Below are 53890 nucleotides of genomic sequence, written 5' to 3'. Positions count from 1 at the left end.
TTTCTTTTCTTCGGGCACCACCGGGAAGAGGGCCACCGCCGGGATCCCCAAGTTGGCCGCCTCCTCCACCTCCTTGAGGAGCAGATCCAGGGTGTAGCGGTAGCAGCCGGGCATCGACTCCACCTCTTGCCGCTGGTTCTCCCCTTCCATGACAAACAGGGGGTAGATGAGATCCTGCACCCGCAGGTGGGTCTCCTGAACCAGCTGGCGAAGGGCCTCGGTGCGCCGCAGCCGGCGGGGACGGTAGATCAGGTCTTGGCTCATAGGAGCAGGAGAAAGAGGGCCTCTCTATTTTGCCATGAGGGCCCCAGGAGCTCAGTCAAAGCGGAGGGGGAAAATGCCGCTCCAACCAGCAGCCAATTGCTTGCTGAACAGCTGCAGCCTCGCAGTCGTGCAAAAGGTCGTGGCGCGACTGGGGAAAATCGTAGACTTCACCCTTGGGAAGCCGACAGGCAAACTCCACAGCGCCAGCAGGATTGACAACAATATCGGCAGAGGTGTAGAGCACCAAAACTGGCAGCTCCAGCCGGTGGGCTTGTTCAAGGCAGCGCCGGCCGCTGCGCACCAGCTCCGCCGTAAACCGGGCCCGGGTAACACCACACACGTAAGGATCTGCAGCCAAGGCTGCCTGCTGCTCCGCTAGGGAGGTCACCCGCCCGGGTTCGTAGAGGCCGGTCAGGGCCAACTGGGGCAAAACCTTGTCCAAGACCTGTAAAAGACCCCAGGTAAAGTGGTTGAAATAGTGGTCGATACGAAAGGCCGGGGAGATAAGGATCAAACCTTGCACCTGGTCGGGGTGAGCAAGCGCACATTCCGTAACCCAATTGGCCCCTGCACTGTACCCACACCAGATCTGCGGGAGCTCTCGCTGGGGCCAAACTTGCTTGACGATTGCCTCTAGATCCGCTTGGTACTGGCCGAAGCGGTCGATCCAGCAGCGAACCAAATCCCCGCATGTCGGGCGCCAAAGCTTCCCACCCCTGAGCCGCCAACTCCGCCGCCAAGGGGCCAAACCCGCCGCCGTGATCCCCTTTGCCGTGCAACAGCAACACCCGGCCCCGCGGGGATCCCTGTAGCCAGTGGCGCAGAAAAACCGCGGTGCCGTCTGAAAGCTGTAGTTCCCGGGAGCAATAGATCTCTTGAGACGACGGAGGTCTTGCCTGACTGGGCAACCGCTCCTCTGAAGCATCCCAGTGGTTTAACTGATGAACTGGATTACCGGACAAGTCAAAAGGCATAGATAGGTACCCAGCCAGCAAAGCCGCAGATCCCATCCTCCCATTCCCCAGCCTTCTCCAACACTGCTGCCGCTGAGCGAGCGCAATGTTGCTTTTCGCTTTAAAACATTTCTTAACAATTTTGCCCCTTGCCAGGGATCCCTATCTGGCCGAGCTTTGCGGCTCTTTTCCGGCAAGTGTCCGAGGCGTTTTGGGGACAAATTGGGGCCAACGGCGGGAATGAGGAGCTGTTGGGAGGTATGATCTTGTGAAGAACTTTTGCCGAGCCTCAGGTCTGACGGGATCCCGTCTCCGTGGCTCTCGGTCTTTGCTCTACCATTGCTTTGTTGCTTGTTCGCTTCATCCACTTGGAAACGGGTCGCTGAAACTATGCTGTTACTGAAAATCTCTGTTTACGCGGTGGTAATCTTTTTTGTGGGACTGTTTGTTTTTGGTTTCTTGAGCAATGACCCTGCCCGCAACCCCAACCGTCGGGACATGGAATGAGGGATCCCGCATTTGGGCGTTCCTGGTGAGAAGGGCTTACGCCTTAAGGGGGTGCTTGACGCATCCCCTGCTTTCGCTTAGCTCTCAATCCAAAGCAACGGCTCGGCTTGCCTACTGAAAGACTGTAATCAGAAGAGTCTGGGATCCAGAGCGGTTTTGCTGGTCAAAGGCAGTGATTCGAAACTGCCAAACGCCGGCAGGATCGCCAGGAGCAACCCGGAAGTCGGTGTTGAAGCTACAGAAAGTGGCACCTGGGCTGCAGCCAACCTGCTGGGGGCTAAAGACTTCCCTTTGCACGCGCGTGCCAAGCGGGTTGAAGGTTTCCAGTTCCACAAACTGGGTTGAGCGGGCGCCGCCCGGCACACTGACCTGCACCGTGAAAGCCGGTGTGGAGGTGCCTACGCGCCCAGAGGTAGGCGGATTGATAAAGGAAACGGTTGGGCTTTGGGGTGGAATGACAATCGATCCGCCAGAGTTGCCGCTGTTGCCGCAGGCGGTCAGAGTGGTGGCTAGAAAGCCCGTTGCCAAGAGAGTTAGCGCAGCGCGTCGCATTCTTGCCTTTTCTCACGAAACTTTGCAGAAACCTGGTGAAACCTTGGAAACCCCTTGTCCCTTCTCTGGGGCAAGTTTGCCTCTAGGCTAATCTTTGCTGCTCCAGCCCAAGAGCAAATGCGCAATCGCGCAAAGATAGAAGGTCTTTTGCGCTAAAGCAGCAGCAAGCGCCGCAGGATCAGGGCTAGGAGGGCAGCGAAGCTGACCACGATGAGCTGTCCTGGCAGGGTATAGCCAGAGTAGAGCCGAAGCAACTGCAGCAACTCTCCATTCCAGGGCTGAGTAGCTAAGAGATAGGTGATCCCGGTCAGGTGAACCAGGGTCAGGGCCACCAAACCGGCGGCGGCCAAGTCTTGCAGACGCACCGGCGCAGAGAGGCTGGGCTGCACGTAGGGGTTGCGGCGAGGGGGAAAGGAGGCGCGCGGTAAATGAGGATCCGTTTGTCGAAAGGCCATTGTCCCGCAGGCCCAGGCTGCAGGCAGAAACCCGAGCAAATAGCCGAAGGCGGGCTGGTACAGGTATTGCCATCCGCCTCCTTGGGCAAACACCTGCAGCCCCGCCAACCCCAATCCCAGATAGACGATCTGAGCGCACACTGCCGCCACCGGCCCCGCCAGACAGGCCGTCAGCAGCACGCCGCCGATTTGCAGGGAAAAGCTATATCCGCCCACCCCTGGCCACTGAGGCGGCAAGCTCACCTGGGTTAGGGTGCCCAAAATGGTCAAGATCACCCCAATCGCGATCCAGAGCCATTCCAGAGGGGTTAACAGTCGGCCAGAGCGCATAGCCGAGGGGAAGTCTTTTTCTATGCTAGAAGAGGACAAAGTACAGAGAGAGTAAGGTGGTCAAGCCAGAATGGATTGAATTGGCGCAGGCCCTGGCCGAGGCTGCCGGAGCGGTGATCCGACCTTTGTTTCGCGGGGAGCTGAAAGCCGAATACAAGGAGGCCCGCTCGCCAATTGTAACGATAGCCGACCGGGAGGCGGAACGGGCGATGCGGGCGCTGCTGGCCGCCCACGTGCCGGAGCACAACATCCTCGGCGAGGAGTTTGGCTTCCACCAGACCGGATCCCCCTACACCTGGGTTTTGGATCCCTTGGATGGCACCATCGCCTTTTCCACCGGCAAGCCCACCTTTGCCACTTTGATCGCCCTGTTGGCGGAGGATCGCCCCATCTTGGGCCTCATCGATCAGCCGGTGCTGCGCGAGCGCTGGCTGGGGGTGCAGGGACAACCAACCCGCTGGATAACCCCCTCCACCCAACAGCTCACGCGCACCAAAGCCACCACTGAACTCAGCCGCGCCTACCTAAGCTGCACCACCCCCGATTTGTTCGCCCAGCCTGACCAGCGGCAGCGCTTTCAGCAGCTCAGCCGCTCGGTTCACATCACCTCTTACGGCGGCGACGGCTACCAGTACGGCTTGTTGGCCAGCGGCTACATCGATCTGGTGATGGAGTGTGGGCTTGCCCTCTACGACTTTGCTGCTCTCGTGCCTGTTATCGAGGGATCCGGCGGCCTGATTACCGATTGGTCGGGGGATCCCTTGACCCGCACGTCTAGGGGGGAAGTGCTGGCGGCGGCCAACCCCGACTTGCATCGCCAGGCCTTGGCTGCAATAAGCTCCGAGAGGTAGTCCCTAGCCCGAAGGTAAGCGCTGGGGAGCGATTGTTAGAAATTGTTGCTGACAAGATAAGGCTCTAGCCAAGTTCTTCGTCCGGCGCCCCCGTCGACAACCGGTACCGCCACCCCCGGCAGTGCCAGTTCAGACCAAAAGCGTACCAAGCTTTCCCTTTTCTCCATAGCCGTTTCCTGACACTTTCTGACCCCAAACTCAACTGCAGTTTAAGGCTGGAAGTGCTTATCTGGAGCGGGTTTATGGCTTTGGGTGGCTGGAAGCGGGCGAACGGAATCGAACCGTCAACAGCAGTTTGGAAGACTGCGGTTTTACCATTAAACTACGCCCGCACAGGCATTTGCCTCTGCAGCTACCTATACTAGCATCTGCCGGCAGTCTCCTTCTAAGACCATCGCCGCTCAAAGCAGAGAGACGAGATGCTACTCATCGACGCTGAAGCTTCTTCTGGCGTTTCTTTTGCCACTGCTGAAACTCCTTTTCGTAGCGTTCACCCTCCGTTTGATAGGCGTTCCAGCCTTTGAGGGAAACTGTCAAGCCCCAGCCCATGAGTATAAACAGCGACCAGGATAGCCCTCCGCCGGAAAGCCAGTCCAAGCCCAGCAGAAAGCTGTTGACAATTGCATATCGCCCCAGCAACTGGTAAAACTGCCGGCGGCGGTAGCGCTGGAATTCGCGATGTTGGCTGTTCAGCTCTTGCCAAGCCTTCCATTCCTGTTCGGCCAGATCCAGCTGTTGGGGGGAGATCCCCAGTTCGGCGGCCATCTCCTGCAGTTGGGCGCGGGTAAACTCGCCCAGACGCGGCTGGCGGGCCATGGCCCGCTGGAGAATTTGTTGCACGTCCTCTTGGCTGTACCGGGATCCCGACATTGGGTCTACACACAACCTTACAATTCTTAGCCCAAGTTAGCCAGATCTTGCAGCTCGTTAAGTTCGCCTTGCTGCAGAACCCAACCGCTAGACTAAACCTAGGCCAGCCCGCCAGGCGCTTTCTCCACGGCTAAGTTACTCCTTGCCAACCGAACTTGCCAATAGGGCTATGACTTCTACCCGCCCTAGATCCCGCCAGAGCCGTCAGAGTCGGACTTCCCTATTGAGCGATCTGCTGGAGGCTTTGCCCCATCTGCGCCCGCAACTTTATTTCAAGTCTTCTCTGGTTGCCCTTAGCCACGCCATCGAGGATCAGGTGTTGCAAGGTCAGGGATCCCCGTGGGTGTTCGCCAATTTTCAAAAGGAGCGCTACTACCGCCAGGAGGCGCGGCGCTACCGTCGCATCGGCGCGGTTGCCCAAGATGTGTTTGTGTTGGCTGCTCCCGATGGGGCTCAGGCCGACCTGCCCCCTGACTTTATCCCCCTGGATCCGGAGGATCCGCTGGCGCAGGAGTGGCATTTGATCGTTATCGACGCCCACTATGCCACCTGCTTGGTGTGTCGGGAGCGGCCCTGGCAGGGCAGCGACATGGATGCGGCCCGCCAATTCGATGGCATCTGGTCATTTGATCGCTCCGTCACTGCCCAGGCGGCTTTGGCTCTGTTGCCGAAGATCCTTGGCTACCGTCCGGATCTGGCCCCTCGCCTGGAGCCGGTTCGCCAGTACCTCGAAGGAGCTCCCCAGGATGCTGACAGCCAACTGAACCCCGGCCCTTTTACGGAGCGGCTGATCACCTATCTCCAGGTAGGGCAATACAAGCTGCAGCGGGCCTATCGCACCATTCAAGCTCAAGAGCGCAAAGAACACTTGATCAACCGCATCAGCAGCGCCATTCGCCAGTCTTTGCATCCCGGCGATATCCTGACCATTGCCGTTCAGGAATTGGGTCAGGCAGCGAAGGTGGGGCGCTGTTTGATCTACCGCTACGACGGTCAGGTTCCTGCTGTCCAGATCGATCACGAGTATCACACCCTGACGATGGGCAGCCTCAAGGGATCCCTCTGGCCCGTGCCAAGCAACCCTTTTTTGCAGGAGGCGATGGCCTCGGCCCAACTGGTGTGTTGCGAGGACACCCAAAAGGATCCGCGCTTGCAGCAAGTGCCGGAGCTGTGGCAGGCGGCGCAAATTCGCGCTTGGGTGGCCATGCCGATTCTCTATCAGGGGCGGTTGCTGGGCCTATTGGAGCTGCACCACCAACACCCCCGCCGCTGGCAGCTGGCCACCCTGGAGCTGGCGGAAGCCATTGCCAACCAGGTAGGAGTAGCCCTCCTGCAGGCAGAAGCCTATCAGCACCTGGAAGAGCTGAATCGCCAGTTGCAGGCTCTGGATCGGGCCAAGTCGGAGCTGATTGCCGTGATCGGGCACGAGCTGCGCACTCCTTTGTCCACCATTCAAGTGTGTCTGGAGTCTTTGGCCGGCGACCCCGACATGCCCTTGGAGAGGCGCCAGGAGATGTTGAATGCGGCCCTGCAGGATGCCGGTCGGCTGCGGGAGCTGGTGCAGGATTTTCTCACCCTCTCCAAGCTGGAAAGTGGTCGCGTTCGCTGGCATATCGAGCCGTTGTCTGCTCAAGAATGTGTGGAGCTGGCCCTGAGCAATGTCAAAGCGCGACGGCGGCACGAAGACTTGCCCACCATCGAGCAGGTGCTGCCCAAACGGCTGCCGATGGTCAGGGCAGATGGCGAGTGGCTGGTGGAAGTGTTGCGCAAGCTGTTGGACAATGCCTGCAAGTTTACTCCTCCCAGCGGGCGGATCTGGATCCGGGCAGAGGTGGAGCCACCAGCCGGCGAACCTGGAGAAGCGATGGTGAGATTTACTGTGGCCGACAGCGGGCGAGGCATTGAGCCGGAGCGGTTGCAAGCCATCTTCGAGCGGTTTTACCAGGCAGAGGGATCCCTGCGCCGTTCCGTGGGCGGGACGGGTTTGGGGCTGGCCATCTGCCGGCTGATCGTTGAGGCGATGGGGGGGCGCATCTGGGCCGAATCGCCGGGGATCAACCAGGGCAGTGCCTTCCACTTCACCCTGCCGATAGCAAACCCACGAACCCAGACTCAGCCCTCGATGGCCGCCTGAAAAGTGGGGGGCTGCCAGGCTGCTGCGATGAGCTGGGATCCCAGCCGGCAAATGCAAACCGCGAATGTCCAACAAATCAGGTTGCCGCATAGCTCCCCTCTCCCAAAGGGAGAGGGGCTGGGGGTGAGGGACGTCCCTTTGGGAGAGGGGCTGGGGGTGAGGGATGGCACGCCCTATTGGGAGTATAAACTCAGGCAGCGCTCCCGAATGGCCTGGAGATTGAAGGCCAAGTCTCGGCAGATGCGCCGTTCCACCAGGCCGACCGGCATGCGGCGCGGCGGCTTCACCTGCAGGTGGTAGGTGAGCAAAGTTTGCTGGTTTAGCCACTCGGCCAGCTCCCAAAACCCCTCGAAAAGGAGAAAGTCCCCCTCTATTTCTTGGAAGCGAAGCTGGTGGGGAAAGATTTCCTCAATGGCCAGCACCACTGCCGCCGAAAAGCGGGCAAAGAGAACCTTTTGGGATCCCACCTGGCGTACCAGCTTGCGGCCGTTCTCGCTGCCGAGGAAGCGGCTTTCCACCAAGTTGGGCACAAACTCCGCCAGATGGTCGTAATCGGTTAAAACCTGCCAAACCCGCTGCCGCTCCACCGGGATCAAGACGCAACCTCGCACTTGGCGGCGGCGATCCCCCAAGTCCTCCACCTCCACTTGGATGTCTTCGGGAACTGGGATCCCGTCTTGCGGGGCAGGGTCTGGGAGGCTTTGGGGATCCTGTGCGGAGTCGGAAGGCATGGCCAGCAATCGAAGCGCGTCAGGGTTGCAGAACAAAGGGGAAGGGCCGGCAGCCCCAACCCAAGCCCAGTCCATTGTACGAGGAATTGTATAGGGGACAACGCGCTAGGGGAAAAAGGCCCGGAACCAGGCGACGATCACCTGCCACACCTGCTCCAAAAAGGCGAAGGGATCCCGCAGCTCCTGCAACACCTGCCGCGGGCCAATTCTAAAGACCACGTACAGCACGGCCAGGAGGACCACGATCCCCACCGCCGTCCAGATGGCCTCCCGAACCACCCGCACCCAGAAAACCAGCACAAAAATGGCGATGGCCACCGCGGCCACCAGCGGCAGGGTCTCCAGTACCATCGCGTCCTCCCTTTGGCTTGGGTTTTGGCCTCTGACCTTAATCTACCCAGTCGAGCCCTGTTGTAGATGCGCCGGGGATCCCATCCCGTAAAATGGGATCACCCCGATGAGCCTTCTTTGCTTGGCTAGACCTATGGACATCATCACCTTTGGCTGGGTTGCCGTTGCGGCTTTCTTCGCCCTTTCCATTGCCTTCGTGGTTTGGGGCCGTAACGGCATGTAGCCCCAAGCATCCCCCTTGTCCTTCGCTACCTCTGGCTCTATGGAAACCGACTTGCCCTGGGTGGCCCGCCTTGCGTATGGGAGCATCTTTTTGCTCTTGACGGCTGTAACGGTGGGCGTTGGCTACATCACCTTTATCGACTGGCGGGATCGGCGGCGGCGCAACGAGGCAGAACGGCAGGCTCGCCGCTCCAAGCGTCGCTAGCTCCTGGGGTTCTGGGAGAGGGGCCAAGAAGTTTCTCATCTCAATCGGGCTTACCGCCAACAACCCTCAGAGTAGGAGAGGCTACCGGGGGCAAGGGATCCTCAGGCTGGAGGCAAGAGAGCTCTTGCAGGAGGCTCTGGTTGGCTTCCCAGAGAGCTTGCAGGTTGTAGCCAGCGTAGGTGGGCAGAAAGTCCGCCAGCTTGCGGTTGGCCTCCCCCAACAGGATCATGCAGCCGCGGCGGTTGCCGTTTTGCAGGTGGTAGTAGGCCACGGCGGTTTGCAAAAGCCCCTGGTAGAAGCGCCGCTCTGGATCCACCGCTTCCATCCACAGGGCCTCCAGGGTGTCGTGGCAGGCGTAGAATTCCCCCCGGTTGAATTGCTCAACCGCCCGTTGCAGCGCTTCCAAATCGCAATCGCCCATCACGCGGTGCAAGAGGTCTGCCCAGGCAGGGATCCTTGCGGCAACACCAGGGTAAAGCACGTCTTGCCCTGGCCGCTTTCTATAGAGACGCAGCCCCCCAGCCGCTGCATCCACTGCTTAACCAAAGCCAGCCCCAGGCCGGTGCCGCCCCGCTTCCAGGGATCCCCGCTGGGGATGCGGTAGAACTTCTCGAAGATGCGCTCCCACTCGCTGCGGGGAATCTCCACCCCCTCGTTGACCACCCGAATTTGCACTTGTTCAGGGCTGAGGCGGCGCGCCGTCACCGTGATGCGGTGCTGAGGCGGGGTGTACTTGCAGGCGTTGTTGACCAGCTCCTGTACCACCCGCGTCAAGGCGGCCTGATCCGTCACCACCTTGCCCACCTTCGGGTCAATCTGCCACTGCAACTGTTGCTGATTGGCCTCGGCCCGCTGCACAAAGGGCTGCAGCACAGTGGGCAGCCAGGCGGCCAGGGACACTTCTTCAAGATGAAGGGGTTTGGATCCCTGCTCCAACCGCTGCAGATCCAGCAGATCGTTGATCAATTCCGCCTCGCGCTCGCACTCCTGCTCTAGGATTTGCAGATATTGCTCCCGTTTTTGGGGGGTGCGGGCCATTTTCAGCAGTTGGATGGCCATTTTCATGTTGGTGATGGGGGTGCGCAGCTCGTGGGAGACGGTGCTTAAAAAATCATCTTTGAGGCGGTTGAGGCGCTCCAGCTCACTGATTTGTTGCACCGAGGCCTGGTAGAGGCGAGCCTGGCGGATGGCGATGGCACAGTGATCCGCTACCTGCTGTACCACCTGCATCTCCAGGGTATCAAAGCACTCGGCTGCCGCCTTGGCCAACCACAGATCGCCCAACGCCCCCTGGTCATCCCGCAGCGGGCAAACCAAAAGCGTCAGCCCTTCCCGCCGTGGGATCCAGCTTTGCCCCGGCAGATGGCACAGTTGCGCCGCCTGCCCCCTTTGCAGTTGTCGGTAGAGATCTGGGTAGTCGGCCAGGGTTAGGGTGATCCCGCCGGCGGGCGGCAGGGCGGCGGTGTATTCATAGCGCACGGTGGCCTGGCCGGCTGCTCCCTCGTAGAGGCAGAGATCGCAGCCTTGGATGGGCAGCCCCAGCGCCAACTCCTGCACCACCGCCCGCAGGATCTGGGCTTCGTCTAGGCTGCTGCGCACCTGGTCGGTAACCCGCTGCAAGAGGGCATCCATGGCCAAAGAGCGCTGCAGGGCCGCCGTCCGCTCCTCTACCTCGTGCTCCAGACGGGCGTTGAGATCTTGCAACTGCCGGTAGAGCTGGTTTTGCGCAATCGACAGGGCCAGGTGCACCGCAGCGCGGCCGACCAGCTCCAGCTCCGCGGCCGACCAGGCCTTGGGCTCGTCAACTTTCAGCTCCCGCCAAGCGGCAAAGGAGATCAACGGCAGTTCTTGACGGGGATCCTCCCCACCTTCCCCTTGGGCGGGCCAGCGGTAGCCGGCCCAGTGGGTCTCTTGGCAGAGGGCGCCGCGAAAGACGCTCAGCCAGCCCACCAGCTGCTCGTTCCAAACCAGCGGCACCGCCAACAGCCCGCGAATGGGCGTCTGCTGCAGCTGGGCCTGCAGTTCTGGCCACTTCTCCAACTGGGAAAGCGACCACGTCTTCACCCCGTTTCCTGCTGTCTTGGGCCTTCCCACCTGCTCCTGCAGCCAGGCGTCGTAGCCTGCCGGCGGCTGGATCCCATGGTGGCAGAGGGTGTCCAGGCCCAGGAACCGGATGCGCAGCCGCGCCCCGATCCCTTGGAGGCCGGCGGTAAGCTGCTCCAGCACAGTGGTCAAGGTGGTCTCGGGGTGGAGCGGCGAGTACACCAGCGCCGCAATTTGGTTAATCAAACGTTCCTGCTGCGCCTTTTGCCGCGCCTGCTCCAGCAATTCCGCCTGGGCAATGGCAATCGACACCTGATCCGCCACCAACTGCACCACCTGCAGCTCTTCGGCAGAGTAGGAGCGGGGCTCGGCGTGGTGGGAGACCAAGAGCCCCCACAACTGCTGGTGATGCAGGAGGGGTACCACCAGGGAGGAGGCCACCCCCATGCACTTGAGGTAGTGGGCATGGCAGGGATCCACCAGCCGCTGCGGCACCTCGCCCAGGGGCAAAAGCCGGGCCTGGGCAAAGCGGCCCAGCGACTCCGGCTGGCTGAGGAAGCGGGTCTGGGCCTCCACATCCACGATCACCCGCACCTGGGCCAGGCGAAACAGCTGCCGCGCCTCTTCTGGGATATCCCCCGCCGGAAACGATAGGCCCAAGAGGGAGGGCAACCGCTCGGCTTGTCGGGCTTCCGCCACCACCGTCCCATGGCCTTCCGGGTCGAAGCGGTATACCTTGACCCGATCCGTGCCCAAAAAGGCGCGCACCTCCTCCACCGTTGCCCTCAGGATCTGATCCAGCTCCAGGGATTGCCGGATCTGGTGGGTAATGCGGTTGATGAGGACATCCCGGCTGGCGCAGGCTGCAGGGGCCAAGGTTTCCATAGCTATAGGGGAGTGCAAAAGTATTGGAAGCTACACCTCCTCTTTCACGATAGCACCCCCTGCCGGGAAGTTAGAGAGCCCCAAGTAAAAAGCTTAAAAAATGCCAAAAGTTCTCCACCCTTCTTCACAAGGGGGGCTGAGGCAGGCGGAAGAGGCGGGCGGCATTTTGGCTGGTCTGTCGGGCCAGGTCTTGCAAGGGGATCTGCAACAGCTCCGCCAGGGTTTGGGCCACCCGCTGCACATGGGCCGGCTCGTTGCGCTTGCCGCGGAAGGGGGTGGGGGCCAGGAAAGGGCAATCGGTTTCCACCAGAAGCTGGGACAGAGGCACCTCCTGGGCCGAGCGGCGCACCGTCTCAGCGTTCTTAAAGGTGACGATGCCGCTAAAGCTGATGAAGCAGCCCAGCTCCACAAACAGTCGCGTCTCCTCCGGGGATCCGCTCCAGCAGTGCATCACCGCCCGCAGCGGCCCCCTGGCAGCCATGGCCTCCCTCAAAATCTCGTAGGTGGCTGCTGCCGCCTCGCGGCAATGGACGATCAGGGCCAAATCCTGCTCCTGGGCAAGGGCAATGTGGGCGCGGAAGGATTCTGTTTGCCGCTCCACATCGGCCGGGTCGGACTTGTAGAAATCTAGGCCTGTCTCCCCAATGGCCACCACTCGGGGGTCGCCGGCGGCCAACTGGGCGATCTTTTCGGCCAGATCCGGCTGCCACTGGCGCGCCTCCAGAGGGTGCAGCCCCACCGACAAAAACACCTCCGGATACTGGTCGGCAATGGCCTGCAATTGGGGAAACTCCGCCGGCGTTACGCAGGAGTGCACCAGTTGCTGGATCCCGGCCTGGCGCCAGCGCTCGGCCACCTGCGGCAGATCTTCGGCAAAATCGGGATAGTTCAAGTGGACGTGGGTATCCACGAGGGGGGCAGCGGGCAAGACGGCGGTGCTCAAGGCTCAGCTCCCGAACCAAATGTTGCGGACTCTATCCAATTGTAAAAGCGGTTCCCGGCCTGCTTGGGGTGGGGGCTGCTGCGGGAGGAGCAGGATGATCCATGATGATTGAGGAAACCTTACGCTGGAGGTTTGCTATGGCCCGTACTCCCTCGACCATGTTGCCTCTGGGCACCCCTGCCCCTGACTTCAGCCTGCCCGATGTGGTGAGCGGCCAAACCATTTCCCTCTCCACCTTTGCCGACAAGCCGGCCCTGTTGGTGATGTTTATTTGCCAGCACTGCCCCTATGTGAAGCATGTGCAAGAGGAGCTGGCCCGCATTGGCAGAGATTATAAGGATCGCGGCGTCGGCATTGTAGCCATCAGCGCCAACGACGTGGAGAAATACCCCGACGACAGCCCCGAGAACCTGAAGAAGATGGCCGAGACCTTGGGCTTCACCTTCCCGTTTTGCTACGACGAAAGCCAAGAGGTGGCCAAGGCCTTCACGGCGGCCTGCACCCCCGACTTTTTCTTGTTCGACGCGGAGCGCAAGCTGGTGTACCGCGGCCAACTGGACGACAGCCGCCCCAGCCTGCCGGATGTGCCGGTGACGGGCAAAGATTTGCGGGCGGCGCTGGATAACCTGCTGGCGGGCAAGCCCATCGATCCCGACCAAAAGCCCAGCCTCGGCTGCAACATCAAGTGGAAACCCGGCAATGAGCCCGACTATTTCAAGCAAGCCTAAATTCGCCAGCAACCCTTGGGAAAGCCTGAGCCGACCGGCCAGCCAAGCCCGCCGGGCGCCTCTAGTAGGGGTGGGCTTGGGGGAATCTGCGGAAAAAGTAGCCAGGGCAGTTCCGGGTTCCTTTGTGCCAGCAGGCTGCAGGCCTTGAAGCTAGGGTTTTTGCCTGCGGCGGCGCCCAGGGTTTTCCCCTCTCCCAGGGGGCTGCGGCATCAGCCGCAAGTTCTGGGTAGCCCAGGGCGCAGAACTAACTCTGACAAACCGGAAAGGACTCCAAAGGCAAGCTGTAGCCGCGGGGAGAATCTCAACATCCTCGATGAATCCAGAGATAACCTCGGGTTAATCTTCCTGGGGTAGTTTAGCGATGGCTGACTCTTGCCAAAGGCAAAAATTGCAGGGGGCGAAGGTCGAAGTGGATTTTCACTGTCGCGATCTGGACGCGATCTGAAATCCGAAAATGCCTTTGCCTTTGGCAAGTTGGTAGCGGAGTCCAGGTCAAGCTCTCAAGCGAGGGAAAACGATGAAGCGTCCTCTACCTTTGTTGGCGGTACTCTGGAGCCTGGTTTTTGCCCAGCCCCTTGGGTGGGGATCCCTGAACCCAGCCTGGGCCAAGCCGTCCGGCACCTTGCGTTTGTACACTTCCCAACCCGATGCAGATGCTCAGAAAACCGTGGCTGCGTTTCGGGAAGTTTATCCAGAGGTTTCGGTGGAGATCTTTCGCTCCGGCACCGAGGAGGTGATCAGCCGCTTTTTGCTGGAAGCCGAAAAGGGTAGTCCCCAGGCTGATGTGCTGCTGGTGGCCGATGCGCCTACTTTTGAGTTGCTGAAATCCCGCAATTTGCTGGAGCCCTACTGCAGCCCTGAAGCCAAGGCCATCGCCGCCACCTACTACGATCCAGACTGCCACTATTTCGGCACCAAGATCCTGGCCACGGTGATCGTTTACAACACGGCCAAAGCCCAGCCCGTGGATAGCTGGGCGGCCCTAGCCCAGGTTCCGGAAGGCCAACTGGTGATGCCCAGCCCCACCTATTCGGGTGCTGCCGCCTACAATTTGGGGGTGATCACACGCACCCCCGGCCTGGGCTGGGAGTGGTACGAAGCCCTGAAAAAGAACAAAACGGTGCTGGTGCAGGGCAATGGCGCTGTCGCCCGCAACGTCGCCAGTGGCGAACAGAGCTACGGCATGGTGGTGGACTTTCTTGCCATTCGCAGCCGCAACGAGGGATCCCCAGTGGAGGTGGTCTATCCCAAGGAGGGCGTGCCGGTGATTACCGAGCCGGTGGGAATTGTCAAAGGAACGTCTAACCTGGAAGCTGCCCAGGCTTTTGTGGACTTCTTGCTGTCTCAGAAGGGGCAGGAGGTCGCTGCTGAGATGGGCTACATGCCGCTGCGGCAGGGTGTGACGCCGCCAAAAGGGTTCCCCGCTTTGAGCGAGCTGAAGATCTTGAGCGCCCCGGCAGCAGAGTTGGCCCAAAGCCGCGAGGCCGACAAGGCCCGCTTTGCCAAGTTGTTTGAGGAATAGGTGGGATCCCTTGGGCGTCGGCAAAGGCGTGGTCTAACGTTTCTGGGGGAGGGTTTGAGTAAAGGGTTAAGGCACCCCATCATTCCCTGGCTGGTGGCTGTACCGGGCCTTTTGGTTTTGACCCATGCCTATCCCCTCTGGCGGCTGCTGCAGCGAGCTTTGAGCGGGGAAGGTGAGAACATCCGCTGGTTGCTGGAAACGCCCCGTGTCCATCTGGCGCTGGTTCACAGCCTTTGGGTGTCGGCGGTCTCAGCCACATTGGCGCTGGTCGGCGGCCTGGTGCTGGCGGTACTCACCACCCAGACAGATTTGCCGGGCCGCAGCATCCTGCGGGTGCTCTTTTTATCTCCCCTTGTGGTTCCGCCCCAGGTTTTGGCCTTGGCCTGGATCCAATGGGCCGGGCCGGTGGGCTATTTGCAGCAGGGGCTGCGCTGGATTTTGGGGGGTCAGGGATCCCTGTGGAGCCTCTACACGCCGGGGGGGATCATCCTGCTGCTGGCTCTTTTTGTGCTGCCAATTGCCTACCTGACGCTGGTGGCGGGCTTGAGCCGGCTCTCCAAGCAAGCTCAGGAGGCGGCCCAACTGGATGGGGCCAACCTGCTGCAGGTTTGGCTCTTCATCACGCTGCCCCTGTTGCGGCCCTCTGTGGCGGCAGCAGCGGCGCTGGCCTTCTTGGGGGCCTGGGGCAATTTCGGGATCCCGGCCTTGCTGGGGATCCCAGGACGCTACCTGACTTTGCCCACCCTGCTGTACCAAGAGGTGATCAACTTCGGCGGGGATGGGTTTGGGCGCAGCGCGGCGCTGGCGTTGCTCTTTGGCCTGCCGGCCCTCTTCTTTTTGGCCTGGTCACAGCAGCCTCAGGCGGGGCTGGATCCGGGCGAGGCCCCTCCGGATCCCTATCGCTTGGGCTGGCTGGGTTGGCTGCTCAGCGGGATCCTCTTTGCCGCAGCCTTGCTGGTCATCCTTGGGCCTTTGCTGGCCATGGCTGCAACTGCCCTGCTGCGGGCCTATGGCCTGCCCTTGGTCTGGTCTAACCTGACGCTGGAGCATTTCCGGCTGGTTCTGTTTGAGCTGGAGCGGGCCCGCCGCGCCACGCTGCACAGTTTGGGTTTGGCGGGAGGAGCAGCGCTGCTCTGCAGCGGGATGGCGACGATCTTGGGCTACGCCCTGACCCGGCTGAAAGCACGGCTGCTGGCGCTGCTCAGCTTCATTGTGGACTTGCCCTATGCCCTGCCGGGCCTGATTTTTGCGTTGTCCCTCATTTTGGTGTGGTTGCCCCCTCCCCTGCCGGGGCTGAGCCTCTACGGCACCCTGTGGCTGATCCTGATGGCCTACTTGGGGCGGTTCTTGGCCCTGGCGCTGCAACCGATGCAAGCTGCTTGGCGCAGCCTGGACACCAGCCTGGAGGAGGCGGCCAGCATCGACGGGGCCTCCCTGCTGCAAACTTTTCGCTACATCCTGCTGCCCCTGCTGGCACCGGCCTTGACAGCAGCGGTGTTGCTGGTGTTTCTGCAATCTTTTGCCGAGCTGACCCTCTCCGCCCTCTTGGTCACCTCCCGCTCAGAAACCTTTGGGTGGCTCATCTTTGGCTTGCAACAGGGGGGCTACACCCACCAGGCAGCAGCTCTGAGCACCCTGCTGGTACTCGTTCTCTTTGGCTTGGCTGCCGGGATCCAGGCGCTGCGGCGGCAGGTTGGGCAGCCTTAAGCAGGGGATCCCACCAGATCCTTCACGGATGGGGGTCGATGGTGGTGGTGCGACGGATGGGTTGCCCCTTCAGGATCCCCGGTTTATAACCTGCTCTTAATGTCGCTGCGCTAGTATCAGTCCTGCCCTTAGTGGATGCGACTGCATTTTATTTTATGAATACCCGTCGGACTTTCCTGGCTGCTCTGGCCGGCCTGGCGGCTACCGCTGGTGCTGCCTTCCTGGCTGCTGACAGCTTTGCCCAGTCTCCTGCCAACGTCAAAGTTTGGATTGCCTTTACCGATAACCGTCTCGATTGGGCCCGTCAAAAGGCGGCAGAGTTCAACAAGCAATTTCCTCAATACAATGTAACTGTTGAGGGCTACGGCAACTACGAAGAAATTCAACAGGCCACCGACCTCGCTATTCAACAAAAAGCCGCTCCGGCAGTGGTGCAGTGGTTTGAGGTGGGCACCCAACGGGCACGGGATTTCGGCTACTTCAAGTCCATCGCCGAGGCGCTGGGCAACCGCACCGAAGTGAACGGGATCCCGGTGAACTTCGAGGATTTTATCGAGCCGGTGGTGAGCTACTACACCCTGGATGGCAAGTTCACCTCCATGCCCTGGAACAGCTCCAGCCCCATCCTCTACTCCAACACCGCCATTTTGAAGAAGGCCGGGATCGAGAAGCCGCCGGCCACCTGGCAGGAGCTAGAAGCCGCCTGTGAGAAGATCATGGCGCTTCCCGACGCTCCCCAGGGCTGCGTCACCTGGCCCAACCACGGCTGGTTTTACGAGCAGTGGATGGCGCAGCAAGATGCTCTCTTGGCCAACAACGAAAATGGCCGTGCCGCCCGGGCCACCCAGGTCTTTTTGGACTCGCAGCCCTCGGTGGCTATCGCCACCTGGTGGAAAGGGATGTATGACAAAGGCTACTACATCTACAGCGGCAAGCAGCGCGATTGGGCGGCCACGGAGCAAGCCATCCAAACCGGCACCGTCGCCATGGCCATCACCAGCAGCGCCGACGCGGCCAACATCACCAACGCCGCCAAGCAGAACAACATCGAGCTGGTCACCACCCGCATGCCCTACAACGCCGACAAGGGTTGGACGGGGAACTTGATCGGGGGCGCCAGCCTTTGGTTGGTGAAGGATCTGCCCAAAGAGGTGGAAGAGGGGGCGCTGACCTTCATGTTGTGGCTGAATAACACCGAAAATGCTGCCGAATGGCACCAAGTGACCGGCTATCTGCCCATTCGCAAAAGCTCGGTAGCCTTGCTGGAGTCGCAGGGCTGGTTCAAGGAAAACCCCAACTTCTTCACTGCTATCGACCAAATCAACAACTCCAAGGTCACTCCTGCCACCCGTGGGGCGTTGCTGGGAGCCTTTCCTGAGATTCGCAATGTGGTAACCCAGACCATGGAAGATCTCATGCTCAAGGGCGGGGATCCGGCCCAAGCCATGGCCAGGGCCAACGAGACTGCCAACCGGCTTCTGGCCGAGTACAACTCCCTCTATCAGTAATTGGTCAGGAGCTGGGCTACAGCAAAGCAAAATCTGAGGATGGGGGGTGGGCGGCGGCCTGCCCCTTTTTGGCTTTTGCAAGGTTGGATGGGAGAGAGAACATGGGGAAATGGATCCAAGTGCTGCTGCCGCTGCTGGCGGGGTTGTCGGGGGCCCTCTGGGTGGGATCCCGTTTTCGGCGCATCGAGCGGCCTGTGCTGCTGGGGGCGGCTCTGGGGGGGCTGGCAGGAGGGTTGGGATCCCTGATTTTTATGGCGCCCCTGGATTTTTGCACTTTTGAGCCGGAGCGCAAGGCCATCGACATGGCCTTTGGCGTGGGGCTGGTGCTGGCGGGCATGGCCATTCCCCTCTGGCCGCTGTTGGCGTGGACGCAGAAGGAGCAGGAGCGCCGCCTGGGGATCCCCGGCCCAGCTGTTCAGGAGAGGGGCATCTTTAAGCAGTGGTGGCTGGCGTGGCTGCTCTTGTTGCCCACCTTCGCCATTTTGGTGGTGTTTCTCTACTATCCAGGGCTGGATACCCTGCGCCTCTCCACCCTGCTCACCTTTGTGGGCGCGCCGCGCAGCCGCTTCGTCTGTGTGGACAACTTTACCGCTCTGCTGACGGATGCCACCTATCTGCGCAGCCTGGGGATTACCTTCGCCATTTCGGCGGCCATCGTGGTGTTGGGGCTGAGCGGATCCCTGTTGATTGCCACGCTGGCCTACCAGCCCATCCGCGGGGCGGCAATCTATCGCATCTTGCTGATCTGGCCCTACGCCATTTCGCCAGCAGTGGCCGGTATCATCTTTTTCATTATCTTCAACCCCTTGGGCGGCGTAGCCAACTACTTGCTGGGGTTAGTAGGGATCCCACGTTTGAACTGGCTGAGCGATCCCAATTTAGCCCCTTGGGTGGTGATCTTTGCCAGCGTTTGGAAGCAAATGGGCTACAACATTTTGTTTTATCTGGCTGGGCTGCAAAACCTGCCTAAAGATTTGCAGGAGGCGGCTGCCATCGATGGGGCGGGGGCCCTTCGCCGCTTCTTTTCCATCACTCTACCGCTGCTTTCCCCCATCACCTTCTTTTTGGTGATCACCAACATGACCTACGCCTTTTTCGATATTTTCGGCACCATTGATTTGCTGACTGCCGGCGGCCCTTCCGGATCCACCTCGGTGTTGATGTACGAGATCTACAAGATTGGCGTATCGTCAGGCAATTTGGGCAGGGCAGCCGCCCAATCCATTGTGCTCTTCTTAATTGTGGTGGGCCTGACGATCCTGCAATTCCGCACCACCGAGCGGAATGTAACGTATGGGGGATAACGGGGCTGGGGGAGAGAGCAAAATCTAGGATTCGTCAGCTTCCGACGGCTTAGAAGGGTCAGACAACTCGCGCCATTGCTTGAAAACATTGCCTAGGTTGCGGCGGAACTCGTCAATCCCCAGCAGGGATCCCGGCTCTGGATCCCAAGAAGCCGAGAACACGCCGTAGCTAATGCCCAAAAAGCCAAGGCCGAAAAAGGCCAGCGACTCCACCAAAGTAAAGTAGGGGGGCAGGGCTATCACATGGTTGGTTAAAAGATAGTAATTGACAAAAAAGCTGCTCAAGCCAAGGCCAGAAGGGATCCCGGAAAAGACCAAGATCCGCCGCACCATACGCCGGCTGACCTCAGGGGGAATGACAGCAACCGGCTCTCTTTGGGTCGGTTGCGTCTCCACCTGAGCAGGGGTAGAGCTGGAGCGGCGGCGGGAGGCTTTGGAATAGCGGCTGGACTTGCCCACGAAGGTAGCTCTCCGACAGTGATTTAGCTAGCTGCCTACTTTTTCACCCGAATGTTCAACCGTTCGGCCAGCTCCCGGAAGCGGTCGGGAGAACGTTTGGCAATGTAGTTGAGCAGCCGCTTACGCCGACCGATCATCATCATTAGGCCGCGGCGCGAGTTGAAATCTTTCGGGTTTTTCTGAAGGTGCTGCGAGAGTTGGTTGATACGGCTGGTTAGAAGAGCAACTTGTACCTCGGCAGAGCCGGTGTCAGTGTCGTGAAGTCGGTAGGTCTCGATAATCTCCTGCTTCTCTTGCTGCAGTAAGGCCATAAGTTCACAAAAACTGGATGCACTGCCTCAGAATGATAACATCGGCTTTTCGTCCTTTGCTATAGCCGGGTTAGGGGGAGAAAAGGAGATGACGACAACTTCTGGGGATCTGCCGGCCTTGCTGGAGCTGTTGAGCTCTCAGAACTTGGGGGATCGGCTGCGCGCCGTCAACAAGGCCAGAGAGCTCCCCGCGACCGAAGCCTTGACGCTGTTGCAGCGAGCTGTAACCGACGAGAATGCCCGCGTCCGCTATGCCGCCATTAGCCAATTGGGCACGCTCTCCGGCGCAGGTGTCGACCCGGCTGCCCTTTTGCCGATTCTGCGACAGTTTTTGCGAGAGGACCCCGAGTTCGATGTGCGGGCTGCCGCCGCCGCCGCCCTGGGGGATCTGAAGCAGCCACAGGCCCTAGACGATCTGCTAGAGGCTTACCGGCGAGAGACGGAGTGGCTGGTGCGCTTTAGCATTGTCGCCGCGCTGGGCGAGCTGGGCAACCCCGCCGCCTTCGACACCCTAGTGCAGGTTTTACAGGAAGGAGACGAGCTGCTAACAACAGCCGCTGCCGCTGCCCTGGGAGATCTAGGGGATCCGCGGGCCATCCCCCATTTGGAGCCCCTCATCGATTCGGACGATTGGCAGTTGCGCTACCGCGTCTGCATTGCTCTAGCCCAGCTCGGCACCGAAGCCGCCCGCCCCGGCCTAACCCGGCTGGCCCAGGATCCCCAAGAGCAGGTGGCCGCCCACGCCCGCACCGCCCTGGCATCTCTGTAGGCAGCAAGACCACCAAAGCTTGCCTCTCCACCGCCCAGACCGGCCTCCCTCCTCAAGAGAGGCGAGCTAGCTCATGGCATTGATGATGTAGTCGAAATAGGGGGCAGCCTCGGCGGCGGAGTCCGGATCCAGCAGGCTGAGGGCTGCTTCCTTCAAGAACACGATCGCATCGATCATACCGGCAATGGGCACGTTGAGGGCATTGTACATCTCCCGCACCCCTATCAAGCCGATGGACTCGATCGGCTCTTTGCTGCCGGCAATGATGCCATAGGTCACCAGGCGGAGATACCAGTCGTAGTCCCGCAGGCACTGGTTATAGCGCTTTTCGCCGTAGGCATTGCCGCCGGGTTGTATGTATTCGGGTCGCTTGGCAAATAGCTGCTTCTGCGCCTGATCGATAATGCGTTTTTTGTTCTCAGTTAACACCTGAGCGATCTGCAAACGCTTCTCGCCGCTGCTCATGTAATCTTTGATAGCTTGCAGTTCGCTGACGGAGAGATAGCGCAGTTGGTCGTCCGCGGTCTCGATGATCTGGTTGATCACGCTCACGGTAGGAATTCTCCTGTTTGCTAACTTGCTTTCAATTCAATTTGTTCACCAATCCGGCACCCATCCCGCAAGCCAAAGCTCGGCTCAGGAGATGAGAATATGGCCCAGAAAGCCAGCCTTGCCGCTTGCTCTCAGTTTAGGATAGGGCGAGCTTTCCCTCAAGCACCCACCCTGCGGGGCAGCGACCTCAGATGCGCCCCCGCAGCCATTGGGCCATCTCGTTGCGCCGCGGAGCCGCCTCCAGACACACCTCCTCTGTAATGCGCCCCTCTTGGTAGAGCCGAAACAGCGACTGGTTCATGGTACACATCCCCTCGTAGGAGCCGTCGGCAATCAGCTCCTCGATCTCGTCCACGGCACCCCGTTTGATGTAGTCGCGGATGGCATCGGTGTTGCGCATAATCTCGTGGGCAGCGGTGCGCTTGCCGTCGGTGGTGCGCACCAGCGTCTGGGCAATAATTGCTACTAGAGTCTCGGCCAGTTGCAGACGCATTGGCTCCTGCTCCTCTGGCCGGTAGATCCCCAAGAGACGCTCGATGGTGCGGACGGCGCTGTTGGTGTGCAGGGTTCCAAACACCAGGTGGCCCGTCTGGCCGGCCTTGAGAGCCGTATCCACGGTTTCGCGATCCCGCATCTCCCCGATGAGGATGATGTCCGGATCTTCCCGCAGCGAAGCCTTGAGGGCGTTGGCAAACTCCAGGGTGTGGATGCCGACCTCCCGCTGCCGCACCAGCGATTTCTTACTCTGGTGGACGAACTCGATGGGATCCTCAATCGAGATGATGTGCTTAGCAAAGTTGGAGTTGATGTAGTCCACCATCGCCGCCAGGGTTGTGGACTTCCCGGAGCCGGTGGGGCCTGTCACCAGTACCAGGCCCTTGTGCTCCTCGGCAATGCGCTTGAGCACCTCCGGCGCCCGCAACTGCTCCAGCGTCAAGATCTTGAGCGGGATCAGGCGCAGCACCATGGCAGGCCCTAGCAGAGAAACAAAGCAGTTAACCCGGCAGCGCACCAAGCCCTCGTACTGGATAGCGGTATCCAGCTCCAGGCACTCCTCAAACTGGCGGATTTGGTTCTCCGGCAGGCTTTCCCGCAGCCAGCTATAGAACACCTCGGTGGTGGTGACCGGGTAGTTGCCTATCACAATTTGCCCCCGATCCCGGAAACGGGGCACCTCTCCCACCCCCAGGTGAATATCCGAGTAGCCTTTTTCGTAGGCTTCCTGCACCAGTTGGCGCAGCGTCGGTCCAGCGGGGGCAGACTTAGGAGCAGCGGCGGCCACCGGGATCCGTCCAGCAGCCGTGGGGCGAGCCGGCGGCCCAAAAGGCGGAGCAGCCGAACCGGGGCTGGGGGGAGACACCTGAGGCCGGGCAGCAGGAGCTGGAGGGGGCGGAGACATCTGCGGGGGAGTGGCAGGGCCCGGCATGGGCACCGGCGTCTGCGGGGGGGCGACGGCCACATCTGGGGGGACGGGCCGGCCCAAGATGGGCTTGGGGGCGCTGGGGACAGGACGGGATCCGCTCCCGACAGGGGGAGGAGCAGCCCTGCCCAGCACCGGATCTAGCTGGGTTGGGGGTTCTGCCGAGGGCGCTTGCGCGGCCGCACGCGCGGGGCGCTGGATAACAGGCGGGGTCGGCGGCTTCCAACCGGAGTCTAAGTCGGTGGGAAATTGATTTTCGGGGCTAACCTCGCTCATAACAGGCCTCGCTTCTGGCAGGATCTGCGTCGATTTTAAGCTAGTATGCCCAGCCAGAGCAGAGGATTAGCTTTCTTGCCGGCAAAGCGCCGCGGCATCCTTAAAGGTTGGACGGGTGGCGAATGAGGCTCAAAAACTCCTCCCGCGTGCGGGGATCCTCCTGGAACACCCCCACCATCGAGCTGGTGACCGTCCAAGAGCCCGGCTTTTGCACCCCCCGCATCACCATGCACATGTGGGTAGCCTCGATAACCACCCCCACCCCATAGGGATCCAGCATGGTCATCAAAGCTTCCGCGATCTGGCGGGTAAGGCGCTCCTGAACCTGCAGGCGGCGGGAGTACATCTCGACAATGCGGGCGATCTTGCTCAGGCCCACCACCTTTTGGCGGGGGATGTAGGCAACATGGGCCTTGCCGATAAAGGGCAAGAGGTGGTGCTCGCAGAGGCTGAACAAAGTAATATCCCGCAGCAGCACCATCTCGTCGTGGCCCTCGTCGAAGATGGCGCCGTTGATGAGATCTTCCAGGGACTGCCGATAGCCGCTGGTCAAAAATTTCAGGGCGGCCACCACCCGCTCCGGCGTTTTCTTGAGGCCCTCCCGCTGCGGATCCTCCCCAATTCCCCGCAGCAACGTCTCCACTGCCGCTACCATCGCCGGATCCAGGCTCTCTGAGCCCTCGGGCTCTTGCCCCGCCGCATGGGACAGATCTCGGACAAGGCGAGACTTCAGGTTGGCTTTGTCGTTGAGTCGAAACTCGGCACCGGATCCAGGCTTGGCAAGAGTCATAGCAGGATATTCCTTGGGTTGAACGAAGGGTTGAAGGAACTTGTCGAGGGAGGCGGTGCAGGCAGATCTCCTCAAAAGCTCAGTCACAAAGGCCGTTACAGGAAAAGCCAGCTCCAGCCCGGCCTAAAAGGCCCCTGCTGCCGGCATGAGGGTCAGATCTTCCACCACGGCACCCTTGGGCAGGCGAACGATGTGGGCAATCAAGTCCGCCACCCACTCCGGCGAGAGCATTTTGGAACGGTCGAAATCGACCTGAACTGTATCCCAAAGAGGTGTATCCACAGCTCCGGGACACAGGCTGGTCACCCGAATGCCATGCTGCCGTTCCTCTGCGGCCAGGGCTTGAGAAAAGCCCAGCAGGCCAAACTTACTGGCGCAGTAAGCCCCCCAATTGGGAAAGGCTCGCTTGCCCGCAATGGAGATAATGTTGACAATCGTGCCGCAGCGCTGCCGGCGCATCGCCGGCAGGACGGCTTGGGCACAGAGAAAAGCTGCCGTCAGGTTCAAGTCGATCACCCGCTGCCAATCGGACAAAGATAAGGTGGCCAAAGGCCCGACATGGGCTATGCCGGCGTTATTGACCAAGACATCACAAACACCAAATTGATCCAGGAGAGCCTGCAACCGCTGCGGCAGGGCTCTTAAGTCGGCCAAGTCGATGGGAAAAACCTCCGCCTTTCCTCCCTTTGCCTGGATCTCCGCCTGTACCCCCAGCAAATCGGGATGGGAACGGGCCACCAGAGCAACTGCCACCCCCTGCCGAGCTAGGGCTAGGGCCACTGCTTTGCCGATCCCTCGACTGGCCCCCGTAATCAGGGCACGTTCGGGAAACTGGGTCTCAAAACTCATCCACAATAAAACTCTGGGATGCGCCGTCGAGAATAAGCGCCACCAGAGCCTGGGAAACTTCGTTAACCCAGTGTAACACTAATTCCTGCCTGCCCCTCCAAGCAAACAGGAAAGACTGGCATCGATCCCTCTCCGCCGCCCTCTAGCTGACTGGCGTCGGGCCGGGAAGGATCTGAGGTATGGTAGTCTGGTAAAGATAGTGAAAATCTTTTGCAACAACGATCATGGCCGAGTTTTTGATTTCCTCGACGTCCACCGCTGCCCGGACGGACTCTCCCTACATTCTTGAGGTTGAGCACATCAGCAAGGGGTTTCCCGGCCAGCGGCAGTTGGTTTTGCAGGAAGTGGCGTTTCGCCTGCCCCAGGGAGACATTCTGGGGATTGTCGGCCCATCGGGCTGTGGGAAGACCACTTTATTGCGCACCATTGCCGGCTTTGAGCAGCCAGACAGCGGGCGGATCCTGCTGGGGGGGCGAGTGGTGGCCGGGGAGGGGCAGTGGATCCCACCGGAGCGGCGGGGGGTGGGGCTGGTGTTTCAGGATTTTGCCCTGTTTCCCCACTTGGATGTGTTGGCCAATGTGATGTTTGGCCTCCGGCCCACTGCCCTGTTCGCGTCGGCAGCGGGGGGCGGCAGTCGCTCCTCCTCGGCTGAGGTGGGAGGCGCTGCCCAACAGGCGCGGGAACGGGCTGACGAGGTGTTGCGGTTGGTGGGTCTAGAGGACTACGCCCACCGCTATCCTCATGAACTTTCAGGCGGGCAGCAGCAGCGGGTGGCCCTGGCCCGAGCTCTGGCCCCCAAGCCCAGCCTAATCCTTTTGGATGAGCCGTTGAGCAACTTGGATGTGCAGGTGCGCTACTACTTGCGGGAAGAAATCCGCAAAATCCTCAAGCAAACCCAGACCTCGGCCATTTTCGTTACCCACGACCAAGAGGAGGCTCTCTGCCTTTCCGATTGGGTGGCGGTGATGCGGGAAGGGCGTATTGAGCAATGGGGATCCCCGGAGGAAGTCTATCGGGAGCCGGCTACCCGCTTTGTGGCGGAATTCATCGCCCAGGCCAACTTTCTTCGCTGTGAGCGGCGGGAGTTCGGTTGGCAAGCTGAGGGGCTGCTGCACATCCCATTTCAGGCTTTGAGGGATCAGCCCGATCCCCATCTGCGCCAGGGAGAGCTGATGATCCGGCAGGAGGAGTTACGTCTGCATCCCAATCCCCAGGGGAGAGTTACCATTCGGGATCGACAGTTTCTGGGGCGAGAGTATCGCTATTGTCTGGTTACAGAGACGGGCAAGCAATTGCACGCCCTGGCGCGGGAAGCTTTGCCGGTGGGCACGCGGGTTCAAGTTACCGTCGAGCAGGGCCGTCTGTTTCCCATTTCGGAACCTCAGTCAGTAGCGGGATCGGGAAGCAAGAGCTTTGCCTGATGGGATCTTTGCCCTCAGCCCAGGCGCCCCACGCCGCTGCCGCGTTCCCAGGATCCTGCCTTCTCAGCCCAGACTCTACAGCCAGAGGATGGAGGGGCTATCTGTATTTGGTGTGGATCCGCTTTGTTAGACTCCGTATATAGTAGGAGGTGATGCGGGATCCCCACCCAAAACGAGGGCTTTACCCCTCGACAGGGGTTGAGCAAATGCTTTAACCTTGCCTTCTAGGGTGGCCCAGGGGGCGCTCGTCAAAAAGGGTAGAGGGGCGTAGTGTCAGCAAGGGCCAGCTTCGCCAGGCGCTGTCCCCAAAGTCCCAAGAGTGCGCCGCATGGCCAGCCTGAGCTGTGTTGAGCAAGGTGAGCTTGGTCAGCTCCTCTTGGGCAGAGGTCGTCGGTTAGTGTTTCAGGGATCTGACCCAATAGCAACGAAGACAAGGCGTGATGCCAGGAGTAGAGATGAAAATGATGCGCGGTAATGCAGTGCCGCTTTTGGGATCCCTCTGCCGCCGTAGAGCTCAGGCAGGCGGGCGGGCCGCGTTCGTAGCGGCAGTTCGCAGCACCCTCCTGCTGGGGTTGGCGGGGGTGATCTGGGGGGGAGTTCCTACTTTTGCTCAAGGGGGGCCCCTCTCGACTCAGGCAGTGGCAGCCCCCATGAGTCGTCAAGAAGTGGCGGAGCGGCTGAATCTGGTGCCGGTTTTTGCCATTGTGTCTCAGAACGGCACCCCTGTGGTCGCTAACGTAGAGCGGGAGGGTCGCACCATCCAGGTGGCTTCTTTCTGGCTGGATCAGAACCAAGCCCAGCAAGCGTTGGATCAGGTGAAAGCCAAGAACCCTGAGGTGGGCCAGCAAGCCCAGGTGGTGCCCATTCCCTTGGGCTACGCCTACGAAAAGTCGGAAGAAGAGCGGGCCAAGAATAGCAATCTGTACTTTGAGGTGGTGCCTCGGGCTGCTGATGTGGAGGCGGCCAAGCAAGTGCTGAAAGAAACGGGTCAGGAGGTGCCGCCGGAAGTGATCGGCGTGCCGCTGTTCTATGGCCGCTCGGGAGAGGGGTTGCTGACCATCGAGCAGGATGGCCAGGAGGTGGTGCCTTTCTTCTTCGACCGCAACGACCTGAAGGGGGCTTTAGACCGGGCGGCGGCGCAGAACCCCGAGGTGGTCGGCAAAACCCAGATCGAGGTCACTTCCCTGGCCATCGTGGTGGAGCGCATGTTAGCCCCTGACGCCCAGGAGGATGTGCAGAAGATCGCTTTCATTCCGCCGCGCGCGTCGCTGGAGTACGTGCAATCGTTAATTCGCTCTGCCACTCCCCAGCCCAATCCACCTGCCACTCCCCAGCCTCAGCGGCGTTGACCTAGCTCCTGATGGGATCCCCCTCTGCGCTGGTGCAGCAATTGCTGGCCTGGCGTGCCCAGGCTCTGCAGGCGGCGCAAGCCGCCGGCATCCCTCCTCAGGAGGTGGAACTTCTGCTTAGGGAACGGCTGGGCTGGGGATCGTTGGAGCGCTTGCTGGGTCGGCCCCCGACGCTGCAGGGGGATCCGCTGGCGGAGGTAGAGGAGCTGTGGCGGCGCCGGCTGACAGAGCGCATCCCCCTGCAGTACCTGCTGGGAAGGGTAGAGTGGGCAGGTTTGAGCTTGCGGGTAACGCCAGCGGTGTTGATCCCGCGCCCGGAGACCGAGCTGCTGGTGGAGCAAGCCTCCCTTTGGTTGCAGTCTAACCTGCTGCCGCCGGGATCCCCTTTTGCCGACCTGGGCACCGGCAGCGGGGCCATTGCCATCGCTTTGGCCCAGGGGCATCCCCAGTTGCAGCTTCTAGCGGTGGACGTGAGCCCAGAGGCTTTGGCCGTTGCGGCAGCCAATGTGGCGGACTATCATCTGCAGGAACGGGTGAAGCTGTTACAGGGATCCTGGTTTGCGCCTTTGGATCCCTGGCGAGGTCGGCTGCGTGGCCTGGTTTCCAACCCGCCCTATATCCCCACCGGGGAGCTGGCCTACCTCATGCCCGAGGTACGGCTGCACGAGCCACGACAGGCCCTCGATGGCGGGGAAGATGGGCTGGTGCACTTGCGGCTTTTGATTCAAAAAGCACCGGATTACTTGGCCCCCAACTCCTTTTGGGCGGTGGAGGTGATGCAAGGCCAAGCCCCTTGGGTGGCGGAGCAGTTGCAGGCCAGAGGCGGCTATCAGCAGATCCAAGTCCACCGGGATTTGGCCGGAATTGAGCGGGTGGTCAGCGCCCACTTCGTCGGCTAGAAAGTTGGGAAGAAAAAGGTAGGATCCAGGAGCGCGCCGTTGTCAAACTAGCTAAAACCCAAGGCTCTCCATCCGAACGCCCTGCTTCGAACATCAACGGGATCTCCTACCTTTTGTCCGAAGTACCTCTGGAGGAAACCCTTGCCCGCAGCAAAACCCGATCCTCCCTCCCAGCAGGCCGCTGCTGCCGTCAGGCAAGAGGCGGTGGATTGGCAGTTTGCGTTTGAGCGCTCGGAGGTGATGCGCGCCTTTCAGCAGGAGCTGCTCGTCAGCATTGGCCACGAGCTGCGCAACCCCCTCAGCAGCCAGATGGGATCCCTGCAGTTGGTGCTGTCCGATCTGTGCGATTCCCGCGAAGAAGAGCGGGAGTACCTTCAAAGTGCCAAAGAAGCGGTGGAGCGCCTGATCCAGTTGCTCGAGGAGTACAGCCGCCTGGCCCGCCACGACCTGCCCATTCAACCCTTGCAACCGAAGCCGACCCGACTCCGTCCCCTCCTTCAGGATGTGTACAGCCTAACTCGCCTACAGGCCCAGGATCAGGGCATTCGCTACGAATGGCCGATCCTACAACCGCCTTCTGCCTCTGAGCTGCCCGCCCTCCCGGACAGCCTTATGGTTTGGGCGGATCCCCACGGTTTGGTGCAGGCTCTGCTGGGGGTGTGTCGCTGGGGTATTCGCACCCTACGCTATGGTTCGATGGCTCTACACCTCTATCCCATCGCAGCAGCGGAGGGGCGCCTGTGCCTGGAGTGGAATCTGGAAGGGCGGTGCCATGTGCCCATCCAAACAAAGGGTTGCGCTGCTTGGCGGGTGAGCGAACGGCTCCTGAGAGAAATGGGGGGCGATCTGGAGCTTGGCGAAAGCAGCCTCCACCGGGTTGTCATCAAGGTAATCCTGCGCCTCGCCCAGTGATTTGGATCTGGGAGATCTGAAAAGCTTAACCTTCGCGGCGCAAGGCCAGCTCAGCGCGATCCAGTTGCATCAGCACCCGCTCCACCTTCTCTGGGTCAAGAGGCCGCTTGGAGGTGCGGTAGTGGGAGGCCACGGTGTTGAACACGGTGCGCAGAGTCGTAAAGGATTGCAGCTTGTCGTAGCGATGGCCATGGTAGCGCCCTGCAAATTCTTGAATGGCCTCCATCGCTTCCACCTGCGCCTCCTCTGGATTCATCACGGGATCCGCTTCCGAGAGAACGGTGCGCAGGGTTTGGATCAGGGTCATGCTGTCTTCGTAGTACTTGCCGGTGAGGCGGGCCGCCTGAGCGCTTGCGGTCGCCCAGCCCAGCATCAGGGTGACCGAGAGGAGCAGGCCGAGAAAACGTAGAAAAAAAGGTTTCAGCATCGGAAGGTTGCCCAATGTAACTTATCTTTAAGCATAAGTCACAGCGACACCGGAAGAGGAGCCATCGAAAAGATGCTGTCCACTTTCTTCAACCACTTGCTGCCGGAGCTCGCCCGGTACAGATCCCACGCGATCATGTTGGGCATGATCTTGGGGTTTGCCTGTGCTCACAGTGGGCTGGCCCACTTGCGCCCCTGGGGGGAAGCTTGGCTGGGATCCCGTCTGTACCGCCTTCTTTTTGCGCTGGTCAGCCTCAGCTTGGCTCCGCTGTTGCTGATCTACTTTTTGAACCATCGCTACGACGGGGTGATCCTCTGGGATCTCCATGCTGTCCCCGGCATTCACACCACCGTTGTTCTTTTGTCGGCGCTCTCGTTTTTCTTTTTGTATCCGGCTACCTTCAACTTACTGGAGATTGCTGCCATTCACAAGCCGGAGATTCACCTGTTTGAGACCGGGATCATCCGCATCACCCGCCACCCCCAAATGGTGGGCCAGGTGATCTGGTGTGTGGCCCATTCCCTTTGGATTGGCTCCAGTTTTATGCTGGTCACTTCCCTGGGGCTGGTGGCCTACCACCTGTTCGCCGTCTGGCACGGGGATCACCGTCTGGAGCGGAAATACGGCCAGGCCTTCCGCGACCTCAAGGCCCGTACTTCTGTGATCCCCGGCTTGGCCATTCTGCAGCGGCGACAACACCTGCAACCGCGAGAGTTTCTGCGCTGGGCCTATCTGGGGGTGTTCAGCTTTGTTGTGATTCTTTATGCCTTTCATCCGCAAATGGTTTCTGCAGCCAGCGGGGTTGCCTGGTAGCATGATCCCAAACAACTTCTTTAGTCTGGGAGTGATGAACTTGCAAGTTGCTTTAGATGCTTTTAATCAAGAACTTTTGACAAGTGACGGGTTGGTGTTGGTGGATTTTGGTGCCCCTTGGTGTGGCCTGTGTCGCTTCATTCAGCCGATTACCGACCGTCTCGCAGCAGAGTGGGGCGGCGCGGTCAAGGTGCTGCGGGTGAATGTGGACGACAATTTTTGGCTGCCGCGCCGCTATCGGGTGCGCTCGCTGCCGACCTTAATTTTGTTTGAGAAGGGTCAAGAAGTGCAAAGGCTGGAGCACTTCGCCAGCCGCGATGATGTGCTCCGCCGCTGCGAGCAGTTGTTTCTCGCTCGCCTGCGCTATGTGGGTTCGGGTGCCTGCTCCTCCTCGCTGGACCCCCAAGCCCCGCCGCCAGGGGTGTAGAGGGTGAGCACATCGCCGGCTTTCAGGGGGCGGCTGATCTTGCTGGGCAAGGGATCCCCGTTGACGAGGTTGATCCCCAGCTGGCCAGGTTCGCCGCCTTCTTCCCCTTGCGGGGCATGGTGGCGCCGGTCGGTGAGCAGGGAGAGGGTGCAATCTTGCAAGGTCTGGATGGAGCGGATCAGCCCCCACCCGCCCCGCTGGCGGCCATGGCCGCCCGAATCTGGGCGCAACTCGTAGCGCAGCACCCGCAGGGGATACTCCAGCTCCAGGGCTTCGATGGGGGTGTTGAGGGTATTGCTCATGCCCACGTGCACCCCATCCAGGCCTGGTCGCTGCTGGCTGGCCCCCTGGCCGCCCCCCAGGGTTTCGTAGTAGGTGAAGTGGCGGTTGCCCAGCACGCAGTTGTTCATGGTGCCCTGCCCCTGGGCGATGGCACGGGATCCGGCCACCGGGGCCAGGGCTTTGAACACCACATCGGCAATGCGCTGCGAGGTTTCCACGTTGCCGGCCACCACCGCCGCCGGAAATTGGGCATTGACCAGGCAGCCGGGCGGGGCCACAATCTCGATGGGATCCTCCAGGCCGACATTGCTGGGGGCAGTGGGATCCAACAGGCAGCGCAGGGCAAAGAGCACCGCCGAGCGGGTCACGGCCAGAGGCGCGTTCAGGTTCCCCGCGGTGGCCGGGGCTGTGCCGGCGAAGTCCACCCGCAGCCTCTCCCCCTTGACCTCTACCTGCACCCGGATCTCAATGGGCTCAGGCGGATCCCCGTAGCCCTCCAGGTAGTCGCAGGCGGTGTAGATCCCATCGGGCAGAGCGCGGATCTGGGCCTGCATCCGCCGTCGGCTGTAGGCGATCACCCCGGCAATCAACTGCCAGGCCTCCTCTTCCCCGAACCGGGCCAGCAGCTCGCCAAACCGGCTCACCCCCACGGCGCTGGCCCCCACCTGGGCCTGCAAATCTCCCCGCCGCTGCTCAGGGTTGCGCACATTGGCCAGGATCAGGCGCAGCAGATCCTCCTGCCAGCGCAGCTCCCCTGTCGAGGTCATCTGGGCCAGCCGTAGCGGCGGGATCACCAGCCCCTCCTGCCAGATTTCCGTAGAGTCGGCGGGCATGGAGCCGGGGCGCATCCCCCCAATATCGGCATGGTGGGCGCGGTTCACCGCATAGGCACAGACCTGTTCTGGATCCCGCAGGCCGGGGATGGCCGTAACCACCGTGATATCCGGCAGATGGGATCCCCCCTGGTAGGGATCGTTGAGGACGAACACATCGCCGGGCCGCGGGCCGGCTGCCACCACCGCCCGCACCGCCTCCGAGAGAGCTCCCAGGTGAACTGGAATGTGGGCCGCCTGGGCAATACAGGCCCCTTGGGCGTCGAACAGGGCTGTCGAGCAATCCCGCCGTTCCTTGATGTTGGCCGAGTAAGAACCGCGGATGAGGCGCGCCCCCATCTCCTCGGCGATCCCCGCCAGCGCATTGGCCATCACCTGCAGCCGGATGGGATGGGTATCCATGCGCCTCACAGCCTGCGCCCCAGCCAAACAGCCACCCTGCGGATCCCTTGCCAAAACTGCAGACGGCGCTGCCAGCGGTCGAGGGTATGGCGATTCTCCCGCAGCCGATCCCGCAGGCGCAGCAACTCAGCCGGCGTGGGAGCCAAAGCCCGCTCAGCGGCTTCCCGCCAATCAGCCATAGCCCGCTCCGTAACCCAGAGCGCCGACCGCAGGTTCAAGAGGACAGGAATCAGGGCAAGCAAGGCTAAAAACAGCAGCCCATTGAGGCCGCAAACCGCCCAAACTGCCCACTCTGTCCCTAGTGCAGCAGTCACAGAGAGCTCAGCAAGGGATCCCTGGCAACACTCACTGCTGCTGCAGCATCAAGGGGCGCAACACACGGCCATCGCCGACCACAACCACCGTCGATAGCACTTGTCCGCCGCGCCGGAAGGTAATGGGTACCCGCTGGCCCACGGGGGTGTTTTGGATAATTTGCTGCACATGTTGCACCGAGGTGACCCGCTGCCCGTCCACCCCAATCAAAATATCCCCCTGGGCCAGACCCGCTCGTTGAGCCGGGCCATCCTGGAGCAGGCCAACCACCTGCACCCCTTGAACTCGAGGCGCAGGGCCGAACAGGCGACGGCTGATAGCGCCTTGAGCCGGCTGTCCATCCACCGCTTCGATGGCAACCCCGATGAAACCGTTGCCTACGACAGCAGGCGACACCTGAGCCCCGAAACTGTCAACCTGAACCGTGGGGCTGTAGAAGTTGTAAGCTTCACCCCCAACCGAGTCACAGGGGTAGGCCACAACAGCATCTGCCAGCAGGAGGGAGGCGGGCAGGGCGAGGGCAAGCTTGAACAGAGTGTTCGGTTTCTGCATAGTTCGAGCCTGGAAACGGCGAAGAATAACAAGTTGAGATCCGCAAAAGCATTGGGATGGATCGACCAGCCCGAGAGAGACAGCGGAAGCCATCAACCGGGCAGCTTGCACCGCCCTTCCCTCAGTGATAAACCCAAAATCGCCAACTGTCGATAGGCTTGGCCGTGCTTTGGGGCTAGATCCCAAGGTTTTGCCGGCATTTCTGTAGCAATTCTTCAAGCTCTTGGGATCCTCAACCCGGCCTATCTCAGCGGCTCACAGACCAACGCAGCGATCGGTGGCCTGCAGCAGGGCGGTGCGGATCCCGGGCTCGGTGATGGAATGGCCGGCATCGGGAATGAGATGAAACTCCGCCTCTGGCCAGGCCTGGTGCAGTTCCCAGGCGGAAATGGGGGGGCAGACCACATCGTAGCGCCCCTGGACAATGACAGCCGGCAGATGGCGCAGGCGCTCCACCCCCCTGAGGAGCTGATCTTCAGGATCCAGAAAGCCGCCGTGGACGAAGTAATGGCACTCGATGCGGGCAAAGGCCTCGGCAAACTCTTCCCGGCCAAAGCGCTCGATGAGCTCAGGGCTGGGGATCAACTTGCTGGTGCTGGCCTCCCAGATGGCCCAGGCGCGGGCCGCCCTCAGGCGCACCTGGGGATCGGGGTCGTTGAGGCGGCGGTGGTAGGCTGCCAGCAGGTCATCCCGCTCGTTGGGGGGGATGGGATCCAGGTAATGTTCCCAAGCATCGGGGAACAGGTAGCTGGCCCCCGACTGGTAGAACCAGCGGATCTCAAACGAGCGCAGCAGAAAAATGCCCCGCAAGATAAACCCCAGGCAGGATTGGGGGTGGGTTTGCCCATAGGCCAAGGCGAGGGCGCTGCCCCAACTGCCCCCGAACACCCACCAGCGCTCAATGCCCAGGTGCCGGCGCAGCTTTTCGATATCGGCCACCAGATCCCAGGTGGTGTTCTCCCGCAGCTCGGCGTAGGGGCGGCTCTTGCCGCAGCCGCGTTGATCGAACAGCACCACCCGCCAGCGGCTGGGCTCGAAGTACTGCCGGTAAAGGGGATCGATGCCGCCGCCGGGCCCTCCGTGCAAAAACACCACCGGCTTCCCGTCTGGGTTGCCGCACTGCTCGTAGTAGAGGGTGTGCAGGGAAGAGACGGGGAGAAAGCCGTGATCGTAAGGCTCGATGGGCGGGTAGAGGTCGCGCTGCATAACCAGAGATTCTAAGGATCAACGGCCAGCCGCTCAAGGCCTGCGCAGGGCGATGGTGGCCTTGGGCGGGATCCCTTCCTGGAAGGTCTCGCCATCGGCGGCCACGATGACGAACTGCAGCTCTTGTCCCGGCTGGGCGCCCAGATTGCTCCAAGGAATAGCCACCTCCAAACAGGCATCCACCACCGCTTTCACTTGGTGGCTGATGGCGTGCCAGGTGTGGTACTCCCCTGCCTGCAAGAGCTGAGCCTCGACAGGGGCGGGATGCTGGCCGGTGCCGGGGGGCGGCAGCGATAGCTTCAACAGGTGGCGGTAGTGGTAGTTGAGGGGGGCTTCTGCCGGCAACCCTTGGAGGGGAATGGGGCTGTTGACGGTGACGCAGTTGGGGTAAAACCACAGCACCTGCAGTTGCTTGGGCCGCTGCACCACCGAGTTAAAATCCAGCCGCAGGTAGAGGTTGAAGTGATCGAACCCGTACCAGAGGCGGCGGACGACGCTGTTGCGGTGCATGGTGCCGCGGGCGGCGCCGATCTCCACCCGCCCGGCTTGGCTCCACTCCCGTTCGGCGGGGCGGCCGTTGATGGCCGGGTGGATAAATCCTTGCGGCAGGCGATCCCCCAGCCCATCGTGATCCTCGAGAGGGAACTGCAGCACTGCCGGCACGGCCTCTCCCAAAGCGGTGTAGAGGGCCTGCAGATGTTCCCGAAACAACTGGTCGAAAACGGCATCGTGGGCCGAGGAATGGCCCGCCCCAAACCACCAGAACCAGTCGGATCCCTCGGCGGCCCAGAGGGCTTCCCAGGCTTCGGGATTGGCGTGAGGGTGATCCTGAATGACCTGGCGGGCTTGGGCCAGGAGCTCCCAGGCGCGGTTTTTGACGGGATCCCCGATCCAAGTGGTAAAGTCAGCTTCAATCCAGGAGCCGCTGTGCAGTTGTTCGGCTGGCAGAAACTCCGTAGGGGGAAACTGGTCCAAAAACTCCGAAACCGTCACCAAGCGCAGCGCCGGGTGCTGGCTGAGGCGGGCATAGAGGTTCTCCAGGAAGGGCCGGCCATCTTGGGGGTAGTACTCCCAGCAATTTTCCCCATCTAGGGCGATGGTGACCAGCCAGGGCTGTTCCTGGGGCAGGCGGTTGCGGATGCTCTCCAGGTGGCCGATGAGATCCTTGGCGGCAGCATCGGCGGGCATGGCGCTGTAGCTGAAGCCGATCAAATCGGAGAGGCGGTGATCCCGAAAGACAATGGCCAGATCCCCTGCCTCGCTCTCCAGACGGTAGGGCCGATAGAGCTTTTCCGGCTCGAGGATATGGCCCTGCCCGTCGCGATGAAAGGGTTGGCCCAGGCTCCAGCCCAGCACGCCCTCGTCGGAGATGATCCACTCAAAACCCTGCTTTTGCACGATGGGGACAATGGCCGGGCTCACGGATTGCTCCGAAGGCCACAGACCCCGCGGCTCGCGGCCAAAGCGCTCCCGGTAGATCTGCTTGGCCCGCTCCAGTTGGCTGTGGACATCCTGCTCCCAGTGGAAGGGGTAGCGGGGCAGGGGCAAGCCGGGCCGAGCCACCCGCGCCGAGCGCTCGCTCACCAGCAGGGGCAAGATGGGATGGGTGTAGGGGCTGGTGGTCAGCTCCAGTTGGCCGCTCTCTTGCAGCTTGGCGTGCTGGGGCAAGATGGCGGCCAGGATCTGCTGCTGCTTGGCATAGATCCGCTGCCGATCCGCCAGGGTAAAGCCGGATCCCATCTTGATCCAGCCCTCGATCTCGGGATCCTCGTGGAAGAGGGGATCGAACCAGGAGAGGTTGTGCCAGGCCAGCAGGTCGCTGAAGTCTTGCGGTGTCCAGTACTGTAGGCACCAGTTGATCCCCTGCGATTCCCGCTGTTCGTAGAGCTGGCGGTAGCGGGGATAGGGCTCAATCATGGTGGGGTAATGGCTGTCGAAGAAACGCTCGACAATGAAGCGCCGCTGCTCCGGGGTCAGCTTTTCGACAGGAGATAAAGTCAGCTCCAAATAGGGATCGAAGGCGGAGCCGGCCACGTAGTCTTCGATTTGCACAATCAGAGAGGGCACCAGGTTGACCGTTTGGTGCAGGCGAGGATAGCGCTCCAGCAGCAGAACCAAGTCGAGGTAGTCTTTGATCCCGTGTAGGCGCACCCAAGGCATGCGATATTTACCCGCTATCGGACTTTTGTAGAGGGGCTGGTGTTGGTGCCAAACCAAGGCGATATGCAGCGGGTAGGTCATGGGAGGCACGGGATCCGACCATCACCCGGATACTAGCCCATCTGTCCGGCTCCCGATCGTCAGAAACTCTGGAATGTTGAACGGTGGGGATCCGCCTGGATGGTGCCCACTGCGGGAAAACCTTGTCATTCGCCGGATTTCTCAGGACAATGGCGGCAAATGGAAGAGCTAAGTCATGACTGCTGCTACCCACGTCCTGGAACAGTCGATCGTTGTCTTCTCCCAAAACTACTTGCCCATTAGCCGGGTCAACATTAGGCGGGCGATTGTGCTGCTGCTGACGGGCAAGGCAGAGCCGCTGGCGATGATGAATGTGCCGGTATGGAAAGTGCGCTCCCCCAGCCAGGTGATCGAGGTGCCCGAGCACATCCGCCTGACCATCAAGGGCAAAGAGCGGGCCTGGCGAGTGCCCCCTGTTAACCGGCGGGAGGTTCTGCGGCGGGATCACCACACCTGTCAGTACTGTGGCAGCACCCACAACCTAACCCTGGATCATGTCGTGCCTCTTTCTCGCGGGGGATCCCACACTTGGGACAATGTGGTGACTGCCTGCGAGCGCTGCAACCAGCGCAAGGGCAACCGCACGCCCGAAGAGGCGGGCATGGTTCTGCGCAGCAAACCCCGCGCCCCCCTCCACCCGACGGTGGCTTTTGCCGAGCAGTTTTGGCGCGAACAGCAGAGCCGGCAAGAGCCAATCTACGGCTACAGCGCAAGTTAGAATCGGCAAATTTCGGTTGTTATCGAGGAGGATCCGCGTCGGCCATGATGACCGTAATGGAGTTTTTTGCCCTCAGCGCTGGCGAGTGGATGTGTCAGCGTACCAGCCATCACTTGGCCTTTCGCCGCTCTGAGGGGGGGAGATCGCGGATGCAAATTGCTACCCTTTCGCCCGCCGATCCGGCAGTTATCCAGGTTTGTGAGCTGTTCAAGGTGGATCCACGGCGGGCCGTGGGGGCGGCGCGAGTGCAGTGGAATGGGGAGCAGGAGTGGGACAACGAAGAGTACAAAGGCGATGTGGTGCTGGTTCCCATTCCCGATCCCGACAACCCCATGCGGGGGCAACTGTTGCGGGATCAGGGCTATGCCGAGAAAGTGCCGGTGGCCGGCACCTACGTCATGGGATCGGACGGCGCCCTCACCCTCTACACCGAGTACGAGATGACCGAGTCGGAGGAGCGCATCTGGTTTGCCAGCCCCAACCTGCGCCTGCGGGCCAGCACCGTCAAGCGCTTCGGCGGCTTCAGCATGGCCTCTTTCTGCTCCGAGGTGCGCAAGCTCTCCGCCAGCCCTTCCCCCATCTCGGCTGTGGCTGAATCCCGCTCTCTCTAGGCTGTGGGCTGACCAGAAAGCTTGCCGGCGCCGGATCCCTGGCTTACTGGGGAGAGCCTCAGCCGGCAAGGGATGGGCTAAAACCTCTGTTGGTGGGTCATTTGTAGACGGAAAACCCGGGCTGTGGCGGATCTAAGCGACTTTATCCAGGGTATTGAGCAGCTCATCGAGCTAGCCCAGAAGCTGGACGAGAAAAAAAACACGGGGGGGCTGCGAACCGAAGTGCGCATCCAGGCCCGATCCCTGGGCAGCTCCATCCCCCCTTCTGGTTCTATCCCCCGCCGCCGCAGTGCCCAGACGGGGGATCCCTCCTGGAGCAGCGAGCCTCAGGTGATGTCCACGTCAGGCTGGCGCGAGCCGCCCAAGGCTGACCCTACGCCTGAGGCCACTGTCGCCGACCCCCCCGGCAGCCCAGACACCTGGCCGGGACCGCGCCTCAAGGATGTGGGGGGGTTGAAGGAACAACTGCAAGCTTTGCGGGAGCTGGTGGAGATCCCCCTCAAGCGGCCCGATCTGCTGGCCAAGTTGGGTTTGGAGCCGCCCCGTGGCGTGCTGTTGGTTGGCCCCCCTGGCACTGGCAAGACCCTGACGGCCCGCGCTTTGGCCGAGAGCCTGGGGGTGAACTACATTGCCCTCGTCGGCCCGGAGCTGATCGGCAAGTACTATGGGGAGGCGGAGGCGCGCCTGCGGCAGGTATTTGAAAAGGCGGCCAAGTCGGCCCCCTGTCTGGTGTTCATCGACGAAATCGACGCCCTTGTGCCCAACCGCGCCGCCGTCGAGGGAGAGGTGGAAAAGCGCCTGGTGGCTCAAATGCTGGGGCTGATGGACGGCTTTGTGGCCCAAAAAGGTGTTGTGGTGCTGGCGGCCACCAACCGGCCCGAGGCCCTGGATCCGGCGCTGCGGCGACCGGGCCGCTTCGACCGCGAGGTCATTTTCAAGGTGCCGGATCGGGAGGGGCGGCGGGAGATCTTGGCCATCCACACCCGCGGCATGCCGCTGGCAGAAGATGTGGACTTGGACAGCCTGGCGGATCAGACGCTGGGCTTTGTGGGGGCAGATCTGCGCGGCCTGTGCCAGGCGGCAGCCTATGCGGCCTTGCGGCGGCAGGTGCCGGATCTGGGATCCCCCATCCCCGACTCCTTGACAGTTTCGGCGGCGGACTTTCAGCAGGCCCTGCAACAGGTGAAGCCGGCGGTGTTGCGCTCAGTGGAAATCGAGTCGCCCCAGGTGAGCTGGGATCAGATCGGCGGCCTGGAGCAGGCCAAGCAGGTTCTGCAGGAGGCCATCGAGGGATCCCTGCTGCACCCGGAGCTGTACGAGCAGGCCCAGGCGCAAGCGCCCAAAGGGATCCTCCTCAGCGGCCCTCCCGGCACCGGCAAGACCCTGCTGGCCAAGGCGATTGCCTCCCAGGCCAAGGCCAACTTCATCGCCGTCTCCGGCCCAGAGCTCTTGAGCAAATGGGTGGGATCCTCCGAGCAGGCGGTGCGAGAGCTCTTTGCCCGCGCCCGCCAGTGCGCTCCTTGCGTGATTTTCATCGACGAGATCGACACCCTGGCGCCGGCGCGGGGCAGCTACTCCGGCGATAGCGGCGTCAGCGACCGCGTTCTGGGGCAACTGCTGGCCGAACTGGACGGGATCCGCCCCAGCCAGGGGGTGTTGGTGGTGGCCGCCACCAACCGCAAAGCCAGCTTGGATCCCGCCCTCACCCGCGCCGGCCGGCTGGAGCTGCACCTGAGTGTGGAGCTGCCGGATCGGGCCGGGCGGCGGGAAATCCTGGCCGTGCACAACCGCAGGCGGCCCCTAGGGCCAGATGTGGATCTGGAGGTGTGGGCCGAGCGCACGGAAGGCTGGAGTGGGGCCGATCTGGCCCTGCTAAGTAACCGTGCTGCCATTGCTGCCATTCGCCGCCACCGGGCCACTGCCGAGTCGGTGGATCCCAAGACCCTGGTCATCCGCCAGGAGGACTTTGCCCAGGCCTTTGCCGAGCTGCAGCAGCAGCGCCAGGCCACCTAGAAGACCGGGATCCCTTGCCATTCCGGCTGCCGGTGGGCGTGGGCCGCCTCGCCGCAGGTGCGGGGGGTGGGAAAGATCTTGTCGGGATTGGCGATGTGCTGCGGGTCGAGCACCTGCCGCACCCACTGCATGCTCTCCAAATCCGTGGGCGTAAACATCTCCGACATGTAGCAGCGCTTGTCGGCCCCGATGCCATGCTCGCCAGAGATGCTGCCTCCCAGGCGCACGCAGAGCTTGAGGATCTCACCCCCCAGCTTCTCCACCTGCTCCAGGGATCCCGGCACCGACTCGTCGTAGAGAATCAGCGGATGGAGGTTGCCGTCGCCGGCGTGGAACACATTGGCCACCGGGTAGCCGTACTGGCGGCTGAGGCGCTCGATTTCTTTGAGGACATAGGCTAGCTGGCTGCGGGGGATCACCCCATCCTGGACGTAGTAGTTGGGGCTGAGCTTGCCCATGGCGGCAAAGGCCGCCTTGCGCCCCTTCCACAGCCGCGCCCGCTCTTCTGCATCGACGGCCACCTGCACCTGGCGGGCCCCGTTTTTCAAGCAGAGCGCCCTCACCTGTTGGCCGACTTCCTCCACCTCCAGCTCCAGCCCGTCCACCTCCACCAGCAAGATGGCTGCCGCATCCCGCGGGTAGCAGCCCAACTGCACCACATCCTCCACAGCATTGATGCTGAAGTTGTCCATGATCTCCAGGCCGGCGGGGATGATCCCGGCGGCGATGATGTCGGAAACGGTGGCTCCTGCCGCCTCGACGCTGTCAAAATCCGCCAGCAAGACCTGCACCTGGGCCGGCGCCTTGAGCAAGCGCAGGGTAATCTCGGTAGCAATGCCCAGAGTGCCCTCGGAGCCGACGAACAGGCCCACCCAGTCGTAGCCGGGCATCTCCGGGATCTTGCCCCCCCAGCGCACCACTTCCCCATCCGGCAGCACCACCGTCAGGCCGAGGATGTGGTTGGCCGTCACCCCGTACTTGAGACAGTGGACGCCGCCGGAGTTTTCCGCCACATTGCCGCCGATGGAGCAAACCGACTGGCTGGAGGGATCCGGCGCATAAAAATAGCCCTGGGCGGCCACCGCTTGGGTAATCCAGGCGTTGATTACTCCCGGCTGCACCACCATGCAGCGGTTGTCTAGGTCAATCTCCAGGATCTGTTTCATCAGGGTGGTGGCGATGACGACGCTATTTTCCAGCGGCAGCGCCCCTCCCGAAAGGCCGGTGCCGGATCCCCGCGCCACGAAGGGCACCTGGTAGCGGCTGCACAGCTTCACCACCTGCGCCACCTCCTCCGTGGTGCGCGGCAACACCACCAGAGCCGGCCTTTGCCGGTAGCTGGTCAGCCCGTCGCACTCGTAAACCAGCAGCTCCTCCGGCCTGCTGATCACCCGCCGGGGATCGAGAATTTTTTTGAGCTCAGCCCTCAGTTTGAGCCAATCGAAGGTGAGGCCAGCTTGCAACGGGTGAGAGGAGCGAACAGCCATAGGGGGCGGCAGAACATCTCGTGAGGGGGATATCGTCACTATAGTCTGGATAGTCTGGCCGGAGAGCCTATGCAGTCCCGCAACGCCGAACAGATCCTTGAGCAAGTGCGGCAGCTCTACGACCTCTACCCCTTCCCACCACAGCCCATCGGCACCGTTCCCCCGCCGGGGTGGAACTGGCGCTGGAGCTGGCCCCAGGCCTATGCTTTTTGCACCGGATCCCATCCGGGCCGGCGCAAGGTGCGCATCCTGGATGCCGGCTGCGGCTCTGGGGTAGGGACAGAATACATCGCCCACCAAAACCCGGAAGCGGAGATCTGGGCCTTTGACCTAAGCGGCCGCGCCCTGGAGATTGCCAAGGCCCGCTGCCGGGCTTCCCAGGCGCCGCCGGTGCAGTTTTGCCAGCTCAACGTTTACGACATCGACCAACTGCCGGGGCAGTTCGACTTCATCAACTGCGTGGGCATGCTCCACCACCTGCCGGATCCGCTGGCGGGGCTGCAGGCGCTGGCGAGCAAATTGGCCCCTGGCGGGATCCTGCATTTGTTTGTCTATGGCGAGCTGGGCCGCCACGAAATTCGCCTGATGCAAAAGGCCATCCGCCTACTGGTCGCCGGCTCCGAACACCAGCCCCTGGCTTCCGCAGAACACCTGCAACAAGGGCTACAGGTAGGCCGCCGCCTCTTCCGGATTTTGCCGGAGAGCAACCGCATCCAGCAGCAGGAACGCGCCCGCTGGGCCGTTGAGAACGTGGACGACGAATGCTTTGCCGACATGTACCTGCACCCGCAGGAAGTGGACTACAACATTGAGACCCTGTTTGAGCTGATCCGCGCCTCCGGGCTGCAGTTTTTGCGCTTTTCCAACCCGGAGTTCTGGCGGCTGGAACGGGTGTTGGGCCAGGATGAGGCCCTGCTGGCCCAGGCGGCTCAACTGCCAGAGCCGGAGCGCTACCGCCTGATCGAGCTGCTGGATCCGGTGGTGGCCCACTACGAGCTCTTCCTCGGCAAGCCTCCCCTCCCCCGCTGGGAATGGACCAGTCCGGAGGCGGTGGCCTCGGCTGTTGCCCACCTCAGCCCATGTCTAGGCCTGTGGCCGGGCCGGAGCATCTTCAACTACGCCTACGAGGCAATCTCCCTCAGCGAGGAAGCCTTCGCCTTCCTGCAGCAGGTGGACGGGATCCGCACCGTCCAAGCCCTTCAAGACAGCCTGGAGTCTCCCCTGGGCTGGCCGCAGTTGCAGCAGTTGCTGCGCTGGCAAGTGCTGCTCTTGGAGCCACGGGAGGGCTGTCTTTGAGTGCCTCTGAGCAAATGTGGGCAGCCAAGACCGGTGGCAGCATTTGCCTTCTTGGACTTTCCTGCTCTATGCTGGGAGGCTGTGAGCTTTTCTCCAGCCCCACCCATTCTGGGGGTACTGCCATGCCCAAAATCAAAACTCGCAAGGCAGCCGCCAAGCGCTTTCGCCTCACCGGCAGCGGCAAGTTTATGCGCCGCCGGGCCGGGCACAACCACCTACTTGAGCACAAAACCAGCAACCGTAAGCGCAAGCTGGCGGGTGTAGCCCTGGTAAGCAAGCAGGATCTGGCCAATGTGCGCCTGATGCTGCCCAACACCCACTAGCTGGGTCCTGTTCGCGCTACGCGCCGCTTCCCCGACGCCTCGGCACGTTGGGGACGGGTTGAAGTCTCAAGGTTTGCCGGGGGCTCGCCAACTTCTATATCCGTCTGTATTGGGTTACTGCCATGAGAGTCAAACGCGGCAATGTTGCCCGCAAGCGTCGTAAGAAGATCCTCAAGCTAGCCAAAGGCTTTCGAGGAGCCGGCTCCAAGCTGTTCCGCACTGCCAACCAGCAGGTGATGAAGGCTCTGCGCAGCGCCTACCGGGATCGCCGGCGCAAGAAGCGGGATTTTCGCCGCCTGTGGATTGCCCGCATCAACGCGGCCACCCGCGCCCAGGGCCTGCGCTACAGCGAGTTCATCGACGGCCTCAAAAAAGGCAATATCCAACTGAACCGCAAAATGCTGGCCCGCTTGGCCTTCCTGGATCCAGAAGCCTTTACCCAAGTGGTGGAAGCAGCTCGCCAGGCCCGCGCCTCCTAAAGAGATGGGGTCTCGGTCTCCGTTGGCCGCAGCAATCCAGAGGTCTTGCATGGCAGCCGGCCTGGCCTTGGCTTGCTTGGGGAGGGGGATCCCTGCGGCTGCCCGCCCCTGGCCAGAGATTGTGCGTTCGGGTCAGGTGCGAATTGCGGTCAAAGACAACCTGAGGCCGTTGGGCTTTCGCGATCCCATGGGCAAGCTGCAGGGGTTTGAGATCGAGCTGGCCCGCGAGCTGGGATCCCGGCTCTTGGGATCCGCGGAGGCGGTGGAGCTGGTGCCGGTAGCCAACGTGAAGCGGCTGCAGGCAGTGGCCGCTGGGGAGGTAGATCTGGCTATTGCCCAGCTTGGCATTACGCCGGATCGGGCGCGACAAGTGGAGTTTACCTCGCCCTACTATCAGGATGGCCCCAGCTTGGTTGTGGCCCGTTCCCACAACTGGGAAAGGTGGTCGGATGTGGGCGGCGCGCGGATTGCCGTCCTGCGCGGATCGGCTGCTATTCCTTACCTCCAGCGCTACCTCCCAGGGGTTGAGTTGGTGGCGGTGGATTCCTACCGGGAAGGGGCGGAATTGCTCCTAAAGGGAGCGGTGCAGGCCTGGGCAGCGGATCGCTCGGTGCTGGCAGGGTGGCTGGCGGAGCACCCCCAGTTTCAGTTTTTGGGATCCCCGTTGGCGGCGGTGGGGCTGGGCATTGCCCTGCCCAAGGGGCTGGAGCATGCTGAATTGCGGCTGCGGGTGCGCCGCGAGCTGGAGAACCTGCGCGCTGAGGGCTGGCTGGCGGAGCGGGCCAGAGCCTGGGGTCTGCCCTAGTGCAAAAAGTGACGGATGCCAGTGCAGACCATGGCGATCCCAGCAGCATTGGCAGCAGCAATGGAATCGGCATCGCGGAGACTGCCTCCCGGCTGGATGATGGCGCGGATCCCAGCACGGGCTGCCGCCTCCACACTGTCGGCAAAGGGGAAAAAGCCGTCGCTGGCCAAAACCGCTCCTGCTGCCTGCGAGCCGGCCTGGCGAAGGGCAATCTCGACGGCGCCTACCCGGTTCATCTGGCCTGCGCCAATGCCGAGGGTCTGCCCCTGCCGGGCAACGACGATGGCGTTGGATTTCACGTGTTTGCAGACCGTCCAGGCAAACTCCAGATCCGCCCACTCTTCCGGTGTCGGCTGGCGCTCGCTCACCACCCGCCAGGACGGGCGGCGGTCGGATCCCTGGGCCAAGTCAGCCTCCTGCACCAGGAAGCCCCCAGCCAGGGTGCGAATGGTTTGGGCCGGCCCAACCGCAAAGTCCGGCAGAACCAAAAGCCGCAAGTTCTTTTTGGCTGCCAGTTGCTCAGCCGCCTCGGGGGTGCAGTCCGGGACAACCACGCATTCCAAAAAGGGCTCCGCCAGCCGCCGGGCAGCCTCCCCATCCAAGGTTTGGTTGAGGGCGACAATGCCCCCGAAGGCGGAAACGGGATCGGCGGCCAAAGCCGCCTCAAAAGCGGCAGCCAGAGTTGGGCGAACGGCTACCCCACAGGGGTTGTTGTGCTTGACAATCACCGCCACCGCTGGCCTAGGGCCGTTGGCCAGCCCTAGGCTCAGTTCTGCCGCCAGGGCGCGGGCCGCCTCTAGATCCAGCAGGTTGTTGTAGCTGAGCTCCTTCCCCTGCAACTGTTTGGCCCGATGCCAGCCGGGAGCAGCCGCATCCACCACATACCAGGTGGCGGCTTGGTGGGGATTTTCCCCGTAGCGCAGGCGTTGCCAAGGGATCCCTTGCAGTTGAAAAACCTGCTCGGCAGCGGTTGCAGGAGCTGGAGCTTGAGAGGGGCGGGACAGCTCTGAGCGAGTTAGGTAGTCGACAATGGCGCGGTCGTAGGCCAGTACCTGCTCGAAGGCGCGGCGGGCACACTGGAAGCGAAAGGCCAGCCGCTCCGCCTCGCTGGAGGGGCTAGAGAGCAATTGCAAATACTGAGGGTACTGGCTGGGATCGGTGAGCACGGTAACGTGGGGATAATTCTTGGCTGCCGCCCGCGCCAGCGTCGGCCCGCCGATGTCGATCTGTTCAAAAGCCTCCTCCAGCGACACCCCTGCCCGGGCCACCGTCTGCTCGAAAGGATAGAAATTGACCACCACCAACTGGATGGGAGGGATCCCCAGCGCCTCCAGATCCGCCCGGTCTTCGCGGCGCTCCAGGCGGGCCAGAATGCCCCCGTGAATGCGGGGGTGCAGCGTTTTTACCCGTCCCCCCAAGATCTCCGGCGCGCCGGTATGCTCCGAAACAGGGGTGACCGGGATCCCAGCTTCTGACAGCGCCTTGGCTGTGCCTCCGCTGCTGAGCAGCTGAAAGCCGTGCTCCTGCACGAGGGCCTGGGCCAGCGGGATCAGGCCGGTCTTATCGGAGACACTTAGGAGAGCCAAAGGTGGGAAGGGCTGAGCAGACATCGGTTGTTAGCGATCTCAAGAGAGCAGAGTTGCCTAGGAGATCCCAACAGGTGGAGATCCCACGCCCCAGCATAGCGCCCCTGCCGGGAGGGGGATAGGAGGTTGTTGCCACTACTGAGAGGTCGGAGAGGTGGCTGGGGTTCACGTGGGATGATCCAGGATGCCAGAAGGTGCAATTCCAGCCACTCAAAAGGGATCCCAGCCCTGCCGAGAAAGTGCTATGACAAGATGAGCGTGAATTGCCGCTAGAAGGGGGTAACTAGGATCGTATGGATAGAGTCTTGCAGCTCCTGATCCAGGGTTGGTACTATTCCATCCCCCTGTTGACGTTCTCAGTCTTCTCGGTGGCCTGTTGCATCGAGCGGGCCTTGTTTTGGTGGAAAGTCACCCACCGGCAGGAGGAGGTGGTGCGGCAAGCCCTGAGCCAGTACCGCCGCAACCCACGCGCTGCCCAGTACCTGCTGGAGCAAAATGCGGATCTCCCCATTGCCCGCATCTTTTTGGCCGGCCTGGAGCTGAACGAAGCCAGCCCCGAAGATTTTAAGCTGGCCCTGGAGACAGCCTTGGCGGCAGAGGTGCCCCTGCTGAAGCGCTTCAATACGGTCTTCGACACCGTCATTACCGTTGCCCCCTTCCTGGGCCTGCTGGGCACCGTTACCGGCATCATCCAGATCCTCAGCTCCATCCAACTGGGGGATATCGGCGGCACCGATACGCAAGGGGTAGGGCAGGGGATCGCCGAAGCCCTCTACTCGACCGCTTTTGGGCTGATCGTGGCCATTCCCACCTTGCTAATCTCCAACGTCTTCCGCTCTCTGTACCTGCGGCAGCTCTCCAAGATCCAGGAGTACGGCGGCGAGCTGGAGTTGCTGCATCGCCAGCGGCAAGAGATGCAAGCCCAACAGCTTTCCCAGTATTCTTACGCCAAGCCCAGCCCCAGCGGCAGCTCCACTCTTCCTCCCTACTCCCCCCTTGAGCCCTCCTAGCCTATGCGCATCCCCGAAGAAAACTTTCGATCCGGCGAGATCAACATCGTGCCCCTGATCGATGTCATCTTCTCGATCTTGGTGTTTTTCGTCATCGCCAGCCTGGTGCTTACCCGCTCGGAGGCCCTCGATGTCAATTTGCCAGAGGCCTCCACAGCCGAAGCCCGCCGCCAGCCAGACGTTACGGTGAGCATCACCGCTGAAGGCCAAATTGCCGTCAACCGCAAGGCGATTGCCAATCTTGCCGCCCTGATCCCAGAGGTGGAACGCGTCCTGGCCGAGAAGCCGGCTGAAGGGCGCCGCCTGGTGGTGATCAACGCCGATTTGGCTCTCTCCCACGGCAAGGTGGTGGAGGTGATGGATACCCTGCAGCGACTGCCCAACGTCAGCCTGGCCATCGCTGCCCGCCGCCCTGCCAATAACCGTTGACAGGCTCCCCTCTGGGGCCGGGGGTGAGGGCCATCACCCTGCCCCCAGCAGTTGGATCAGGAGCGCTTTTTGCACGTGGAGGCGATTTTCTGCTTGATCCCACACCCGGGACTGGGATCCCTCCAAGACCTCGGCGGTGATCTCCTCTTCCCGGTGCGCGGGCAGGCAGTGGAGCACAATGGCCTCGCGAGCCGCCTGTTTCAGCAGCTTAGCATTGACCTGGTAGGGCAGGAAGTCGGCTTTGCGCGCCTCGGCCTGGTCTTCTTGGCCCATGCTGGCCCACACGTCGGTATAGACCACCTGGGCTCCCGCGACCGCTTCGTAGGGATCCCGCAACACCCACACCTGCGATCCCTGGGCCAAGGCTTGCGCTTCTGCTACTACTGCCGCATCTGGCTCGTAGCCGGGGGGGGTGGCGACGCGGATGTGGATCCCGCTCATGGCACAGCCCAGCAGCAGGGAATGGGCAACATTATTGCCGTCGCCGCAATAGGCCAAGGTCAGGCCCGCCAGTTGGCCGAAGTTCTCCTGGATGGTGAGCAGATCGGCCAAAACTTGGCAGGGGTGAAACTGATCCGTGAGGGCGTTGATCACGGGGATCTCGGCATATTCGGCAAAGATTTCCAGCTCCCGCTGGTTGTAGGTGCGAATGGCAATGGCGTCCAGGTAGCGGGAGAGAACGCGGGCCGTATCCTGCAGAGGCTCGCCGCGGCTCATCTGCATCGCCGTCGGCACCAGATCTAGGGTGCTGCCCCCGCACTGGGCCATGGCAGCGGTAAAGCTGACGCGGGTGCGGGTAGAAGCCTTCTGAAACAACAGCCCCAGCACCCGGCCGCGCAGATCCACCCGATAGGGATCCCGCTTCAGTTGCGCCGCTTGGACCAGCAAGGCCGCTAGCTCCGCCGGGCTCAGGTCGCTGAGTTTGAGCAGATCCCGCCCGGCTAAGTTGATGGATCCTACAGCTTGCAACCCCGCCATCGCGCTTCACCGCCTCCGCAAACAACTTCCGGCCCGCGCTGCTGCCTGCTCGCCAGCGCAAGGCCGCTACTCAGCAAGGTCTCGCAGCCTGGGCCCCAACGCTGGCTAGAGGGAAGAGGAACGCATTGGCTCCTTGGCCTGTTGCTGGCGGGCCGAGATCTGCGCCTGGAGGGCCTGGATAGCGGCGGCATATTGCGGGTCGGCGGGAGTCGCCACCAACTCGCGATCCCGGCTGAGGCGATTGAGATCTTCTTCGGACAGTTCCACGACAATGTCAGGGGTGATGCCTTTGTGATCGATATCGGTGCCTTTGGGGGTGCGATAGCGGGCGATGGTCACCGCCAGGCCCGACCCATCGGAGAGGGGATGCACCGACTGCACTAGGCCCTTGCCAAAGGTTTGCGTGCCCACGATCACGGCGCGCCGGTTATCCTGCAAAGCCCCCGACAAGATCTCGCTGGCGCTGGCGGATCCTCCATCCACCAAGACAGCCAAAGGCTTGTCGGTGAGGGCGCTGTTGTTGGCCGTGAGGCGATCCTGCTCCCCTTGCCGGTTCACCGTCGAGACAATGCTGCCCCGGTCGATCCACATGCGGGCGATCTCGGCGCTGGAGTAGAGCAGCCCCCCCGGATTGGCCCTCAGATCCAGCACATAGGCGGCCACCCCTTGTTTCTCCAGCTCGCGAATGGCCTGGCGCACCTTGTCGGCGGCATTGCCGGAAAACTGGGTGATGCGGATGTAGCCAATGGGCAGGCCATTTTCCTGGTGAACCGCATAGCGCACGGTGGCCAGCTCAATTCTCTCCCGCACCAGGTCGAACACCTTCAGCCCTTCCCCCTCGCGGCGGATGGTCAGCCGCACCCGTGTGCCCGGCTCGCCGCGAATGAGGCTGACGGCGGTGTTGGTGTCCATCCCTTCGGTGGATTTGTCGTCGATGCGCACGATTACATCTTTGGACTTGATCCCGGCCCGGTCGGCGGGGGATCCTTCGATGGGGGAGATCACCACCAGCTCGTTGGTCTCTTGATCCATGCCCAGCGTGATCCCCACCCCGGTCAGCTCACCGGATGTGTCAATTTGCATGCTGGCGAACTGGTCGGGATCCAAGAAGCGGGTGTAGGGATCGTTCAGTTTCTTCAGGGCTTCGCGAATGGCTGCATAGGCATCTTCTCGGGTGGCATATTCTCGGCTGAGCAGATCCCGCCGCACCGCCTCCCAGTCGACGGAGTTGAAGGAAGGGTCGACGTATTCGCGATTAACAATCTGCCAAACTTCGTCCACCACTTCCTTGGGATCCCGGCGAAACCCTGCCCAACCCGGCATGGATAGCTGCACCCCGACAAGCGACACGGCTGTGACCACTGCAGCCGTTGCACTCACCACAAACCCACGCTTTCTCATTGGCTCTCCTGGAAGACAAGGTCTAAAAGTCGAGGTTAATCTCCAGCTTTTGGGGGTTTCGCCCAGAGGCTCTTCCCTGCCCCAACTTTATCTCAGGGACAAAGCAGTGCTGCCTGCCCCAGCCGGTGGTATCCAAAGTTTGGTAGGCTGCAAATGGTACAGCCCAACTGTGCCCAACGTAGCACAGGGATCCCTGCAAAGGTGCTCTCGCGATCACATTTGCAAAGGCGCTTTTTCTTCTGGAGTCCATGTCTCTTGTAACCGACTCTCCCAGCCTGCCGGAAGCTGCTGCTGACTCGCCCCTGCTGGCCCAGGTGCAGTTGGCTCGCGCTGCCGCTCGACGCACGGCTACCTTGCCCACTGCCATTAAAAATGCCGCCCTAGAGGCCATGGCCACCGCTTTGCTGGAACACCAAGAGGCCATCTTGGCAGCCAACCAGGCGGATTTGGAGCAGGCAGCGGAGCAGGTCAAGGCCGGTGAGCTGTCCGCCTCGGCCTACGCCCGCTTGAAGTTGGACGCCCAGAAATTGGCCGACGCGGTGGCCGGGGTGCGGCAGGTGCTGCGGCTGCCGGATCTGGTGGGGCAGGCCTTGCTGATCCGGGAACTGGATGAGGGGCTGGTGCTGGAGCGGCGCACCTACCCTCTGGGAGTGCTGGGGGTGATCTTCGAGTCGCGGCCCGATGCTCTGGTGCAAATTGCCGCCCTGGCGGTGAAAACCGGCAACAGCGTCCTGCTCAAGGGTGGCTCGGAGGCGCTCTGCTCCTGCCAGGCATTGATGGCGGCCATCCAGGCGGGGCTGCAGCAGATCCCCGAGTTTCCCCAGGGATCTTTGCAGTTGCTCACCAGCCGTGCCGAGGTCAAGGCCCTGCTGCAACTGGAAGGGCTGGTGGATCTCATCATCCCCCGCGGCTCCAGCAGCTTTGTCCGCTACATCATGGAAAATACCCGCATCCCGGTGCTGGGCCATGCCGATGGCCTCTGCCACTTGTACGTAGATCGGGCTGCCGATGTGGACATGGCGGTGAGGCTAACCCTGGACAGCAAAACCCAGTACCCCGCCGCCTGCAACGCCATCGAAACCCTGCTGGTGCACGCAGAGATCGCCCCCCGGTTTTTGCCCCTGGCCGTGCAGGCGCTGCGCGAGAAGGGGGTGGAGTTGCGCGGGGATCCCCGCTGCCGCCAACTGGTGCCCGATCTGATCCCGGCCAGCGAGGCCGACTGGCGCACGGAGTACGCCGACCTGATTCTGGCCATCAAAATGGTGGATTCTCTCGACGAAGCCATTGCCCACATCGAGCGGTACGGATCCCGCCATACCGAGGCCATCGTGACCGAAGATGCCGCCGCTGCCCAGCGCTTCCTCGACGAAGTGGACGCAGCAGGGGTCTTTCACAATGCCTCCACCCGCTTTGCCGATGGCTTTCGCTACGGCTTGGGGGCAGAAGTGGGCATCAGCACCCAAAAGCTGCCGCCGCGCGGCCCGGTGGGTTTGGAGGGCTTGGTGACCTACCGCTACCAACTGCGAGGGCGAGGCCATCTTGTAGCCGACTATACAGGCCCCCAGGCCCGACCTTTTCAACATCGAGATCGCCTGAACACCACCGGTTTGTCTTAGGGATCAGGGCCTGCTGCAGCGGCCGACTGTACAAAGCAATCCATGACGGAAACCGTTCTGCTCGTCTGGGTGGCTCCAAGTTAAGGTAAATTAGAAGATAGCCTTGTGATTTGCAAAGGTTGTGCTTTGTGCCCCGCTGTGGTGCAACAATAGACCACCGAAGGCTACTGGGTTTTGAAATTTGCTGTCGGCTTGAGCGCCTTTGACCTAGCACCTTGCTTTTTGGCTGCCTTTTGTTATTATTTCGATAGGAGCTTCGCTGCATCATGCCCGTTCGTCTGTATGTCGGAAATCTGCCGGAAGAGGTGGATCGTCAGGCATTGGAGAAGCTCTTTAGCTCTGCAGGTGAGGTCATTTCCACCAAGGTGATTCGGGATCGGCGGACAGGCAAATGTCGCGGCTTCGGGTTTGTAACCGTGAGCACCGAAGAGCAGGCGCAGCAGTACATCGAAAAGTTCAACGGCCACAGCTTTGGCGATGTCAACCTGCGCATCGAGATTGCCCAGCGGCGGGAGAAACGGGAAGACGCCGAAGCCAGGGCAGCAGCCTCCAGCTCCCCAGCTAAGGAGTCTGCCAAAGATGCTGGCAAGGATTCTAGGGCGCCCGGGGATCCTGAGCCCCGAGGTTCTTCCAAAGACTCCAAAGAGTCTGGGGAAAAGTCCGCTCCCAGCAAAAAGCAACGCCAGCGGGGCAACAAAGGGAGTGGAGGCAATGTCGTTGCCGAGACTGAAGGGGCCTTTGAGCCGGATCCCCGTTGGGCCAGTCAGTTGCAGCGGATTAAGGAGCAGCTTCTCCAAGCGACCAACTCCTGATCCCCCCAAAAGCGTGGTGGACATCGCCGCCATCTGGCGTTAGCCTGGTTGAGCTGTACAGCTCTGGGCATACTCGAGAGGGGGTTTTGGGATGGATAGTCTGGCAAGGGTTTTTCGCGCGTGGGGACAGTGCTTGGCCAAAGCTGGGTTCCTCGGCGCGCTGCTGGTTTGGCTGGGGATGAGCAGCGTTGTCCAAGTTGCCCTCGCAGCTCCAGCCGATTTGGAGGAGCAGGTGCTGCAGATCATTCGCAAGCACCCCCAGGTGATCCTGGAGGCGGTGCAGGAGTACCAGCAGCGGCAGTACCAAGAGCAGCAGCAACAACAGCAGAAGTTGGCGGAAGAATTTGGCCGGCAGTTGCGGGAGAACCCGCGTGCCGTCATCGGAGACTCTCCTCAACTGGGATCCGACGCTTTGCGGTTGGTGTTGGTGGAGTTTTCCGATTTTCAATGTCCCTTCTGCGCCCGCGCCCACGACACCCTCAAACAGTTCATGGCCGAGCACGGGAATGAGGTGACCTTGGTGTACAAGCACCTGCCCTTGACCAGCATCCACCCGGAGGCGATGGCGGCGGCTCGCGCGGCCTGGGCTGCCCACCGTCAGGGCAAGTTCTGGGAGTTCCACGACGAGCTGTTTGCCAACCAATCCCAGCTTGGGGATGAATTTTATGTAGCTACCGCCGAGAAGTTGGGCCTAAATGTGGAGAAATTCAATCGGGATCGGCGCAGCCGGGCGGCGGAGCGCGCCATTCAGCGAGATATGGATCTGGCCTCTCAACTGGGCATCGGCGGCACCCCTCATTTCATCTTGAACGGCCTTTCTTTTTCGGGGGCGCAGCCTTTGGAGGTGTTTGAGCAGACGCTGCAACAGGCCAAGCAAGCCCTCTAGCCCGGTTAGAGCCTCAAGTCCAGATGTCGAGTCCCTATCGTTGCCCAGAGTGCGGAGATAGTTTCCTGTTTCGGCCGGATCCCTGCCCCACCTGTGCCAGCCGAGAACGCCAGAAACAGAAGGCTGCCCGCGCCAGGGAAAAACGGGGCAGCTACGACCTGACGGGCCAGGTGGCCGCCGCCGAGTTCTGGCAACTGTTGCGTTGGTACCCCTGCTGCCCTTGCTGTGGCAAGCCCTGGCCGGAGGTGGGATCCGCCCCTGTCCAGGATCACATCATCCCCCTTAGCCGTGGGGGGCCCAACACGGCTGCCAACCTGCAGCCTCTTTGTCCAGCCTGCAACGGCTGGAAGGCGGATTTTCTCATTTGTTTTGACAGAGCCGTGCCGGGGCGGGTGCGACCCTTGCCTCAGCACCTTTGGCCCAGCTTTCGGCGTTGGCTCGGCCTCGGCGGCGTCGAGGAAAAGCAAGCCCGCGAGCGGCAGTTGGATTGGTTGGATCCCGGCCTAGATCTTGGCGGCGGGGATCGCCCCCAACTGGTGCAACAGTTGGCCTATCCCTTGGCCAGCCCAGCCCAATTGCAGGCGGAAACCTTGCGCCTCACGCTGGCGGCGATCTCACTGGAAGAAGGATCCCTGGCGATTCCAACCAGTGGTGCAAAGGGCAGCGAGGCCCAAGCAGCCCGATGGAGCATGACTCTAGTCAATGATATGCTGGACTATACTGAAAATAATGTACAATATGTTCAGTATGGCTGCTTGGTATGGCTAGGTATGTAAAACCGAGAGAAGCGGCGGATTATTTTGGGGTGTGTCTCCACACCTTGAGGCGATGGGAACAGAAGGGCTGGATCCATGCAGTACGTACACCATC

56 protein-coding genes, 1 tRNA gene and 1 pseudogene (1 of these 58 cut by a window edge) are annotated in these 53890 nt (G+C 61.6%); 31 read left to right on the top strand and 27 right to left on the bottom strand.

Annotated elements, in window-relative coordinates; translation table 11 throughout:
- Positions 1-264, bottom strand: the beginning of a protein-coding gene (gene hemB, locus SYN60AY4M2_RS08425; RefSeq protein ID WP_011431536.1) for a porphobilinogen synthase. Its footprint begins 723 nt before the window's first position; only the first 264 of its 987 coding nucleotides appear in the window; its start codon is at positions 262-264; its stop codon lies off the left edge, out of view.
- Positions 265-319: 55 nt separating this feature from the next.
- Positions 320-1238 (bottom strand): annotated as a pseudogene (locus tag SYN60AY4M2_RS08420) (alpha/beta fold hydrolase).
- A gap of 369 nt (positions 1239-1607) precedes the next feature.
- On the opposite strand from SYN60AY4M2_RS08420, the gene SYN60AY4M2_RS08410 reads away from it, so the two are divergent.
- A complete protein-coding gene (locus tag SYN60AY4M2_RS08410) occupies positions 1608-1724 on the top strand; it encodes a photosystem II reaction center protein I (protein ID WP_011431538.1) in 117 nt (38 codons plus the stop codon).
- Positions 1725-1835: 111 nt separating this feature from the next.
- Here the strand turns inward: SYN60AY4M2_RS08410 and SYN60AY4M2_RS08405 are convergent, their stop codons facing one another.
- Both SYN60AY4M2_RS08405 and SYN60AY4M2_RS08400 read right to left on the bottom strand, forming a co-directional pair.
- Complete coding sequence (locus SYN60AY4M2_RS08405; protein ID WP_011431539.1) at positions 1836-2276, bottom strand: hypothetical protein; 441 nt, start codon at positions 2274-2276, stop codon at positions 1836-1838.
- A gap of 152 nt (positions 2277-2428) precedes the next feature.
- Positions 2429-3007, bottom strand: coding sequence for a biotin transporter BioY (locus SYN60AY4M2_RS08400; protein ID WP_240527787.1), 579 nt, complete (start codon positions 3005-3007; stop codon positions 2429-2431).
- Positions 3008-3117: 110 nt separating this feature from the next.
- Between SYN60AY4M2_RS08400 and hisN the strand changes: the two genes are divergently transcribed.
- Positions 3118-3912 carry a histidinol-phosphatase gene (gene hisN / locus SYN60AY4M2_RS08395; RefSeq protein WP_011431542.1) on the top strand — a complete coding sequence of 265 codons (795 nt, stop codon included), beginning with the start codon at positions 3118-3120 and terminating at the stop codon, positions 3910-3912.
- Between the two features lie 261 nt (positions 3913-4173).
- Here the strand turns inward: hisN and SYN60AY4M2_RS08390 are convergent.
- A tRNA-Gly gene (locus SYN60AY4M2_RS08390) sits at positions 4174-4244 on the bottom strand.
- A gap of 94 nt (positions 4245-4338) precedes the next feature.
- Entirely contained in the window at positions 4339-4782 is a 444-nt protein-coding gene (locus SYN60AY4M2_RS08385) for a 2TM domain-containing protein (protein ID WP_099812705.1), read from the bottom strand.
- A gap of 169 nt (positions 4783-4951) precedes the next feature.
- Between SYN60AY4M2_RS08385 and SYN60AY4M2_RS08380 the strand changes: the two genes are divergently transcribed.
- The gene (locus tag SYN60AY4M2_RS08380; RefSeq protein WP_099812704.1) at positions 4952-6916 is read left to right on the top strand and encodes a DICT sensory domain-containing protein; all 1965 of its coding nucleotides are present in this window, start codon (positions 4952-4954) and stop codon (positions 6914-6916) included.
- A gap of 173 nt (positions 6917-7089) precedes the next feature.
- Here SYN60AY4M2_RS08380 and SYN60AY4M2_RS08375 read toward each other — a convergent pair whose 3' ends face one another.
- Positions 7090-7647 carry an SRPBCC family protein gene (locus tag SYN60AY4M2_RS08375; RefSeq protein ID WP_041439263.1) on the bottom strand — a complete coding sequence of 186 codons (558 nt, stop codon included), beginning with the start codon at positions 7645-7647 and terminating at the stop codon, positions 7090-7092.
- Positions 7648-7752: 105 nt separating this feature from the next.
- Positions 7753-7998: a hypothetical protein gene (locus SYN60AY4M2_RS08370; protein ID WP_011431547.1), complete on the bottom strand. Its 246-nt coding sequence runs from the start codon at positions 7996-7998 to the stop codon at positions 7753-7755.
- A gap of 106 nt (positions 7999-8104) precedes the next feature.
- Here SYN60AY4M2_RS08370 and SYN60AY4M2_RS08365 point away from each other — a divergent pair, with 106 nt between their 5' ends.
- Both SYN60AY4M2_RS08365 and SYN60AY4M2_RS13885 read left to right on the top strand, forming a co-directional pair.
- Positions 8105-8221, top strand: coding sequence for a cytochrome b6-f complex subunit PetN (locus SYN60AY4M2_RS08365; RefSeq protein WP_240527309.1), 117 nt, complete (start codon positions 8105-8107; stop codon positions 8219-8221).
- Positions 8222-8236: 15 nt separating this feature from the next.
- On the top strand, positions 8237-8425 hold the full coding sequence (locus SYN60AY4M2_RS13885) for a hypothetical protein (RefSeq protein WP_011431549.1): 189 nt from the start codon (positions 8237-8239) through the stop codon (positions 8423-8425).
- Between the two features lie 40 nt (positions 8426-8465).
- Here SYN60AY4M2_RS13885 and SYN60AY4M2_RS08360 read toward each other — a convergent pair whose 3' ends face one another.
- The 3 genes from SYN60AY4M2_RS08360 to SYN60AY4M2_RS08350 all read right to left on the bottom strand — a co-directional run bounded on the left by SYN60AY4M2_RS08360 (position 8466) and on the right by SYN60AY4M2_RS08350 (position 12296).
- The gene (locus SYN60AY4M2_RS08360; RefSeq protein WP_041438668.1) at positions 8466-8846 is read right to left on the bottom strand and encodes a DUF309 domain-containing protein; all 381 of its coding nucleotides are present in this window, start codon (positions 8844-8846) and stop codon (positions 8466-8468) included.
- On the bottom strand, positions 8846-11353 hold the full coding sequence (locus SYN60AY4M2_RS08355; protein WP_099812703.1) for a GAF domain-containing protein: 2508 nt from the start codon (positions 11351-11353) through the stop codon (positions 8846-8848). Before SYN60AY4M2_RS08355 ends, SYN60AY4M2_RS08360 begins: the two co-directional genes overlap by 1 nt.
- A gap of 124 nt (positions 11354-11477) precedes the next feature.
- On the bottom strand, positions 11478-12296 hold the full coding sequence (locus SYN60AY4M2_RS08350) for a TatD family hydrolase (protein ID WP_228375368.1): 819 nt from the start codon (positions 12294-12296) through the stop codon (positions 11478-11480).
- A 137-nt stretch (positions 12297-12433) separates the two neighbouring features.
- Here SYN60AY4M2_RS08350 and SYN60AY4M2_RS08345 point away from each other — a divergent pair, with 137 nt between their 5' ends.
- The 5 genes from SYN60AY4M2_RS08345 to SYN60AY4M2_RS08325 all read left to right on the top strand — a co-directional run bounded on the left by SYN60AY4M2_RS08345 (position 12434) and on the right by SYN60AY4M2_RS08325 (position 19065).
- Positions 12434-13024 carry a thioredoxin family protein gene (locus SYN60AY4M2_RS08345; protein ID WP_011431553.1) on the top strand — a complete coding sequence of 197 codons (591 nt, stop codon included), beginning with the start codon at positions 12434-12436 and terminating at the stop codon, positions 13022-13024.
- A 517-nt stretch (positions 13025-13541) separates the two neighbouring features.
- Positions 13542-14546 (top strand): ABC transporter substrate-binding protein, encoded by a 1005-nt coding sequence (locus tag SYN60AY4M2_RS08340; RefSeq protein WP_011431554.1) that lies wholly within the window; start codon positions 13542-13544, stop codon positions 14544-14546.
- Between the two features lie 54 nt (positions 14547-14600).
- Complete coding sequence (locus SYN60AY4M2_RS08335) at positions 14601-16253, top strand: iron ABC transporter permease (RefSeq protein WP_240527786.1); 1653 nt, start codon at positions 14601-14603, stop codon at positions 16251-16253.
- 155 nt (positions 16254-16408) lie between these two features.
- Positions 16409-17761, top strand: a complete 1353-nt coding sequence (locus SYN60AY4M2_RS08330) for an ABC transporter substrate-binding protein (protein WP_099812701.1) — start codon at positions 16409-16411, stop codon at positions 17759-17761.
- A 101-nt stretch (positions 17762-17862) separates the two neighbouring features.
- Positions 17863-19065 (top strand): sugar ABC transporter permease, encoded by a 1203-nt coding sequence (locus tag SYN60AY4M2_RS08325; protein WP_240527785.1) that lies wholly within the window; start codon positions 17863-17865, stop codon positions 19063-19065.
- A 24-nt stretch (positions 19066-19089) separates the two neighbouring features.
- Here the strand turns inward: SYN60AY4M2_RS08325 and SYN60AY4M2_RS08320 are convergent, their stop codons facing one another.
- Together SYN60AY4M2_RS08320 and rpsO are read right to left on the bottom strand one after the other, a co-directional pair.
- Complete coding sequence (locus SYN60AY4M2_RS08320; RefSeq protein ID WP_011431559.1) at positions 19090-19524, bottom strand: PAM68 family protein; 435 nt, start codon at positions 19522-19524, stop codon at positions 19090-19092.
- A gap of 35 nt (positions 19525-19559) precedes the next feature.
- Entirely contained in the window at positions 19560-19835 is a 276-nt protein-coding gene (rpsO, locus tag SYN60AY4M2_RS08315) for a 30S ribosomal protein S15 (RefSeq protein WP_011431560.1), read from the bottom strand.
- Positions 19836-19923: 88 nt separating this feature from the next.
- On the opposite strand from rpsO, the gene SYN60AY4M2_RS08310 reads away from it, so the two are divergent.
- Positions 19924-20604: a HEAT repeat domain-containing protein gene (locus tag SYN60AY4M2_RS08310; protein WP_099812700.1), complete on the top strand. Its 681-nt coding sequence runs from the start codon at positions 19924-19926 to the stop codon at positions 20602-20604.
- A gap of 66 nt (positions 20605-20670) precedes the next feature.
- Here SYN60AY4M2_RS08310 and apcD read toward each other — a convergent pair whose 3' ends face one another.
- From apcD to SYN60AY4M2_RS08290, 4 genes are all read right to left on the bottom strand, one after another.
- On the bottom strand, positions 20671-21156 hold the full coding sequence (apcD, locus tag SYN60AY4M2_RS08305; RefSeq protein WP_011431562.1) for an allophycocyanin subunit alpha-B: 486 nt from the start codon (positions 21154-21156) through the stop codon (positions 20671-20673).
- Between the two features lie 187 nt (positions 21157-21343).
- Positions 21344-22852, bottom strand: a complete 1509-nt coding sequence (locus SYN60AY4M2_RS08300) for a PilT/PilU family type 4a pilus ATPase (RefSeq protein WP_228375371.1) — start codon at positions 22850-22852, stop codon at positions 21344-21346.
- Positions 22853-22952: 100 nt separating this feature from the next.
- Positions 22953-23642, bottom strand: a complete 690-nt coding sequence (folE, locus tag SYN60AY4M2_RS08295) for a GTP cyclohydrolase I FolE (RefSeq protein WP_099812699.1) — start codon at positions 23640-23642, stop codon at positions 22953-22955.
- Positions 23643-23765: 123 nt separating this feature from the next.
- On the bottom strand, positions 23766-24491 hold the full coding sequence (locus SYN60AY4M2_RS08290) for an SDR family oxidoreductase (RefSeq protein ID WP_099812698.1): 726 nt from the start codon (positions 24489-24491) through the stop codon (positions 23766-23768).
- A gap of 224 nt (positions 24492-24715) precedes the next feature.
- Between SYN60AY4M2_RS08290 and SYN60AY4M2_RS08285 the strand changes: the two genes are divergently transcribed.
- The 4 genes from SYN60AY4M2_RS08285 (at position 24716) to SYN60AY4M2_RS08270 (ending at position 29072) form a co-directional block, all read left to right on the top strand.
- Positions 24716-25912, top strand: coding sequence for an ABC transporter ATP-binding protein (locus tag SYN60AY4M2_RS08285; RefSeq protein WP_011431566.1), 1197 nt, complete (start codon positions 24716-24718; stop codon positions 25910-25912).
- 455 nt (positions 25913-26367) lie between these two features.
- Positions 26368-27261: a Tic22 family protein gene (locus SYN60AY4M2_RS08280; RefSeq protein WP_011431567.1), complete on the top strand. Its 894-nt coding sequence runs from the start codon at positions 26368-26370 to the stop codon at positions 27259-27261.
- Positions 27262-27272: 11 nt separating this feature from the next.
- Entirely contained in the window at positions 27273-28160 is an 888-nt protein-coding gene (gene prmC / locus SYN60AY4M2_RS08275) for a peptide chain release factor N(5)-glutamine methyltransferase (protein WP_041438671.1), read from the top strand.
- Positions 28161-28301: 141 nt separating this feature from the next.
- Positions 28302-29072 (top strand): histidine kinase dimerization/phospho-acceptor domain-containing protein, encoded by a 771-nt coding sequence (locus SYN60AY4M2_RS08270; protein WP_011431569.1) that lies wholly within the window; start codon positions 28302-28304, stop codon positions 29070-29072.
- 25 nt (positions 29073-29097) lie between these two features.
- On the opposite strand, the gene psb27 is transcribed toward SYN60AY4M2_RS08270, so the two are convergent.
- The gene (psb27, locus tag SYN60AY4M2_RS08265) at positions 29098-29499 is read right to left on the bottom strand and encodes a photosystem II protein Psb27 (RefSeq protein ID WP_011431570.1); all 402 of its coding nucleotides are present in this window, start codon (positions 29497-29499) and stop codon (positions 29098-29100) included.
- 72 nt (positions 29500-29571) lie between these two features.
- Between psb27 and SYN60AY4M2_RS08260 the strand changes: the two genes are divergently transcribed.
- Positions 29572-30312: an NnrU family protein gene (locus tag SYN60AY4M2_RS08260; protein WP_049749798.1), complete on the top strand. Its 741-nt coding sequence runs from the start codon at positions 29572-29574 to the stop codon at positions 30310-30312.
- Positions 30313-30346: 34 nt separating this feature from the next.
- A complete protein-coding gene (locus SYN60AY4M2_RS08255; protein WP_011431572.1) occupies positions 30347-30739 on the top strand; it encodes a thioredoxin domain-containing protein in 393 nt (130 codons plus the stop codon).
- Here SYN60AY4M2_RS08255 and SYN60AY4M2_RS08250 read toward each other — a convergent pair.
- The 5 genes from SYN60AY4M2_RS08250 to SYN60AY4M2_RS08230 form a co-directional block, all read right to left on the bottom strand.
- Complete coding sequence (locus tag SYN60AY4M2_RS08250) at positions 30676-32256, bottom strand: hydantoinase B/oxoprolinase family protein (protein ID WP_041439269.1); 1581 nt, start codon at positions 32254-32256, stop codon at positions 30676-30678. The genes SYN60AY4M2_RS08255 and SYN60AY4M2_RS08250 overlap by 64 nt on opposite strands.
- Before the next feature lie 5 nt (positions 32257-32261).
- On the bottom strand, positions 32262-32570 hold the full coding sequence (locus tag SYN60AY4M2_RS08245; protein ID WP_099812695.1) for a hypothetical protein: 309 nt from the start codon (positions 32568-32570) through the stop codon (positions 32262-32264).
- A 31-nt stretch (positions 32571-32601) separates the two neighbouring features.
- Complete coding sequence (locus SYN60AY4M2_RS08240) at positions 32602-33123, bottom strand: PDZ domain-containing protein (RefSeq protein WP_240527784.1); 522 nt, start codon at positions 33121-33123, stop codon at positions 32602-32604.
- A 255-nt stretch (positions 33124-33378) separates the two neighbouring features.
- Complete coding sequence (gene pip / locus SYN60AY4M2_RS08235; RefSeq protein ID WP_011431576.1) at positions 33379-34329, bottom strand: prolyl aminopeptidase; 951 nt, start codon at positions 34327-34329, stop codon at positions 33379-33381.
- Between the two features lie 33 nt (positions 34330-34362).
- The gene (locus tag SYN60AY4M2_RS08230; protein ID WP_099812693.1) at positions 34363-36570 is read right to left on the bottom strand and encodes a glycoside hydrolase; all 2208 of its coding nucleotides are present in this window, start codon (positions 36568-36570) and stop codon (positions 34363-34365) included.
- A gap of 175 nt (positions 36571-36745) precedes the next feature.
- Between SYN60AY4M2_RS08230 and SYN60AY4M2_RS08225 the strand changes: the two genes are divergently transcribed.
- The 3 genes from SYN60AY4M2_RS08225 to SYN60AY4M2_RS08215 all read left to right on the top strand — a co-directional run bounded on the left by SYN60AY4M2_RS08225 (position 36746) and on the right by SYN60AY4M2_RS08215 (position 39912).
- Positions 36746-37288, top strand: coding sequence for an HNH endonuclease (locus SYN60AY4M2_RS08225; protein WP_011431578.1), 543 nt, complete (start codon positions 36746-36748; stop codon positions 37286-37288).
- Between the two features lie 47 nt (positions 37289-37335).
- The gene (locus SYN60AY4M2_RS08220; protein ID WP_011431579.1) at positions 37336-37899 is read left to right on the top strand and encodes a phycobiliprotein lyase; all 564 of its coding nucleotides are present in this window, start codon (positions 37336-37338) and stop codon (positions 37897-37899) included.
- A gap of 123 nt (positions 37900-38022) precedes the next feature.
- Positions 38023-39912, top strand: coding sequence for an AAA family ATPase (locus SYN60AY4M2_RS08215; protein WP_099812692.1), 1890 nt, complete (start codon positions 38023-38025; stop codon positions 39910-39912).
- On the opposite strand, the gene glcD is transcribed toward SYN60AY4M2_RS08215, so the two are convergent.
- The gene (glcD, locus tag SYN60AY4M2_RS08210; RefSeq protein ID WP_240527783.1) at positions 39909-41399 is read right to left on the bottom strand and encodes a glycolate oxidase subunit GlcD; all 1491 of its coding nucleotides are present in this window, start codon (positions 41397-41399) and stop codon (positions 39909-39911) included. The genes SYN60AY4M2_RS08215 and glcD overlap by 4 nt on opposite strands.
- A 69-nt stretch (positions 41400-41468) precedes the next feature.
- On the opposite strand from glcD, the gene SYN60AY4M2_RS08205 reads away from it, so the two are divergent.
- The 4 genes from SYN60AY4M2_RS08205 to SYN60AY4M2_RS08190 all read left to right on the top strand — a co-directional run bounded on the left by SYN60AY4M2_RS08205 (position 41469) and on the right by SYN60AY4M2_RS08190 (position 44302).
- Positions 41469-42695 carry a class I SAM-dependent methyltransferase gene (locus tag SYN60AY4M2_RS08205; RefSeq protein WP_049749799.1) on the top strand — a complete coding sequence of 409 codons (1227 nt, stop codon included), beginning with the start codon at positions 41469-41471 and terminating at the stop codon, positions 42693-42695.
- Between the two features lie 122 nt (positions 42696-42817).
- Entirely contained in the window at positions 42818-43018 is a 201-nt protein-coding gene (gene rpmI / locus SYN60AY4M2_RS08200) for a 50S ribosomal protein L35 (protein ID WP_011431583.1), read from the top strand.
- 122 nt (positions 43019-43140) lie between these two features.
- Complete coding sequence (gene rplT, locus SYN60AY4M2_RS08195; protein ID WP_011431584.1) at positions 43141-43497, top strand: 50S ribosomal protein L20; 357 nt, start codon at positions 43141-43143, stop codon at positions 43495-43497.
- A 49-nt stretch (positions 43498-43546) separates the two neighbouring features.
- Complete coding sequence (locus SYN60AY4M2_RS08190; RefSeq protein WP_071813541.1) at positions 43547-44302, top strand: transporter substrate-binding domain-containing protein; 756 nt, start codon at positions 43547-43549, stop codon at positions 44300-44302.
- On the opposite strand, the gene purH is transcribed toward SYN60AY4M2_RS08190, so the two are convergent.
- Positions 44299-45912 carry a bifunctional phosphoribosylaminoimidazolecarboxamide formyltransferase/IMP cyclohydrolase gene (gene purH, locus SYN60AY4M2_RS08185; RefSeq protein ID WP_099812691.1) on the bottom strand — a complete coding sequence of 538 codons (1614 nt, stop codon included), beginning with the start codon at positions 45910-45912 and terminating at the stop codon, positions 44299-44301. The two genes, SYN60AY4M2_RS08190 and purH, sit on opposite strands and share 4 nt — an antisense overlap.
- 269 nt (positions 45913-46181) lie before the next feature.
- Here purH and SYN60AY4M2_RS08180 point away from each other — a divergent pair, with 269 nt between their 5' ends.
- Positions 46182-46898, top strand: coding sequence for a MotA/TolQ/ExbB proton channel family protein (locus SYN60AY4M2_RS08180; RefSeq protein ID WP_011431587.1), 717 nt, complete (start codon positions 46182-46184; stop codon positions 46896-46898).
- A 3-nt stretch (positions 46899-46901) separates the two neighbouring features.
- Entirely contained in the window at positions 46902-47327 is a 426-nt protein-coding gene (locus SYN60AY4M2_RS08175) for a biopolymer transporter ExbD (RefSeq protein ID WP_011431588.1), read from the top strand.
- 33 nt (positions 47328-47360) lie between these two features.
- Here SYN60AY4M2_RS08175 and argF read toward each other — a convergent pair whose 3' ends face one another.
- Positions 47361-48278 carry an ornithine carbamoyltransferase gene (argF, locus tag SYN60AY4M2_RS08170; RefSeq protein ID WP_187147178.1) on the bottom strand — a complete coding sequence of 306 codons (918 nt, stop codon included), beginning with the start codon at positions 48276-48278 and terminating at the stop codon, positions 47361-47363.
- A 132-nt stretch (positions 48279-48410) separates the two neighbouring features.
- Positions 48411-49706: a carboxyl-terminal processing protease CtpC gene (ctpC, locus tag SYN60AY4M2_RS08165; RefSeq protein ID WP_011431590.1), complete on the bottom strand. Its 1296-nt coding sequence runs from the start codon at positions 49704-49706 to the stop codon at positions 48411-48413.
- A 248-nt stretch (positions 49707-49954) separates the two neighbouring features.
- Here ctpC and SYN60AY4M2_RS08160 point away from each other — a divergent pair, with 248 nt between their 5' ends.
- The 5 genes from SYN60AY4M2_RS08160 to SYN60AY4M2_RS08140 all read left to right on the top strand — a co-directional run.
- The gene (locus SYN60AY4M2_RS08160) at positions 49955-51322 is read left to right on the top strand and encodes a glutamate-5-semialdehyde dehydrogenase (protein WP_099812690.1); all 1368 of its coding nucleotides are present in this window, start codon (positions 49955-49957) and stop codon (positions 51320-51322) included.
- Positions 51323-51588: 266 nt separating this feature from the next.
- Positions 51589-52134 (top strand): RNA-binding protein, encoded by a 546-nt coding sequence (locus SYN60AY4M2_RS08155; RefSeq protein WP_099812689.1) that lies wholly within the window; start codon positions 51589-51591, stop codon positions 52132-52134.
- Positions 52135-52267: 133 nt separating this feature from the next.
- Positions 52268-53020 (top strand): DsbA family protein, encoded by a 753-nt coding sequence (locus SYN60AY4M2_RS08150; protein WP_228375373.1) that lies wholly within the window; start codon positions 52268-52270, stop codon positions 53018-53020.
- Positions 53021-53043: 23 nt separating this feature from the next.
- Complete coding sequence (locus SYN60AY4M2_RS08145) at positions 53044-53796, top strand: HNH endonuclease signature motif containing protein (protein WP_099812688.1); 753 nt, start codon at positions 53044-53046, stop codon at positions 53794-53796.
- Positions 53781-53890: MerR family transcriptional regulator (locus SYN60AY4M2_RS08140; RefSeq protein WP_346426261.1), on the top strand; the 110-nt coding region annotated here is incomplete at its 3' end. The genes SYN60AY4M2_RS08145 and SYN60AY4M2_RS08140, both read left to right, overlap by 16 nt.

Source organism: Synechococcus sp. 60AY4M2, assembly GCF_002760375.1.
GTDB lineage: Bacteria > Cyanobacteriota > Cyanobacteriia > Thermostichales > Thermostichaceae > Thermostichus.
Note: the sequence above shows the minus strand (reverse complement) of the source record. Positions and strands in the feature narration are given on the sequence as shown.

Coding starts and splice junctions, on each gene's coding strand:
- SYN60AY4M2_RS08410 (WP_011431538.1), top strand. CDS start 1,608: ATGCTGTTACTGAAAATCTCTGTTTACGCGGTGGTAATCTTTTTTGTG.
- SYN60AY4M2_RS08405 (WP_011431539.1), bottom strand. CDS start 2,276: ATGCGACGCGCTGCGCTAACTCTCTTGGCAACGGGCTTTCTAGCCACC.
- SYN60AY4M2_RS08385 (WP_099812705.1), bottom strand. CDS start 4,782: ATGTCGGGATCCCGGTACAGCCAAGAGGACGTGCAACAAATTCTCCAG.
- SYN60AY4M2_RS08380 (WP_099812704.1), top strand. CDS start 4,952: ATGACTTCTACCCGCCCTAGATCCCGCCAGAGCCGTCAGAGTCGGACT.
- SYN60AY4M2_RS08375 (WP_041439263.1), bottom strand. CDS start 7,647: ATGCCTTCCGACTCCGCACAGGATCCCCAAAGCCTCCCAGACCCTGCC.
- SYN60AY4M2_RS08370 (WP_011431547.1), bottom strand. CDS start 7,998: ATGGTACTGGAGACCCTGCCGCTGGTGGCCGCGGTGGCCATCGCCATT.
- SYN60AY4M2_RS08365 (WP_240527309.1), top strand. CDS start 8,105: ATGAGCCTTCTTTGCTTGGCTAGACCTATGGACATCATCACCTTTGGC.
- SYN60AY4M2_RS08360 (WP_041438668.1), bottom strand. CDS start 8,846: ATGGGCGATTGCGATTTGGAAGCGCTGCAACGGGCGGTTGAGCAATTC.
- SYN60AY4M2_RS08355 (WP_099812703.1), bottom strand. CDS start 11,353: ATGGAAACCTTGGCCCCTGCAGCCTGCGCCAGCCGGGATGTCCTCATC.
- SYN60AY4M2_RS08345 (WP_011431553.1), top strand. CDS start 12,434: ATGGCCCGTACTCCCTCGACCATGTTGCCTCTGGGCACCCCTGCCCCT.
- SYN60AY4M2_RS08340 (WP_011431554.1), top strand. CDS start 13,542: ATGAAGCGTCCTCTACCTTTGTTGGCGGTACTCTGGAGCCTGGTTTTT.
- SYN60AY4M2_RS08330 (WP_099812701.1), top strand. CDS start 16,409: ATGAATACCCGTCGGACTTTCCTGGCTGCTCTGGCCGGCCTGGCGGCT.
- SYN60AY4M2_RS08325 (WP_240527785.1), top strand. CDS start 17,863: ATGGGGAAATGGATCCAAGTGCTGCTGCCGCTGCTGGCGGGGTTGTCG.
- rpsO (WP_011431560.1), bottom strand. CDS start 19,835: ATGGCCTTACTGCAGCAAGAGAAGCAGGAGATTATCGAGACCTACCGA.
- SYN60AY4M2_RS08310 (WP_099812700.1), top strand. CDS start 19,924: ATGACGACAACTTCTGGGGATCTGCCGGCCTTGCTGGAGCTGTTGAGC.
- SYN60AY4M2_RS08300 (WP_228375371.1), bottom strand. CDS start 22,852: ATGAGCGAGGTTAGCCCCGAAAATCAATTTCCCACCGACTTAGACTCC.
- folE (WP_099812699.1), bottom strand. CDS start 23,642: ATGACTCTTGCCAAGCCTGGATCCGGTGCCGAGTTTCGACTCAACGAC.
- SYN60AY4M2_RS08290 (WP_099812698.1), bottom strand. CDS start 24,491: ATGAGTTTTGAGACCCAGTTTCCCGAACGTGCCCTGATTACGGGGGCC.
- SYN60AY4M2_RS08285 (WP_011431566.1), top strand. CDS start 24,716: ATGGCCGAGTTTTTGATTTCCTCGACGTCCACCGCTGCCCGGACGGAC.
- SYN60AY4M2_RS08280 (WP_011431567.1), top strand. CDS start 26,368: ATGAAAATGATGCGCGGTAATGCAGTGCCGCTTTTGGGATCCCTCTGC.
- prmC (WP_041438671.1), top strand. CDS start 27,273: ATGGGATCCCCCTCTGCGCTGGTGCAGCAATTGCTGGCCTGGCGTGCC.
- psb27 (WP_011431570.1), bottom strand. CDS start 29,499: ATGCTGAAACCTTTTTTTCTACGTTTTCTCGGCCTGCTCCTCTCGGTC.
- SYN60AY4M2_RS08260 (WP_049749798.1), top strand. CDS start 29,572: ATGCTGTCCACTTTCTTCAACCACTTGCTGCCGGAGCTCGCCCGGTAC.
- SYN60AY4M2_RS08255 (WP_011431572.1), top strand. CDS start 30,347: ATGAACTTGCAAGTTGCTTTAGATGCTTTTAATCAAGAACTTTTGACA.
- SYN60AY4M2_RS08250 (WP_041439269.1), bottom strand. CDS start 32,256: ATGGATACCCATCCCATCCGGCTGCAGGTGATGGCCAATGCGCTGGCG.
- SYN60AY4M2_RS08240 (WP_240527784.1), bottom strand. CDS start 33,123: ATGCAGAAACCGAACACTCTGTTCAAGCTTGCCCTCGCCCTGCCCGCC.
- pip (WP_011431576.1), bottom strand. CDS start 34,329: ATGCAGCGCGACCTCTACCCGCCCATCGAGCCTTACGATCACGGCTTT.
- SYN60AY4M2_RS08230 (WP_099812693.1), bottom strand. CDS start 36,570: ATGACCTACCCGCTGCATATCGCCTTGGTTTGGCACCAACACCAGCCC.
- SYN60AY4M2_RS08225 (WP_011431578.1), top strand. CDS start 36,746: ATGACTGCTGCTACCCACGTCCTGGAACAGTCGATCGTTGTCTTCTCC.
- SYN60AY4M2_RS08220 (WP_011431579.1), top strand. CDS start 37,336: ATGACCGTAATGGAGTTTTTTGCCCTCAGCGCTGGCGAGTGGATGTGT.
- glcD (WP_240527783.1), bottom strand. CDS start 41,399: ATGGCTGTTCGCTCCTCTCACCCGTTGCAAGCTGGCCTCACCTTCGAT.
- SYN60AY4M2_RS08205 (WP_049749799.1), top strand. CDS start 41,469: ATGCAGTCCCGCAACGCCGAACAGATCCTTGAGCAAGTGCGGCAGCTC.
- rpmI (WP_011431583.1), top strand. CDS start 42,818: ATGCCCAAAATCAAAACTCGCAAGGCAGCCGCCAAGCGCTTTCGCCTC.
- rplT (WP_011431584.1), top strand. CDS start 43,141: ATGAGAGTCAAACGCGGCAATGTTGCCCGCAAGCGTCGTAAGAAGATC.
- SYN60AY4M2_RS08190 (WP_071813541.1), top strand. CDS start 43,547: ATGGCAGCCGGCCTGGCCTTGGCTTGCTTGGGGAGGGGGATCCCTGCG.
- purH (WP_099812691.1), bottom strand. CDS start 45,912: ATGTCTGCTCAGCCCTTCCCACCTTTGGCTCTCCTAAGTGTCTCCGAT.
- SYN60AY4M2_RS08180 (WP_011431587.1), top strand. CDS start 46,182: ATGGATAGAGTCTTGCAGCTCCTGATCCAGGGTTGGTACTATTCCATC.
- SYN60AY4M2_RS08175 (WP_011431588.1), top strand. CDS start 46,902: ATGCGCATCCCCGAAGAAAACTTTCGATCCGGCGAGATCAACATCGTG.
- ctpC (WP_011431590.1), bottom strand. CDS start 49,706: ATGAGAAAGCGTGGGTTTGTGGTGAGTGCAACGGCTGCAGTGGTCACA.
- SYN60AY4M2_RS08160 (WP_099812690.1), top strand. CDS start 49,955: ATGTCTCTTGTAACCGACTCTCCCAGCCTGCCGGAAGCTGCTGCTGAC.
- SYN60AY4M2_RS08155 (WP_099812689.1), top strand. CDS start 51,589: ATGCCCGTTCGTCTGTATGTCGGAAATCTGCCGGAAGAGGTGGATCGT.
- SYN60AY4M2_RS08145 (WP_099812688.1), top strand. CDS start 53,044: ATGTCGAGTCCCTATCGTTGCCCAGAGTGCGGAGATAGTTTCCTGTTT.